The organism is Caballeronia sp. LZ019 (assembly GCF_031450825.1).
Lineage (GTDB): Bacteria > Pseudomonadota > Gammaproteobacteria > Burkholderiales > Burkholderiaceae > Caballeronia.
This window is the reverse complement of sequence record NZ_JARTVZ010000005.1, coordinates 2,799,502-2,857,172: the sequence shown is the minus strand read 5'-3', so window position 1 is coordinate 2,857,172 and position 57,671 is coordinate 2,799,502. Positions and strand designations below refer to the sequence as shown.

The following is a 57,671-nucleotide window of genomic DNA, read 5'->3' as shown; positions in this document are numbered from 1 at the left end:
ACCGTCAAGGCTGCGCCGGCGGCTGCGGCGCCGGCATCCGCTGCGGCGGCATCGGCTCCGACGGTCGGAAGCGTGGGCACGGGCGCGAACGCCATCGAATTGAAGGTAAAGGAAGACAGCTGGTTCAACGTGCGCAGCAAGGACGGCAAGGAATTGTTCTCCGGTCTGGTTCGCGCGGGCAGCGCGCAGCGCGTGCAGGGCGAGGCGCCGTTCCGGGTGACCGTCGGGAATGCGAAGGGCGTCGAATCGCTGTCGATCGACGATCAGCCCGTCGATGCAAAGAAGTATTCCGGCGCACGCGGAAACGTCGCGCGCCTGTCGTTGCCCTGACAGGCAGGCAGAGCCGGCCGGCGTCGGTGATTCAGCGTGCGGAAAAACGAGGGGCGTCACGGTTCGGCTGTGACGCCCGTTTGAGGTTCAAACCAAGCGACGGTCGCTGCGCGTGCAGCGCGCCGGTTGCCAAAGGGTTTTTCGATGCAATCCGAAGCTCAATCCCTGATTAGCAGCAAGATTTGTTCGACCGATCCGGTCTTCGGCGGTCCGCTGCCGCGCCGTTCGTCGCATGCGGTGGACGTGCGCTGGGGCGGCCAGCTGGTGACGATCGGCGGCGATGCGCCGGTGCGCGTCCAGTCGATGACCAACACCGACACCGCCGACGCCATCGGCACCGCGATCCAGATCAAGGAGCTCGCACAGGCCGGCTCCGAACTCGTGCGCATCACGGTGAACACGCCGGAAGCGGCGGCAGCCGTGCCGCACATCCGGGAGCAGCTCGATCGCATGGGCGTGACCGTCCCGCTCGTCGGCGACTTCCATTACAACGGCCATTTGCTGCTGCGCGACTATCCCGCTTGCGCCGAGACGCTGTCGAAGTACCGAATCAATCCCGGCAACGTCGGCCAGGGCGCGAAGCGCGACACGCAATTCGCGCAGATGATCGAAGCCGCGATCAAGTACGACAAGCCGGTGCGGATCGGCGTGAACTGGGGCAGTCTCGACCAGGACCTGCTCGCGCGCATGATGGACGAAAACGCCGCGCGCGCGAAGCCGTGGGACTTGCAGAGCGTCATGTACGAAGCGCTGGTCCAGTCGGCGGTCGGCTCGGCGGAACGCGCCGTCGAACTGGGACTCGGGCGCGACAAGATCATCCTCTCGTGCAAGGTGAGCGGCGTACAGGACCTGATCGCGGTGTATCGCGAACTGGCGAAGCGCTGCAGCTTCGCGCTGCATCTCGGGCTGACCGAGGCGGGCATGGGCTCGAAGGGCATCGTGGCTTCGACGGCCGCGCTTTCCGTGCTGCTGCAGGAAGGCATCGGCGACACCATTCGGATCTCGCTGACCCCGGAGCCGGGCGGCGCGCGGACGGGCGAAGTGGTCGTCGGGCAAGAAATCTTGCAGACGATGGGCCTGCGGTCGTTCACGCCGATGGTCATCGCGTGTCCCGGTTGCGGCCGCACGACGAGCACGCTGTTTCAGGAACTGGCGTCGCAGATTCAGACGTATCTGCGCAACTCGATGCCTGAATGGCGCGACCAGTACCCCGGCGTCGAGAAGATGCACGTCGCGGTGATGGGCTGCATCGTCAACGGGCCGGGCGAGTCGAAGCACGCGAATATCGGCATCAGCCTGCCCGGTTCGGGCGAGAATCCGGCCGCGCCTGTGTTTATCGACGGCGTGAAGGTCAAGACGCTGCGCGGCGAGCGCATCGCCGAGGAATTCCAGCAAATCGTTAGCGATTACGTCGAGCGCACTTACGGCCAGCGCGTCGAGACGTCCGCGGCATCACTTTAAAAACAGATGACTGAACAGAAGAAACGGCTTCCGAAGCTGAGCGGCGTGAAGGGCATGAACGACATCCTCCCGCAGGATGCCGCGTTGTGGGACTTCTTCGAAAGCACCGTCAAGTCGATGCTGCGCGCATACGGCTATCAGAACATTCGCACGCCGATCGTCGAGCATACGCAGCTTTTCACGCGCGGCATCGGTGAGGTGACCGATATCGTCGAGAAGGAGATGTACAGCTTCACCGACGCGCTCAACGGCGAGCACCTCACGATGCGTCCCGAGAACACGGCCGCCGTCGTGCGCGCGACCATCGAACACAATCTGCTGTACGACGGCCCGAAGCGCCTGTGGTACATCGGCCCGATGTTCCGCCACGAGCGTCCGCAGCGCGGACGGTATCGGCAGTTCCATCAGGTCGGCGTGGAAGCGCTCGGCTTTGCCGGTCCGGATACGGACGCAGAAATCATCATGATGTGTCAGCGCCTGTGGGACGACCTCGGCCTCACCGGTATCCGCCTCGAACTGAATTCGCTTGGTCAGGCGCAAGAGCGCGCGGCGCATCGCAAGGAACTGATCGCCTATCTGGAAAAGCACGCCGATTCGCTGGACGAAGAAGCGAAGCGCCGTCTCTATACCAATCCGCTGCGCGTGCTCGACACGAAGAACCCGGCGATGCAGGACATCGCGCAGAACGCGCCGAAGCTCGTCGATTTTCTGGGCGAGGAGTCGCGCAAGCACTTTGACGGCGTTCAGCGTCTGCTGAAGGCGAACAACATTCCGTTCACCGTCAATCCGCGTCTCGTGCGCGGCCTCGACTACTACAACCTCACCGTGTTCGAATGGGTCACCGACAAGCTCGGCGCGCAAGGCACGGTGGCGGGCGGCGGCCGCTACGATCCGCTCATCGAGCAACTGGGCGGCAAGCCGACGGCGGCGTGCGGCTGGGCGATGGGCGTCGAGCGCATTCTCGAACTGCTGAAGGAAGAGAATCTCGTGCCGGAAGCCGAAGGCACCGACGTGTACGTCGTGCATCAAGGAGAGAAGGCGGCGGAGCACGCGTTCATCGTTGCAGAGCGGCTACGCGACACGGGGCTGGACGTCGTTCTGCACTGCAGCCCGGATGGCGCACCCGCGAGCTTCAAGTCGCAGATGAAGAAGGCGGATGCGAGCGGCGCGGCGTTCGCCGTGGTGCTCGGTGAAGACGAGCTCGCGCAGGGGATGATCGGCGTGAAGCCGCTGCGCCGCACCGGCGACGAAACGGCCGATGCGCAAAAGAACGAGCAAGTGAACGTTCCGGCGGAAGACTTGACCGAATACCTAATCAATGCGATGGTTGCATCCGCCGACGAGGACGCCTGACAAACAGGCATCGATCGGATCAAGAGCCGCGCGCATCGTGGAGATCGGTTCGATCCCGCCATCGCGCAACGCTCAGGATGAGCAATGAGACGCAGGAAGGAATAGCTGGACGATGAGTTACCACGACGAACAAGAATCACTGGAAAGTGTGAAGGCCTGGTGGGCCAAATGGGGTAACGCCACGACGTGGATCGTGCTCGTGGCGCTCGTCGTTGCGGCCGGTTTCAACGGCTGGAATTACTGGCAGCGCCGTCAGGCGGCCGAGGCTTCTGTGCTCTACGACCGGCTGCAGCAAGCCGCGAACGGCAACGATCAGAAGCTCGTCGCGCGTGTGGCGTCGGACATGGAAGACAAGTTCGGCGGCACCGCGTACGCGCAAATGTCGGCGCTCGCGGCGGCCAAGTCGCTCTATGCGGCGGGCGATTCAGCCGGCGCGAAGGCGCAACTGCAGTGGGCCATCGACCACGCGAAGGACGACGAGTACAAGCAGATCGCGAAGCTGCGCATGGCGCTGATCCTGCTTGACGAAAAGAGCTACGACGCCGGCCTGAAGCTGCTCGCCGACGCCCCGCTCGATGCGTTCAAGGGCGTCGTCGCCGACCGCCGAGGCGATCTTCTCGCGGCGCAAGGCAAGCGCGACGACGCGCGCACCGCCTACAAGACGGCGCTCGACACGTTGCCGAAGAACGACACGGCCACGCGGCAACTGATCGAGTTCAAGCTCGATGCGCTTGGCGGCTGATCGCTGACGAGCGGCGGTTCCGCCCGTCACCTCGTGCAAGCGCCAACGCAATTTCGCCAATCAAGCCGCCGCGCCGCGCATCGCCATCGAGCGAAAACGCGGCTGCGCCGGTCAACCGAATTCACCCATTCATGTTGCGTCCACCGATGATTCATTTGAAACGCTACGCCGTGCCCTTCGCCTGCGCGATGACCGTCCTGCTGGCCGCCTGCGCGTCCACCAAGGACGAGCGCCGCGTGCCGACACCGCTCGTCAACATCAAGCCGGTGCTCAACGTCACCCAGGCATGGAAAGCGAGTGTCGGCAAGGCCGGCCGTTATCTGTTCGCTCCGGTCGCCGTGGGCGATGCGGTCTTCGCCGCGGGCGAGAACGGCACCGTCGCGAAGATCGACGCGAAGACCGGCCAGGAAGTCTGGCGCACGAAACTCAAGGACGATCTCTCGGCGGGTGTCGGAAGCGACGGCAACCTGACGGCCGTCGGCGGCCTGAAGGGCTCGGTCTACGCGCTCGGACCGGACGGCAAGCAATTGTGGACGGCCACGGCGCCGGGGGAAATCATTTCGCCGCCGCTCGTCGGCAACGACCTCGTGGTCGTGCGGACCATCGACGGCAAGGTTATCGCGTTCAGCGCGCAGACCGGCGAGCAGAAGTGGATATTCCAGTTGCGCGCCGTGCCGCTGAATCTGCGCGTGGCAGCAGGCATGACGTTCGCCGGCAATCAGGCGGTGCTCGCGGGCTTCCCGGGCGGCAACTTCGCGGCGATCAATCTGCAAACGGGCGATGCGTACTGGCAAGCGCCGGTGTCGTATCCGAAGGGTGTGACGGAAGTGGAACGCATCAACGACGTGACCGGCGCGCCGGGTCTCGTCGGCGCGCAAACCTGCGCGGTGACGTTCCAGGGCAAGATCGGCTGCTTCGATGCGAACTCGGGCCGTCCCGTCTGGGAAAAGAACTTCTCGAGCGATAGCGGCCTCGCGCAGGACGAGCAGATCGTCGCGGCCGGCGACGACTGGTCGGTGGTCAACGCGTTCCGCGCATCGGATGGCGCGCCCATCTGGAAGAACGACAAGCTGAAGAGCCGTCAGGTCAGCGTGCCGTTCATCCTGGGCCGCGCCGTCGTCGTCGGCGACTACAAGGGCTTCGTGCACTTCCTGAGCGTGGACAACGGCGAGATCGTCGGCCGCGCGCCGACCGATGGCAGCCAGATCACCGCGGCGCCGGTGCTGGCGGGCAACACGCTCGTCGTGCAGACGCACGATGGCGCGCTGTACGGCTTCCGTCCGCAGTAAGCGTCACGCAGCGCTTCGTCCTTCGCGGGACGAAGCGCAGTCGGAAAGACCGGCGCCCGTGGCGCCGAGACCCCGAACGGGTTGCAGAACGAGGGCGCGACATCCGTTCGCGCTCGACAAGAAAGCCCGCTCAGCCGGGCATGAAAGAACAAGGCGCGCGATGCCGCGCAACAAGAGCCCGCGCACGGCACCGGCCGATTCACGGCGCCGGCGCCTGACAGCGGCGTGCGCTGCAAAGCGGCGGGCCGAATCCATGCTAATTTTCGACAAGCGCAGCCATTCTCGCGGCGCAAGCGGCGAAGACGCCGACCCGCGCGTTTCGCACATCGCCTGCGTTCAACTGTGAACAAACTCTGATGAAACCCGTGATTGCCCTCGTCGGGCGCCCCAATGTGGGGAAATCGACTCTCTTCAACCGGCTGACGCGCTCGCGCGACGCGCTCGTCGCCGATCTGCCCGGTCTCACGCGCGACCGCCACTACGGCGAAGGGCGCGTGGGCGGGGAACGTCCGTATCTCGTCGTCGATACGGGCGGTTTCGAGCCGGTCGCGAAGGACGGCATCCTGCACGAGATGGCGCGTCAGACGCGGCAGGCCGTCGAAGAAGCGGATGTCGTCGTGTTCATCGTCGATGGACGCAATGGGCTCGCACCGCAGGACAAGTCCATCGCCGACTATCTGCGCAAGACCGGCCGGCCGCTCTTCCTGGTGGTCAACAAGGCCGAAGGGATGAAGTACACGGCGGTCGCGTCGGACTTCTATGAACTCGGTCTCGGCGATCCCCGCGCCATCTCCGCAGCGCACGGCGACGGCGTCAGCGAGATGATCAACGACGCGCTCGACATCGCCTATGCCGGTCAGCCGGAAGAAAGCGAGGAAGAAAAGGCGCAGCACGGCGTCAAGATCGCGATCGTCGGGCGGCCGAACGTCGGCAAGTCGACGCTCGTCAATACGCTGATCGGCGAAGAGCGCGTGATCGCGTTCGACATGCCCGGCACCACGCGCGATTCGATCTATGTTGATTTTGAGCGGCAAGGCCGCAAATACACGTTGATCGACACGGCGGGTTTGCGTCGCCGCGGCAAAGTGTTCGAAGCGATCGAGAAGTTCTCGGTGGTGAAGACGCTGCAGTCGATCTCGGATGCCAACGTCGTGATTCTCCTGCTAGACGCACAGCAGGACATCTCCGATCAGGATGCGCATATCGCGGGTTTCGTCGTCGAACAGGGACGCGCGCTCGTGGTCGGCGTGAACAAGTGGGATGGGCTGGATTCGCATGTGCGCGAGCGCACCAAGGCCGATCTCACGCGCAAGCTCAAGTTTTTGGACTTTGCTAAATTTCACTACGTCTCGGCGCTGGAGAAGACCGGCATCGGCGCGCTGATGAAATCGGTCGACGACGCCTATGCCGCCGCGATGGCGAAGCTGCCGACGCCGAAGCTCACGCGCGCGCTGATCGAAGCCGTGGAGTTTCAGCAGCCGCGCCGCCGCGGGCCGGTCAGGCCGAAGCTGCGCTACGCGCATCAGGGCGGGCAGAATCCGCCGATCATCGTCGTGCACGGCAATGCGCTGGATGCAGTCACCGATACCTATAAGCGGTATCTGGAAGGGCGCTTCCGCGAAACTTTTGGGCTGGCCGGCACTCCATTGCGCATAGAGTTTCGCTCGAGCAAGAACCCTTACGCGGACAAAGAGTAACTGCCGCGGAGCCAAGTGTTTCGGGCCGGTTGGCCGAATGGCCGGTCTGGTGCGGAAACGAAAATCGGCTATAGTGTAGCGATTGTCGGCGGATCTCTTTTTCTTCGTCACAATACTTCTAACCTGCAAAAAACACGGAGTTTGCTATGAGCAACAAAGGGCAATTGTTACAAGACCCGTTTTTGAACGCACTGCGTAAAGAGCACGTGCCGGTGTCGATCTATTTGGTCAACGGCATCAAGCTTCAAGGGAACATCGAATCGTTCGACCAGTACGTCGTGTTGCTCCGGAATACGGTCACCCAGATGGTCTACAAGCACGCCATTTCCACGGTCGTGCCGGCTCGCCCGGTGAATTTCCACCCGGACGCTGAATCGTCCTAACCTCGTTGCGGCCGGCGCGCCGTTGCCATTCCGAATTCGAATATTGCGCAACTCGCCGGTCGCTTCAAAAATTATCCAGACATAATTTGATTAACGCAGCGCTCGTCGGCATCGACTTCGGCAAGATCGATTTCGAAGCCAGCCTCGAAGAACTCAGCCTGCTCGCAGAAAGTGCGGGCGCCCATCCTGCCGTTACGCTCACCGGCCGTCGGTCCAGTCCGGACGCCAAAATGTTCATTGGCAGCGGAAAGGTCGAAGAACTGCGCCTTTCCTGCGAAGCGAACGACGTCGAACTCGTAATCTTCAATCACGCGCTCGCACCCGCGCAGCAACGCAATCTCGAACTTGCGTTGAGCCGCCGCGTGGTCGATCGCACCAGTCTCATCCTCGATATCTTTGCGCAGCGCGCGCGCAGCCATGAAGGCAAGCTGCAGGTCGAACTCGCGCAATTGCAGTATTTGTCCACGCGGCTGATTCGCGCCTGGACTCACCTCGAACGTCAGAAAGGCGGGATCGGTTTGCGCGGTCCCGGCGAGACGCAGCTCGAAACCGACCGCCGGCTGATCGGCGAGCGCATCAAGGCGCTAAAGACGCGTCTTGCGAAGCTGCGCCGCCAGCACGGCACTCAGCGCCGGCAGCGCGAGCGCAACCAGACGATGTCTGTGTCGCTCGTCGGCTATACGAACGCGGGTAAGTCGACGCTCTTCAACGCGCTGACCAAGGCGCAGGCGTATGCCGCGAACCAGTTGTTCGCCACGCTCGACACCACCTCCCGCCGCGTGTTTCTCGGCGAAGAGGCGGGCCATGTCGTCGTGTCGGATACCGTGGGCTTCATCCGCGAGTTGCCGCACCAGCTCGTCGCGGCGTTTCGCGCGACGCTCGAGGAAACCATCCACGCCGACTTGCTGCTGCACGTGGTGGATGCCTCCAGCTCCGTGCGCCTCGATCAGATCGATCAGGTGAACGAGGTGTTGCGCAGCATCGGCGCGGACTCGATTCGCCAGATTCTCGTCTTCAACAAGATCGACGCCGTGCCCGAACTTGCGGCCCGCGGCGAGGCGGTTGAAAGGGATGAGTATGGTAATATTTCGCGCGTCTTTTTGAGCGCACGCACGGGTCAGGGACTCGACGCACTGCGCGCCGCCATCGCCGAAATCGCTTCAGCGGAAGCAGGCGAACCCGAAGAAAGCATGCCGAGCGTATTGGCCGAAACCGGCGAGCCGGCACAGGCCTCAGAAGCCACGCAATCCACGCAGTCCGGGCCGAACGAGACACACGACGCGAACGCGCAGCCGGAAGACCACCGGCCAGCCGGAGAACGTGACGGCCACAAGGTTCCCGAACACGGACACTGAACTGCTCCGCATGACCCGCGGCATCGAACCGGCTGTCTAATGGTGAATCACCGAGTGAACGATTACAACGAGCGGACTAACAGGCAGCGCATGCATGCCGTCTTTTCGATCAACGATCCGCGCTGGGGGCGGGGCGAGGGCGACGGCGTCAAGAACGATTCCAAGCGCCCGCAAGACGGCAAGCGCGGTAACGGCAAGGAAGAAGGCCCGCCGGATCTTGATGAAATGTGGCGCGAATTCAATCGCCGGATTGCGGGCATTTTCGGCCGCAAGCCGAACGGCGGCATGCCGCGCGACAACGGACGGGGCACGCGCATCGGCGTGGGCATCGTCATTGGCGTGCTGATCGCGATCTATCTCGGCAGCGGCGTGTTCGTCGTCCAGGATGGACACGTCGCCGTGGTCTCGCAGTTCGGGCAGTATCGGCAGACGGTGACGCAAGGCATTCACTGGCGCCTGCCGTACCCGTTCCAGTCGCACGACATCGTCGATACGTCGCAGGTGCGCTCCGTCGAAATCGGGCGCGGCGCGGCGCTGTCGCAAGGCAATGTGCGCGATGCATCGCTCCTCACGAACGAAGCGGACATTCTCGACGTGCGCTTCGCCGTGCAGTATCAGATCAAATCGCCGACCGACTTCCTGTTCCGCAACGTCGATCCCGACCAGAGCGTCACCGAGGCGGGGCAGGCTGCGATCCGTGAAATCGCTGGCGCCGCGACCACCGACGACCTGCTTTACAAGGACCGCGAAGCACTTCGTCCGCGGCTGACCGAATCCATCCAGCGTTCGCTCGACGCCTATCGTACCGGCCTGCAAGTGACGGGCGTCACCGTGCAGAGCGTGCAGGTGCCGACTCAGGTGCAGGCGGCGTTCGAAGAAGCATCGCGCGTGCGGCAGGACAACGAACGCGCCCGCGATACCGCCGAGGCCTACGCGAATCAGCTGCTGCCCCGCGCGAAGGCGGATGCCGCGAAGATGGTCGAAGAAGCCACTGCGTACAGCAATCGCGAGGTCACGCAGGCTCAGGGCGACGCCGAGCGTTTCAAGGAGGTCTACGCGGAATACTCGAAGGCGCCGGCGCTCATTCGTCAACGCATGTACCTGGACACGATGCAGCAGATCTACTCGCGCACTACAAAGGTCTTCGTGGATAGCAAGGCAGGCAATAACGTGATTTATCTGCCGCTCGACAAGCTCGTCGATGCGAACCGTCAGCAGGCGAAAGACACAGCGGCGAATACGGGGGCCGCAGCGTCGGCTGCCGTGGAAGCGCAGGTGCGTCCGCAGGCCGCCGCGCCTGCTTCCGCGCCGGCCGCGCCCGCGACGGCGGCGCCCGCAAGCGGTGCAAGCCCCGCAAGCGGCGCCAGTGCCGCCAGTGGCGACCCGCTGCGCTCGCGCGATGCGTTCCGCTCGCGCAGCCGTCAAGACGACCTGCAGTAAGGAGCGCGAACATGAATCGAATCATTGCGCTCGTCGTCGCAGTCGTCATCGTGCTGTTCATCGGTTCGTCGATGGTCTTCACCGTCGACGAACGGCACGCCGCCATCGTTGCCGCTCATGGCGACAGCAACCCGCGCCTCGACGGTCCCGGCCTGCACTTCAAGCTGCCGCCGCCGTTTCAGACGCTCACGCTGATCGACACGCGCACGCTCACCATCGACGAGAGCGGGGCGGACCGCTTCACGACGTCGGACAAGAACGAAGTGCTGGTGAACACGGTCGTGAAGTATCGCGTGGCCGATCCGCTCAAGCTCTTCGTCAGTAACGAGAAAAACACGCAGACCGCCCAGGAGCGTTTGATCGCGCTTGCCCGGACGGCACTGGCGAGCGCGTTCGCAAACCGCTCACTGACCGATGCGCTCGGCAACCAGCAGGCACTCGAAAGCGAGGCGCTGAAGGCCGTGGAAAGCGCGGCCGGTGCATTCGGCGTGCAGCTCGTCGATCTGCAAATGACGCGTATCGACTTTCCGTCGGCGGTGGCCGAGTCCGTCTACAAGCGCATGATCGCGGCGCGCCAGCAGGCGGCGGCGAACGAGCGCGCGAAGGGTACGGCTCAAGCCGACAAGATCAAGGGCGATGCCGAACGCGAGCAACAGCAGATTCTCGCCGATGCCTATAGTCAGGCGCAGTCGATCCGTGGCGAAGGGGACAGCAAGGCGGCGGCCATCGCAGCCGACGCATATGGACGCGATCCGCAGTTCTATCAGTTCTATCAGAGCCTCGAGGCGTACAAGAAGACGTTCAAGCCGGGCGACGTGATGGTGGTCGATCCGAGCAGCGATTTCTTCCGCTTCATGAAAAGCCCGAACGGCGGTGCGGACGCATCCGCTGCCGCAGCCAAACGCTGACCGTACCTGCGCCGCGCGCGAAGTGAACCAACAATCGCGCGGCGCCTTCTTCCCATGAACATGGTCGAGACGATACTGCTCGCTCTTGCGTTGATGCTCATTATCGAAGGCATGTTTCCCTTCGTCTTTCCCACGGCCTGGCGCGACACGTTTCGCCGTATCGCCGAGCGGCCGCCGCATCACATCCGCATCGGCGGGTTGATCGCAATGGCGCTGGGGCTGATTCTGTTGTGGATCGCCACGTAAGTCCGTCTGCCGATCTCAGCGCCCGGCGGTGTTCCGCCATTTAGCCTATCTTGTCTCTATCCGCCCAATGCGCGCCGTGCCGAGCGCCGCGCGCCCAAGCAGGAAACGTATCGATGTCCACCTGGTTGCTTCCCGAAAATATCGCCGACGTGTTGCCGTCGGAAGCCCGCAAGATCGAAGAGCTGCGCCGCCGCCTGCTCGACCGGTTTCGCTCGTATGGCTATGAGCTCGTCATGCCGCCGATGCTCGAATATCTCGAATCGCTGCTGACGAGCGGGGGAAGCGACCTCAATCTGCGCACGTTCAAGCTCGTGGATCAACTGTCCGGACGCACGCTCGGCCTGCGCGCGGACATCACGCCGCAGGTCTCGCGCATCGACGCGCACTTGCTGAACCGGCAGGGTGTGACGCGTCTTTGTTACGCGGGTGTCGTGCTGCATACGCGTCCGCGCGGCCTGCACGCCACGCGCGAGCAGATTCAGATCGGCGCCGAAATCTACGGCCACGCGGGACTCGAAGCGGATCTCGAAATTCAGCAACTGATGCTCGATTCGCTGCATCTCGCGGGGTTGTCGAAGGTGCGTCTCGACTTGTGTCATGCGGGCGTGCTCGCGGCGCTGCTTGAACTGGAACCGGCGGCGGCATCGCTCGGAGAAGCGCTCTACGACGCGCTTGCCAGCAAGGACGTGCCGCGTCTCAACGAACTGACGGCGCATCTTAGCCACGTGCCGCGCGAGGCGCTGCGTGCGTTGCCGTCGCTCTATGGCGATGCCTCGGTGCTCGAGATGGCGCGCGCGCGTCTGCCGAATCTGCCGGTGATCGCCCGTGCGCTCGACGATCTCGCGTTTCTCGCCGCCCGCGCGGACGGCGCCGAACTGATGATCGATCTGGCCGATCTGCGCGGCTACGCGTACCACAGCGGCGTGATGTTCTCCGCTTACGTCAACGGCGTGCCGAACGCGGTCGCGCGCGGCGGCCGTTACGACAATGTCGGCTCGGCGTATGGCCGTGCGCGGCCCGCGACGGGCTTTTCGCTCGACCTGCGCGAAGTGGCGCGCATCTCGCCCGTCAACGCACGCGGCAGCGCCATCCTCGCGCCGTGGAAGCATGAGGAACCGTTGCGCGCGGCCGTCGCGGCGCTGCGCGATGCCGGCGAAGTCGTGATTCAGGCGCTGCCGGGCCACGAACACGATCTCGACGAGTTCGCGTTCGATCGCGTGCTCGTGGAGCGCAACGGGCAATGGGCGGTGGAAGAGCGTTCCGGTGCCTGAGCGCCGAGGACTTTTCGCCAGGACACGCGCGAACGTGGCCTGATCGCGGCATGCATCCCGAAAAACTCGGAAACGGCCGCGAACATAGGTAAAATGCGTTTTTAACCAGCTAACGAATCAACATGTCTGCCAGTGCAGTGAATGTGAACCCGGGGCGCAACGTCGTCGTGGTGGGCACCCAGTGGGGTGACGAGGGCAAGGGCAAGATCGTCGACTGGCTGACGGACCATGCCCAGGGCGTCGTGCGCTTCCAGGGCGGCCACAACGCCGGCCACACGCTCATCATCGGCGGCAAGAAAACCATCTTGCGCCTCATCCCGTCGGGCATCATGCGCGCGGGCACGGCCTGCTACATCGGCAATGGCGTCGTGTTGTCTCCGCAGGCGCTGTTCAAGGAAATCGACGAACTGGAAGCCGCGGGCATCGATGTCTGCCAGCGCCTGTTCGTTTCCGAAGCCGCCACGCTCGTTCTGCCGTACCACGTTGCCATCGACCAGGCGCGCGAAGCCAAGCGCGGCGCCGGCAAGATCGGCACGACCGGTCGCGGCATCGGCCCGGCGTACGAAGACAAGGTTGCCCGTCGCGGCCTGCGCGTGCAGGACCTGTTCGATGCGCCGCTCTTCGCCGAACGCCTGCGCGAAGCGCTCGACTTCCACAACTTCGTGCTGACGCAATATCTCGGCGCGGCCGCAGTTGACTATCAGGAAACGCTGGACACCATGCTCGGCTACGCCGACCGTCTCGCGCCGATGGTCACGGACGTCTCCCGCCGTCTGTACGACGAAAACCACGCCGGCCGCAATCTGCTGTTCGAAGGCGCGCAAGGCACGCTGCTCGATATCGACCACGGCACGTATCCGTATGTCACGTCGAGCAACTGCGTGGCCGGTGCCGCGACGGCTGGCGCGGGCGTCGGTCCGCAGAAGCTCAACTACATGCTCGGCATCACGAAGGCGTATTGCACGCGCGTCGGCGCGGGCCCGTTCCCGAGCGAACTGTACGATGCGGACAATCCCAAGCGTCAGGACCCTGTCGGCGTGACGCTCGCCTCCGTCGGCAAGGAGTTCGGCTCCGTCACGGGCCGTCCGCGCCGCACCGGCTGGCTGGATGCAGCCGCGCTGCGCCGCTCGATCCAGATCAACGGCATCACGGGCCTGTGCATGACGAAGCTTGACGTGCTGGATGGCCTCGAAGAAGTGAAGCTCTGCGTCGGCTACACGCTCGACGGCAAGACGCTCGACATCCTGCCGCGCGGCGCATCGGAAGTGGCGCGCTGCGAGCCGGTCTACGAGACGTTCGGCGGCTGGAAGGAAAGCACGGTCGGCATCACGCAATGGGACAGCCTGCCCGAGAACGCGCGTGCTTACCTCACGCGTGTGCAGGAAGTGGCGGGCGTGCCGATCGACATGGTGTCGACCGGTCCGGATCGCGACGAAACCATCCTGCTTCGTCATCCGTTCAAGGTCTGAGGGCACCGAGCCTCGGCCTGAACGGACGCTGTAAAGAATGTGGCCGCTTCATGCGGCCACATTTCGTATATAACCGCACTAATGCAATCGAAAGAGCCTCACCATGATCGCGATGACCGACCCGCGTAACGACGAAAAGAACCTTTGGGTCAACTGGGACGAATATCACCGGTTGATCGAACTTCTCGCGCTGAACGTGCACGAGTCGGGATGGAAGTTCGACAAAATCCTCTGTCTCGCGCGCGGCGGCTTGCGCGTCGGCGACCAGCTTTCGCGCATCTACGACCTGCCGCTCGCCATTCTCGCGACGAGTTCGTATCGCGAGGCCGCGGGCACGCAGCAGGGCGACCTCGACATCGCGCAGTACATCACGATGACGCGTGGCGAACTGTCGGGCAACGTGTTGCTCGTCGACGATCTCGTCGACTCCGGCGTCACGCTCGCGCGCGTGCAGGACCATCTGAAGGAGCGCTATCCGGCGATCACGGCGGTGCGCTCGGCGGTGCTGTGGTACAAGGCGTGCTCAAAGGTCAAGCCTGACTACCACGTGCAGTTTCTCGAGACGAATCCGTGGATTCATCAGCCGTTCGAGGAATGGGACACCGTGCGTCCGCACAACCTCGGCGCGTGGATCAAGCGCGGCACGCAGAACGGCCGCGTGTAAGGCATCGGCGTTCTCTTTTTTGGTTCGATGCGCTGCGCCGTTGCGCCGGGTGGTCTCCCGACGCAACGGCGTTTTGCTTTCCGGCCGCGTTCGACCGTGACCGCGATGCGAGTGCGCACGCGCGCCGCTTACGCTTACGGGGCACGATGCTAAACTCTCACTCGCGTCTCTCGTGGCGCATCAGCAACATGCGGGCAGACGTTTTTGCGTGCGACGTTAGATAGAATGGCGTTCGGTTTTCTTCCGCCCTGGACGGATATCTCGCTTTTATGACTAACTTGACTCACGCGCAAGAGCGCAAACAGCCTTTGCCTTCGCTTGCGCTCGCGGCCATCGGCGTCGTCTTCGGCGACATCGGCACGAGTCCCCTCTACGCTTTGAAGGAAGCCTTTAGCCCGACACACGGCATCGCGCTTTCGGAAGCCTCCATCCTCGGCGTCATCTCGCTGTTGTTCTGGGCCATCGTGATTGTGGTGGCCATCAAGTACGTGCTCTTCGTCATGCGCGCCGACAATAACGGCGAAGGCGGCGTCTTCGCGATGATGACTCTCGCGTTGCGCAGCGTGAAAGACCCGGGCCGTCTGTCGGGCGTGCTGATGATGCTCGGCATCTTCGGCGCATGCATGTTCTACGGCGATGCGGTCATCACGCCGGCGATGTCGGTGATATCGGCGGTCGAAGGGCTGGAGATCGCCGCGCCCAAGCTCTCGCCCTACGTGATTCCCATCACGATGGTGATCCTCGTCATGCTGTTCTGGATTCAGCGTCACGGCACCGCGGTCGTGGGCAGGCTCTTCGGCCCGATCATGCTGGTGTGGTTCGCCACGCTCGCGGTGCTGGGCGGCTATCACATCGTGCTCGCACCGGGCGTGCTGGTCGCGTTGAATCCGTATTACGCCGTCTCGTTCATGGCCGAGCACGTGCTCCAGGCGTATATCGTGCTCGGTTCGGTCGTGCTGGTGCTGACCGGCGCGGAAGCGCTTTATGCCGACATGGGCCACTTCGGCGTAAGGCCCATCCGCTACGGCTGGTACGGGTTCGTCATGCCGTCGCTGCTGCTGAACTACTTCGGCCAGGGCGCGCTGCTGATGCACTCGCCGAAGGCCATCGAAAGCCCGTTCTTTCTGCTCGCACCGGATTGGGCGCTGCTGCCGCTCGTGATTCTGTCGACGATCGCCACCGTCATTGCATCGCAGGCCGTGATTTCGGGCGCGTATTCGCTGACGAGCCAGGCCATCCAGCTCGGTTACGTGCCGCGCATGAAAATCCTGCATACGTCGGACCTCGCGATCGGGCAGATTTATATCCCGCTCGTCAACTGGATGCTGTTGTTCATCATTCTGTGCATCGTGGTCGGGTTCAAGAGCTCGGAGAATCTGGCAGCCGCGTACGGCCTCGCCGTGACCGCGACGATGCTCGTGACGACCATCCTCGTGTCGGTCGTGATGACGAACCTGTGGGGATGGAACCGCTTTCTCGTCGGCGCGATGATCGCGGTCTTCCTCGTCATCGACATCGGTTTCTTCGGCGCGAGCCTCTTGAAGATCGAGCAGGGCGGCTGGCTGCCGCTGTGCATCGGCGGGGCGCTCTTTTTCCTGCTGATGACCTGGTACAAGGGCCGCATGATCGTGAAGGATCGCACGGCCGCCGATGGCATTCCGCTGATGCCGTTCCTGCAAGGCTTGCTTGCGCACCCGCCGCATCGCGTGTCGGGTACGGCCATCTATCTGACCGGCAGCGATTCGCTCGTGCCCGTCAGCCTGCTGCACAACCTGAAGCACAACAAGGTGCTGCACGAGCGGACCATCTTCCTGAATTTCATCACGCGCGATATTCCTTATGTGGACGACGCGCACCGGCTGGAAGTGAAGGACGTGTCGGGTGGTCTCTTCCTCGTGAAGGCCGCGTATGGCTTCAACGAGACGCCCGATGTGAAGGCCGTCCTCGAACAGATCACGCGCACGCACGCGATGACTTTCGAGCTGATGGACACGTCGTTCTTCATGGCCCGCGAGACCGTGGTGCCGACGGAGTTGCCCGGCATGTCGGTGTGGCGTGAACGCGTGTTCGCGTGGATGCATCAGAACGCCGCGAAACCGACCGACTTCTTCAGTATTCCGGCGAATCGCGTGGTCGAACTGGGGACGAAGATCGAAATCTGAGCGCCGCGACGACCAAACAAAAAACCCACGCACTGCGAAGTGCGTGGGTTTTTTATTGTCAGCGTAGTCGCTTACCGTTTCAGCTTCGCGAAAGCCGCGGCCATCGCGCCGCCTGGTTCCGGCTCCCGGCGCTGGTTGCGCTGCGCATCGCGCCCGCCGCTGGCGCCGCGACGATCCTGCCCGCCGCGCGCCGCCGATGAACCCGCGCCGCCGCCCGCCGATGCGGGCGCGAAATCGTCATCGAGGCGCATGGTCAGCGAGATGCGCTGGCGCTTCACATCGGTTTCGAGCACCTTGACCTTCACGACCTGACCCGCCTTCACGACTTCATGCGGGTCCTTGATGAACTTCGTCGACAGCGCCGACACGTGCACGAGACCATCCTGATGCACGCCGATATCGACGAACGCACCGAATGCCGCGACGTTCGTCACGACGCCCTCGAGCACCATGCCCGGCGCGAGGTCGGAGATTTTCTCGATGCCTTCGCGGAACGTCGCCGTCTTGAACTCGGGACGCGGATCGCGGCCCGGCTTTTCGAGCTCGGCGAGAATGTCGCGCACGGTCGGCAGGCCGAAGCGATCGTCGACGAACTCGGCGGCCGTCAGCCCCGCGAGGGCTTCGCGCTTGCCGAGCACATCGCCGACGTGCTTGTTGATCTTGGCGAGAATGCGCTGCACGACCGGATACGCCTCCGGGTGCACCGATGAACGGTCGAGCGGATTCTCGCCGTTGTTGATGCGCAAGAAGCCCGCAGCCTGCTCGAAGGTTTTGTCGCCGAGACGCGGGACCTTCTTCAGGTGCTCACGCGACGGGAACGGCCCATTCGCGTCGCGATAGTCAACGATATTGCGCGCGAGCGTGGCGTTCAGGCCCGACACGCGGGCGAGCAGGGCGACGGACGCCGTGTTCGCATCGACGCCGACGGCGTTCACGCAGTCTTCGACGACCGCGTCGAGCGATCGCGCCAGTTCGCGCTGATTCACGTCGTGCTGATACTGACCGACCCCGATGGCCTTCGGCTCGATCTTGACCAGTTCGGCGAGCGGGTCCTGCAGACGCCGAGCGATCGATACCGCGCCGCGCAGCGATACGTCGAGCGCCGGAAACTCCTTCGCCGCCAGTTCGGACGCCGAATACACCGACGCGCCCGCCTCCGACACGACGATCTTCTGCAGCTTCAGATCCGGGTGCTTCGCGATCAGTTCGCTTGCGAGCTTGTCGGTTTCGCGCGACGCCGTGCCGTTGCCGATCGACACCAGTTCCGCCTGCGTTGCGCGTGCGATCCGCGCGAGCTTCGCGATGGAGCCGTCCCAGTCGCGGCGCGGCTCGTGCGGGTAGATCGTATCGGTGGCGAGCAGCTTCCCGGTGCGATCGACGACGGCGACCTTCACGCCGGTGCGCAGGCCCGGATCGAGACCGATCACGGCCTTCGGACCCGCGGGGGCGGCGAGCAGCAAGTCTTTGAGATTGCGCGCGAAGACGCGAATGGCTTCGTGCTCGGCTTCTTCGCGCAGCTGCGTGAGCAGTTCGTTCTCGATGTGCGGCTGCACCTTCACGCGCCAGCACCAGCGGCAGACATCGGAGAGCCACTTGTCGGCGGCGCGTCCGCGACTGGCGATGCCGACGTGCTGCGCGATCATCGCTTCGCACGGGTGCGGCACCTGCGCGTCCAGCTCCTCGCCGAGTCCGAGCTTGACGGACAGCACGCCCGCGTTCCGGCCGCGGAACAACGCGAGCGCGCGATGCGACGGCACGGTGCGGATGGTCTCGCTGTAGTCGTAGTAATCGCGGAACTTCTCGCCTTCCTCGCCTTGCTTGCCGTCCACGACGCTCGACATCACGCGGCCCTGATTGAACAGGTAATCGCGCACCCTGCCGAGAATCTCGGCCGTCTCGCCGAACTGCTCCGAAAGGATGTCGCGGGCGCCGTCGAGTGCGGCTTTGGTATCGGCGACGCCTTTTTCGGCATCGACGAACTTCGACGCCTCGGCTTGCGGATCGAGCGTCGGGTCGGCGAGCAGGGCCGCTGCCAGCGGCTCGAGGCCGGCCTCGCGGGCGATCTGCGCGCGCGTGCGGCGCTTCGGCTTGTACGGCAGATACAGGTCTTCGAGCACCTGCTTGCTGTCGGCGCCTTCGATCGCGCCGCGCAGTTCGGCGGTCAGCTTGCCTTGCTCGTCGATGCTTTGCAGGATCGCGGCGCGGCGGTCTTCCAGCTCGCGCAGATAGAGGAGCCGCTCTTCGAGCGTGCGCAGTTGCGTGTCGTCGAGATTGCCGGTCACTTCCTTCCGATACCGGGCGATGAACGGGACAGTCGAGCCTTCATCGAGAAGCTGCACGGCGGCGGCGACCTGGCGCGGCTGCACGGTGAGTTCGGTGGCGATGCGCTGTACGATCTTGAGTGCTACGGTTTCCGTCATGATTCTGCGCTGTCTGCTGGCTCGTCGGGGAAGCGGCGGCGGGGCATGCTCCGGGCTTTTCTGGATGCGCGCGTGCGTGCGCTTCTGTGCGCCGCCGGACGCTGTGACGAGCGATGGGCCGGGTTGCTGGAGCGGGGCATTTTGCCATAAATGCCGGAGCGCTCCGGCGCGCGGTGATAGAATTTCGGGACCGCGCAAGCCCCTTTTTTCCCTTCGCGCACCTGATTCCTTATCACGTTGCCGTTCATCAATTTGCTCAACTTTCGCTCTTCAAAGGCCCCGCGAATTGCGCTGGCCGTTTCGTCGATAGGCGCGCTTCTGGCGCTCGCGACGCAGCCGGTAATCGCGCAGACGGCTAATGCGCCGAGTTCGACGACCGCCGCGATGGCGCAGTCGCCCGATGCGGCCGAGAGCGACGCCGGCAAGCCCGACGAGGCGTTGCGAGCCGACTACGACAGGCGCCAGAAGGCGCTCGACAGGCGGACATCGGAGAACGACTATCGCTACGGCGTGAAGCAGCACAACTGCTACAGCGCTTTCTTCGTCAACCACTGTCTCGACAATGCGCGCACCGAAATGCGGGAAGCGCGTCAGCAGATCCGCCAGGAACAGCTCGCGCTCGACGACGAGCAGCGCACCGAACGCGCGAAGGAGCGCGATCGGCAAACGGCGTTGAAACAGGCGCAATACGAAGCCGAAGCGCCGCAACGCGCGGCCAACGAGAAGGCGAATCAGCAGGCGTACGAGGACAAGCAGCGCCAGAATGCGCTGGCCGCCGCCCAGCGCGACGCCGATGCGCCGCAGCGTGCGGCCAATCAGGCCGCGTACGACCGGAAGCAGGCCGACTACCAGAAGAAGCTCGACGAAGCCCGTGCGCGGGGTGTCGCCGAAGCGCAGGAGCGCGAGCAGAAGGCGCAACGTTTCGAGCAGAAGCAGCAGGAAGCTGCGCAGCATCGCGCCGAGGTGGAAGCGCGTCAGAAGGAAGCCGCGCGCAAGCAACAGGAAAAGGCGCAGCAAGCGCAGCAGGAACAGCTGAAGCAGCAACAGCAGCAGCAGCAACAGCAGCAGCAGGGAAAGTAGCGCCGCAGGGCGCGGCGCGATGGTCGACGGCGATGCATGGGACCGGACTAAGCGCTAAAGCGCTAAGTCCGGTCAACAGCTTTGCATGGGACCGGACTAAGCGCTAAAGCGCTAAGTCCGGTCGACAGGAGGCGAGGATGCAGCAGCGATTGAACGCACCCCGACAATCCGCCGCGGATGCCGCTCTGATCCGCGATCGAATCGCGCAGTTGCAGGAAGAGCATCACGGCCTGGACACGCTCATCGACAAGCTGTCCGGCATCGACGATCTCGAATTGCGCCGTCTCAAAAAGCGCAAGCTCAAGGTCAAGGACACCATACTCCTGCTGCAATTGCAGCTGGACGCCGACTCGCACTAGGCCGCTTCGCGCCGTGCCGGAGCCACGCGCTCGCTGGCCGCACGCGCCGCCGGCGGCGCGGCGCATTGCACAACCCGCGGTATCCGCAGAATTCGCAGAATCGAGCTCCCTTTGAACTCTCCCGTCCCATCCCCCGACGCCGCGAACACGCCGTTCTCACTGACGGACAAGCGCCGCGTCGAACTCGATGCAATCTTCTCCGCCGAAGGCCTGCTCGCGCGCGCGATCGACGGCTATCGGCCGCGCGCGTCGCAGATCGAAATGGCGCGCTCCGTCGCCGCCGCGATGGAAGCGTCCGGCCGCGCAATGCCCGAGCCCGCGATGTTCGAAGCGCAGCGCCGTCCCGCGCGCAAGCTCGGGCCATCGGACAAGCCGTATGCCCCCGACGAGACGCCCGCCGACGACGTCGGCATCGCAACCGCGAAAGCGGCCATCGACGGCGGCGAGAACACGCTCATCGTCGAAGCAGGGACCGGCACCGGCAAGACCTACGCCTACCTGGTCCCGGCCATGTTGTGGGGCGGCAAGGTCATCGTCTCGACCGGCACGAAGCATCTGCAAGACCAGCTTTTTCAGCGCGACATCCCGACCGTGCGCGATGCCCTCGCCGTGCCCGTCTCGGTCGCGATGCTCAAGGGCCGCGCGAACTACCTCTGCCACTATTATCTGGAGCGCACCGCCGATAACGGCCGCCTGCCGTCGCGGCAGGACACGTCGCATCTGCAGGAGATCGTCCGTTTCGCGAAGATCACGCGCACCGGCGACAAAGCCGAACTCGCAAGCGTCCCCGAAAACTCGCCCGTCTGGTCGATGGTCACGTCCACGCGCGACAACTGTCTCGGCCAGGAATGCCCGCATTACAAGGATTGCTTCGTGATGCAGGCGCGCAAGGAGGCGCAGCAGGCGGACGTGGTCGTCGTGAATCACCACCTGTTCTTCGCCGACGTGATGTTGCGCGACACCGGCATGGCCGAACTCCTGCCGATGGCCAACACGATCATCTTCGACGAAGCGCATCAGCTCCCGGAAACCGCAACGCTTTTCTTCGGCGAGACGCTCTCGACGACGCAACTGCTCGAACTCGCCCGCGATACCGTCGCCGAAGGTCTGAGTCACGCTCGCGACGCGGCCGACTGGACCAAGCTCGGCGCCGCGCTGGAACGCGCCGCACGGGATTTGCGGCTCGCGTTCAAGGAAGATTCGGCGCGCTTCTCGCTCGGTCAGCTTCCCGACGGGCATCCGCTGTTCGACGCGCTCGATACGCTCGAAACGCATCTCGATGCGCTCGCGGCGGCGCTGTCATCGCATGCGGAGCGGGCGGAATCGCTGCAGGCGCTCGTGCGCCGCGCGCGCGAGTTGCAGGACCAGCTCTCGGGCTGGACCACGCCGCCGACGCCGCTGGAGCGCGCCGTCGTCGAGGACGAGGACATCGCGAAAGAAGCCGCGAAGGAAGAGCCGAACGAGATGGTGCGCTGGATCGAAGTGTTCTCGCACACCGTTCAGCTGCACGAGACGCCGCTGTCGGTCGCGCCGATCTTCGCGAAACAGCGCGCCGGCGTGCCGCGCGCGTGGATTTTCACGTCGGCGACGCTGTCGGTGCGCGGCGACTTCACGCATTACGCGGCGCAAATGGGTCTGAACGCGCGCCGCTCGATGACGCTTCCGAGCCCGTTCGATTACCCGTCGCAAGGCCTGCTCTACGTGCCGCGCAATCTCCCGCAGCCGTCGTCGCCGCAGTTCACCGACGCCGTCTTCGAAGCCGCGTTGCCGGTGATCGAGGCGGCGGGTGGCGGCGCGTTCGTGCTGTGTACGACGCTCCGCGCGGTCGATCGCATCGCTTCGCGTCTGCGCGATGTGATCGAGCGGCGCGGCTGGGACAATCCGCTGCTCGTTCAGGGCGATGCGAGCCGCACCGAACTGCTCGATCGCTTCCGCGCGTATGGGAACGCGATTCTCGTCGGCAGCCAGAGTTTCTGGGAAGGCGTCGATGTGAGAGGGGATGCGCTGTCGCTCGTCGTCATCGACAAGCTGCCGTTCGCGCCGCCCGACGATCCCGTGCTCGCCGCCCGCCTCGACGCGCTCACGAAGAAAGGGCTGAGCCCCTTCGCGGTGCATCAGTTGCCGCAGGCGGTCATCACGCTCAAACAGGGCGCAGGCCGCCTGATTCGCGCCGAAACCGACCGCGGCGTGCTGATGATCTGCGACACGCGCCTCGTCGACAAGCCCTACGGACGGCGAATCTGGCAGAGCTTGCCGCCGTTCAAGCGCACGCGTGAACTGGACGTCGTCCGCGCGTTTTTCAGTGATTCGCCGACTTCCGCCGTGGAACTGGCCGACTAGCGGCCGTCGCGATGCGTTCGATGTTCGCGACCGCCTGAGCGACGCGCGCGCTCGCGTCCGTGGTCGATGGCGCTCGCGCCGGCGCTTGCCTGAAACGCATGGAAAGGCTGCCGTATGCGTCGCCGTAGCTCCGCGCTTCTCGTGGCGGATTGCCGGATGCCGCGCGCTCGCTCGCTTCGTCGTTACCCGCCGAAAGGTTCGCAACGATACGCGCATTGGTGATCGTGCCGGCCTTGATGCGAATACCGTTCGCCGCCATCACGCCGTTCACCTCGGCCAGCAGCGCCGCCGCCGATTGCTGCGACTGAAGAACGCTCCGGAATTGCTGAATTGCCCGGGCGTCAGGCGCGATCGGGCATTTTTCATCGATGCGCGCGAAACGCCTGAACGCGAGGCTGTCGATGAGCGCATCCTCGCAAGCGCGATCCGACAGACCGAACCAGCTCTGGATGAAACAGACGCGCAACATGCGCTCGATGCCTGCGGGAAAGCGCTCGCCGCCATCGCGCCGGTGCTGCTTGACGATGGCGCACAGGCGCGGCCACGGAAGCAGCAGGTCCATCGCATCGAGGAACTCGTCTCGCTGCGTGAGCCTGGGTTGCGTCGCCGGAGCTGATTTGTTGCGCAAGGAGGATGCGGCCATGCTGATCTCTTTTAGTTTTCGTCGAGTTGAGGCGCGCGCAGCACCGCTGCCATGCCTGACACTGACGTGAGGATTGCTAAATTTTGTTGCTCAAGAGAAAAATTTTGAGCGAAAAAATAGGGCCTCCGCGACGCCCTGTCAACAGGCCGACGCAATGCGCCGGCCGTTACGCGACTCTTACCAGATTTGATACCACGGCTTGTCGGCGCCCGCGCGGCGCTTGCCGGTGACATACGGGCTGTCGGGGAACGTCGCGGCGAGCACGCGCTTGGTGTCGTCGGCGAGTTGCGGCTGGTCGAGCCGCTGATACGACATCATCATGATGTGCAGCGCCTCTTCCGTTGCCGGCGCATTCTTGTATTCGCGGATGGCGAGCTGCGCGCGGTTGATCGCCGCAACATACGCGCCCCGGCGATAGTAATAGTCGGCCGCATGCACTTCATGCGACGCGAGCGCGTTCACGATGTAACGCATGCGCTGTGCGGCGTCCGGCGCGTACTTGCTTTGCGGGTATTTGTCGACGACGACCTTGAACGCGTCATACGACTCGCGCAGCGACTTCGGATCGCGCTCGCTCATGTCCTGACCGGAGAAGCGGCCGAAGAGACCCAGGTCGTCGTTGAAATGGATCATGCCCTTGAGATAGTACGCGTAGGAAATCTCGGGATGATCCGGATGCAGCCGGATGAAGCGGTCGATGGCCTGATCGGCGTTGGCGGTTTCGCCGTCCTTCCAGTTGCAGTACGCGACGTTGATCTGCGCCTGCTGCGCGAAGTGACCGAACGGGTCGCGCCCTTCGAGTGCTTCGAAGTACTTGGCGCATTTGCCCCAGTCGCTGCCCGACAGCGCGTCCTGGGCCTCCGTATATAATTTGTTGTTGTTCCAGAGTGCGGTTTCGTCGGTCTTCTCGGGCAAGCCGTGACAGGCCGCCACGACGGCGACGCTCGCGGCCAGCGCCAGATACTTGATCGATTGCCGCATCGATTGATGAATGGTGTTGAAGGCTCGCATCAGTGCTTGCTTATCCTGGCTAATACTGGCTGTTACTGGCTGATTGAAGCTGTGTCCAGCTGTGATTCCGGTGCAGTCTCTACCGCGCGGCATGCCGTTCGGTCGATCGCGATGTTTCCCGGTCGGCAACGTCGAAGCACGGGGACTCGCGGGTTCCGTGCTGACCTTCCGCATTCCCGCAGCTTTCCCGCTAATCTTCTGCAAATGACCCGCTCAAGTACTCGTGGTACCAAAGATCAACTCAAAGATTATAGCCGATGCAATACGGCCGACGACGCGGCTTCGCCGGAACCGGCGCGCGTGACGGACCCGGCTGCATCGTCCGGGGACGTGCGCACCGCGCTCGTTCCCGACGCGCTCGCGGGCGACCGGCTCGACAAGGTGCTCGCGAAGGTTTTCCCAGAGTTCTCGCGCAGCCGCCTGCAGGGCTGGATCGAAGAAGGGCGCGTGCTCGTCGACGGGGCGCGCGCCAAAGTGCGCCAGTCGGTACCGCTCGGCGCGACCATTTCGCTCGTGCCCGATCTCCTGCCGGAGCAACTGGCTTTCACGCCGGAGCCGGTGCCGCTTCATATCGTCCATGAAGACGACGCACTCGTGGTCATCAACAAACCGGCGGGCATGGTCGTGCATCCGGCGGCCGGGAACTGGAGCGGCACGCTGCTGAACGGCCTGCTCCATCGATACGGCGACGCGGCGGCCGGTCTGCCGCGCGCGGGCATCGTGCATCGGCTGGACAAGGAGACGTCGGGGCTGATGGTCGTCGCGCGCACGCTCGAGGCGCAGACCGACCTGGTGCGCCAGTTGCAGGCGCGCACGGTGAAGCGCCGCTACGTCGCGTTCGTCTGGGGCAACATGCGCGATGACGGCACGATCGACGCGCCCATCGGCCGTGATCCGCGCGAGCGCACGCGCATGGCCGTCGTGCAGAGCGCGGCGGGCAAGCACGCGCGTACGCATTTCAGGACCATCGACCGGGCGCTCTGGAAAGGCCAGCCGGTCAGCGCCATCCATTGCGATCTCGAAACCGGCCGCACGCATCAGATCCGCGTGCATTGCGCGCATGTCGGCCATCCGCTGCTGGGCGACCCGGTTTACGGACACGCGCGCGGCAAGCGTTCTGTGACGCCGCTGCCGAACGGCTTCGCGCGGCAGGCGCTGCATGCGTGGCGGCTCGGGCTGATCCATCCGCTGACGGGCAAAGACGTGCACTGGCGCGCGGACGTGCCCGACGATATGTCCGCGCTCGCCGCCGAACTCGGCTTCGGGCGCGACGAGGATATCGATTTCGACGAAGACGACGACTTCGCCCAGGCCTACGAGACGGACGAGGACGAAGGCGACTGGGACGAAGACGAAGATTACGAGGACGACGAAGCATGAGCGAGAGTTCGACCGGTTCGCGCACCGCCGATGCGCCCCCGCTGGAAGCGCGGCACTGCCTGTGGCCGCAATGGCGCGTGTCGCCGCGCGTTCGCGCTTTCGTCACGACGCGGGCTGGCGGCGTCAGCGTTGCGCCTTATCACGGCGGCGCGCCGGACGCGGGCGGGCTGAACCTTGGCCTTTCGACCGGCGACGCGCCCGACGCGGTGCGCGAGAACCGCCGCCGTGCGCTCGCGCTCACCGGTGCGCGCGACGCCGCATGGCTGCAGCAAGTCCACGGCACGCAAGTCGAGGACGCTCACGCGGTGATCGACGCAGGCGCACCCGTCGACGCCGATGCGAGCGTCACCGATCGCGCGGGCATCGTGTGTGTCGTGATGACGGCCGATTGCCTGCCCGTGCTCTTCTGCGACGACGACGGCCGCGCGGTCGGCGCCGCGCATGCGGGATGGCGCGGGCTGGCGGGGGGCATCGTCGAGAAGACCGGCGAGCGGGTGGCCGCGCTGGCGGGCGCATCGGCGTCCCGGCTCAACGCATATCTCGGGCCGGCCATCGGTCCGAACGCGTTCGAAGTCGGAGAGGACGTGCTGCAAGCGTTCGCCGCTGCGTGCAGCGCAGACCGCCGCGACGCCACGGTGGCCGCGTTCCGTTCGACAGGCAGCGGGAACAAGTATCTCGCCGACATTTACGCACTCGCGCGCTTGCGCCTCGCCGGCATCGGCATCGACGCCGCGCGCATTCATGGCGGCGCGCATTGCACGGTGACGGAGACGGAGCGCTTCTATTCGTATCGTCGCGATCGCGTGACGGGGCGCATGGCCGCCATGATCTGGCTCGCCGATTAATCCGCCGGTGCCTTAATCGCGATTTCAACCCCCGTGACGAAGCCTTTTCTTTCATGGGGGAAAACGATAATTATAAAAATATCGCACTGCGGCAAAATCGGATGAAGCATTGACATGCTCGACACCGTAGAGCAAGAATGTTCCCGGAATTCATTCAATCGGGCACGGCGTAGCAAGGCACTCTTGCCACGCGCAATTTAAGGCGCATCAAACTCTGCGCGCTGGTCAGGAAAGCCCGGCAATGCCTGCATCACAATCAGTCTTGCGAGACTCAGAGGTCAAAGGCGGGTATGGCTTCCAAAACTTCTTCTTCATCTTCCCGCTCCAGCACGGCCGACAGCACTCCGGCACAACCTTCAGCCGATACGACTGGCGTGCAGCAGGCGTTCGAACAATGGCTCAACGCATGGCGAACGGTGGCCGATCCCGGTCAATGGGCCAAATTCACTGAACAGACGAATCAGGCCGCGAGCGCGTTTTCATCGAATGGCGCGACGCCGGCCATGCCCGGACTGGGCGCTCTGCCTTTTCCGGGACTCGGCGGACTCACGAACGGCCTGGCCGGCGCGTTCCCGACCATCGCGAATATGCCGCAGATGCCGGACATCGCGAAGATGAACGGACTGGCGGAATTCGCGAAGCTCGCGAGCAGCATGCCGGGCTTCGGCGCGGCGATGCAGGGCTTGCCGACGCTCCCGAAGATTCCGACGGCAGCCATTGCACCGGAACGACTGCATCAACTGCAAAGCGACTACACGCGCGACGTGACCGAGCTGCTCAAGCAGGCGAGTGCACAGAACATCGACGCCGCCGCGCTGAAAGACCGGCGCTTCAAGGACACCGCGTGGCAATCCACGCCGGCGTTCGCGTTCACCGCTGCGTGGTATCTGCTGAACGCGCGTTATCTGCAGGAACTCGCCGACGCGATCCAGAGCGATCCGAAGACGCGTGAGCGCATCCGTTTCACGGTGCAGCAGTGGGCCGCGATGGCCGCGCCGAGCAACTTCCTCGCGCTGAATCCCGAAGCACAGAAGGCGCTCATCGAGAGCAAGGGCGAGAGCTTGCGTCAGGGCATGCTCAACCTGCTCGGCGACATGCAGCGGGGCAAGATTTCCCAGTCGGACGAATCGGGCTTCAAGGTCGGCAAGAACATCGCGACGACCGAAGGCGCGGTGGTGTACGAGAACGAACTCGTGCAACTGATCCAGTACAAGCCGCTCGCGCCGAAAGTCTACGCGCGGCCGCTTCTGATCGTGCCGCCGTGCATCAACAAGTTCTATATCCTCGATCTGTCGCCGGAAGGCTCGCTCGTGCGCCATGCGCTCGAATCGGGGCAGCAGGTGTTCATTCTGTCGTGGCGCAATGCGGATCAGTCGATCGCTGACAAGACGTGGGACGACTACGTGCAGCAGGGCGTGATCGACACGATGGCCGTCGTGAAGGAAATCAGCCGCGCGGACAAGATCAACACGCTCGGCTTCTGCATCGGCGGAACGCTGCTCGCAACGGCGCTCGCCGTCGAGAAGGCGCGCGGCAGCGAGCCGGCCGCATCGATGACGCTGCTCACGTCGATGCTCGACTTCTCCGATACCGGCGTGCTCGATGTCTTCGTCAACGAGGCGCACGTGCAGATGCGCGAGCAGGCCATCGGCGGCAGAAACGGCGCGCCGCCGGGACTGATGCGCGGCATCGAGTTCGCCAACACGTTCTCGTATCTGCGCCCGAACGATCTCGTGTGGAATTACGTCGTCAACAATTACCTCAAGGGCCGCACGCCGCAGGCGTTCGATCTGCTCTTCTGGAACAGCGACTCGACAAACCTGCCGGGCCCGATGTGCGTCTGGTATCTGCGCAACACGTATCTGGAAAACAAGCTCCGTGAGCCGGGCGCGCTGACCGTGTGCGGCCAGGCCGTCGACCTCACGAAGCTCGACCTGCCGACCTTCATCTACGGTTCGCGCGAGGACCATATCGTGCCGTGGAAATCGGCGTATGCTTCCGCGCCGATCCTGTCGGGACCGCAGACGTTCGTGCTCGGCGCATCGGGACATATCGCGGGCGTGATCAATCCGCCGTCGAAGAACAAGCGCAGTTTCTGGATGCTCGACAACGCGAACGGCCGCCTCCCGGACGATCCGGATGCGTGGTTCGAAGCCGCGAGCGAGCACCCCGGAAGCTGGTGGCCGACGTGGACGGAATGGCTTGCCGCGAACGCGGGCGAGCAGGTGAAGCCGGGCGCATCGCTCGGGTCGAAGGCTCGTCCGGTGATCGAGGCGGCGCCGGGCCGTTATGTACTGGAGCGTGACAGTTGAGCGGTGCTTGCATCGAAATGGCGACTGTGCGCGAGACCGCATAGGCACTCACGAAACGGCATTAACATGCGATGCCAAAGGAAACTGAAATGACTGACGTAGTGATCGTATCGGCCGCGCGTACGGCGGTTGGCAAGTTCGGCGGTTCGCTCGCGAAGATCGCGGCGCCGGATCTCGGTGCAACGGTGATTCGCGCGGTGCTGGAGCGCGCGGGCGTGAAGCCGGAGCAGGTGAGCGAAGTCATCATGGGGCAGGTGTTGACGGCGGGTTCGGGGCAGAACCCGGCGCGTCAGTCGGTGATCAAGGCGGGTCTGCCGGACATGGTTCCCGGCATGACGATCAACAAGGTGTGCGGCTCGGGCCTGAAGGCGGTGATGCTCGCGGCCAACGCGATCATCGCGGGCGATGCGGAAATCGTCGTGGCGGGCGGTCAGGAGAACATGAGCGCCGCGCCGCACGTGCTGCCGGGCTCGCGCGACGGCTTTCGCATGGGCGATGCGAAGCTGATCGACTCGATGATCGTCGATGGCCTCTGGGACGTGTACAACAACTACCACATGGGCACGACGGCGGAGAACGTCGCGCGCGAGTACGGCATCACGCGCGAAGCGCAGGATCAGTTCGCGGCGCTGTCGCAGAACAAGGCGGAGGCTGCGCAGAAGGCGGGCCGTTTCAACGATGAAATCGTGCCGATCGCGATTCCGCAGCGCAAGGGCGACCCGCTGCAGTTCAACACGGACGAGTTCGTGCGTCACGGCGTTACCGCCGAAGCGCTTTCGGGCCTGAAGCCGGCGTTCTCGAAAGAAGGCACGGTGACGGCGGCGAACGCATCGGGCATCAACGATGGCGCGGCGGCGGTGGTGGTGATGTCGGCGAAGAAGGCCGAGGCGCTGGGCCTCACGCCGCTGGCGCGCATCAGGGCGTATGCGAACGCGGGCGTCGATCCGAAGGTGATGGGCATGGGTCCGGTGCCGGCCTCGAAGCGCTGTCTGGAGCGCGCGGGCTGGGGCGTGAACGATCTGGACCTGATGGAGATCAACGAGGCGTTTGCGGCGCAGGCGCTGGCGGTGCACAAGCAGATGGGCTGGGATCAGTCGAAGATCAACGTGAACGGCGGGGCGATTGCAATCGGTCATCCGATCGGCGCATCGGGCTGCCGCATTCTGGTCACGCTGCTGCACGAGATGCAGAAGCGCGATGCGAAGAAGGGCCTGGCGTCGCTGTGCATCGGCGGCGGCATGGGCGTCGCGCTGGCGGTCGAGCGTCTGTAAGACGCGTCGGCGGCACGGACACGAGAGAAGCGGGCGGCGCGGTCGGGCGCGGTCCGCATAACGAAAAGGGAGTCGGGAATGACGAAGCGCATAGCGTATGTAACGGGCGGCATGGGCGGCATCGGCACGAGCATTTGCCAGCGTCTGCATAAGGATGGCTTCACGGTGGTCGCGGGCTGCGGCCCGAATTCTCCGCGCCGCGTGAAATGGCTCGAAGATCAGAAGGCGCTCGGTTACGACTTCATCGCGTCGGAAGGCAATGTCGGCGACTGGGACTCGACCAAGGCCGCGTTCGACAAGGTCAAGGCCGAGGTCGGCGAAATCGATGTGCTCGTGAACAACGCCGGCATCACGCGCGACGTGGTGTTCCGGAAGATGACGCACGAGGACTGGACGGCCGTCATCGACACGAACCTGACGAGCCTTTTCAACGTGACGAAGCAGGTGATCGACGGCATGGTGGAGCGCGGCTTCGGCCGCATCATCAATATTTCGTCGGTGAACGGGCAGAAGGGCCAGTTCGGCCAGACGAACTATTCGACGGCGAAGGCCGGCATTCACGGCTTCACGATGGCGCTTGCACAGGAAGTGGCGACCAAGGGCGTGACGGTCAACACGGTGTCGCCGGGCTATATCGGCACGGACATGGTGAAGTCGATTCGTCCTGAAGTGCTGGAAAAGATCGTGGCGACCATTCCTGTCCGACGTCTCGGCACGCCGGACGAGATCGGGTCGATCGTTGCGTGGCTGGCTTCGGAGGAATCGGGTTTTTCCACCGGCGCGGACTTTTCGCTCAACGGTGGCTTGCACATGGGCTGACGGGCGGCGGCGGTCGGCCGGGCGCCCGGGGCGCCTGTCCGGCTCGCCGCGCTTGCCGGATATATCAATGACGCGGCGACCCAGCAGCAACGCTTTTTTGCGACAACGCAAGACATGCCTGCTGCCACCGCAGTAAAGTCTTGCGTTTAAAGGCGTTCAATGACCACCCCTACTACTACAAAGAAATCCGCCGAGCGGCTGATAAAAAAATATCCGAATCGCCGGCTGTATGACACGGAGACGAGCACCTACATCACGTTGTCGGATGTGAAGCAACTCGTGCTCGATCAGGAAGACTTCAAGGTGCTCGACGCGAAGTCCAACGACGACCTGACGCGCAGCATTCTTCTGCAGATCATTCTCGAAGAAGAGAGTGGCGGCTTGCCGATGTTTTCATCGGTGATGCTTTCGCAGATCATCCGCTTTTACGGCCATGCGATGCAGGGCATGATGGGCACGTATCTGGAGAAGAATATCCAGGCGTTCATCGACATTCAGCAGAAACTGTCCGAACAGAGCAAGGGCATTTATGACGGCAATGCGCTGAATCCGGAAGTCTGGTCGCAGTTCATGAACATGCAGGCCCCGATGATGCAGGGGATGATGACGAACTATATCGAGCAGTCGAAGAATATGTTCGTGCAGATGCAGGAGCAGATGCAGAATCAGGCGAAGTCGATGTTCAATACGTTTCCGTTTCCCGGGCAGCAGGGTTCGGGTTCTTCTGGCGAGAAGAAGTAAAGCGCTTTTTCTTGTCGCTGAGCGTGGGGTTGTAGTGGTGTTTTTCTCTGCGGGTCGGCGGGCTTGTGTTTGTTTCGTTCGCCTGTGTTTGCGTTGAACTTGTATTCGTGTCGGTTTATTCGTGCGCTCCTCCCCGGGGCGGGGGTCACTCTCTCGGCTGTCGACCAGAGTTGGCGCTTCAGCGCCTTACTCTGGTCCCATGCAAAGAAAATCACCAAAGAAAGCAGCTTTTTCTCGAACGGCACGATGCACTGATCTGAGTGGCCACTTCGTAGAAAATCGGTGGCCCTCAGTTTGACAGAGCCTTGAATCACCTTCCACGCCCACTGACTACTAACGTCCTCCGAGCCCCCTGGCTCGTTAATACCGGTGGCACACTAGCTCGCGACGAAGAACAGGTGGTTGCCGAGGGATCGGTCCTGGTGTTCCTAACGCAGTTCTTCACGTTGCAGTGGTGGCGTCCGTTGAGCTTGTTCGCGACCGTATGGGCACCGTTGGTTTTTCGAGCCAAGGGGCTCGCAGGACGTTAGTAATAGTGGGCGCGGAAGGTGATTCAGGGCTGTTTGCAAGCTGAGAGCCACTGGTGTCCTACGAAGTGGCCGCATAAATCACTGCATCGAGCGGTTCAGAAGAGAAGCTGCTTTTCTTGCATGAAACCAGAGTAAGGCGCTGAAGCGCCAACTCCGTCGACAGCCAAGAAAGTTACCCCGCCCGCCGGGAAGGCGGCTACTGAACACAAACCCGAGACGCCGGCAAGAGCACCACCACAAGCCGCACAAAACCCCCCGCCCAAACCAGTTAAAATACTAAACCTCGCCGCGCCCCAGCGGCAAAAAGCACGCCGCAACCGTGCCCCTGCCCGAATACCCCGTGAACACTCCAGCAAAATCCACCCCCGCAGCGCCAGCGCCGAAAATCGGTATGGTCAGCCTCGGCTGCCCCAAAGCCCTGGTCGATTCCGAGCAGATCATCACCCAACTTCGCGCCGAAGGCTACGAAATCTCCGGCACGTACGACGGCGCCGATCTCGTCGTCGTCAACACATGCGGTTTCATCGATGAAGCCGTCCAGGAAAGCCTCGACGCCATCGGCGAAGCGCTCAGCGAAAACGGCAAGGTCATCGTCACCGGCTGCCTCGGCGCAAAAAAGAGCGCGAGCGGCACCGGCCTCATCGAAGAAGTACACCCGAAGGTGCTCGCGGTCACCGGTCCGCATGCCACCAACGAAGTGATGAACGCGGTGCACACGCATCTGCCGAAACCACACGATCCCTTCGTCGACCTCGTGCCGCCCGCCGGCATCAAGCTCACACCGCGTCACTACGCGTATCTGAAGATCTCCGAAGGCTGCAATCATCGCTGCGCGTTCTGCATCATCCCGTCGATGCGCGGCGACCTCGTGTCGCGGCCCGTCGCCGAAGTCATGCTCGAAGCCGAGAATCTGTTCAAGTCGGGCGTCAAGGAACTGCTCGTTATTTCGCAGGACACGAGCGCGTACGGTGTCGACGTCAAATACCGCACCGGTTTCTGGAACGGCAAGCCGCTCAAGACGCGCATGACCGAACTGGTCGGCGCGCTCGGCGAGCTGGCCGCGCAGTACGGCGCGTGGGTGCGGCTGCATTACGTCTATCCGTATCCGAGCGTCGATGAAGTCATCCCGATGATGGCCGCGGGTCCGCTCAAAGGCCACGTCCTGCCGTATCTCGACGTGCCGTTCCAGCACGCGCATCCGGAAGTGCTGAAGCGCATGAAACGCCCGGCCAACGCGGAGAAGGTGCTCGAACGCGTGAAGGCGTGGCGCGCCATGTGCCCCGACCTGACCATCCGCAGCACGTTCATCGCGGGCTTCCCCGGTGAAACCGAAGAACAGTTTCAGACGCTGCTCGACTTCATCAAGGAAGCAGATCTGGACCGCGTCGGCTGCTTCGCGTATTCGCCGGTAGAGGGCGCGAGCGCGAACGAACTCGACGGCGCGCTGCCCGACGAAGTGCGCGAGGAACGCCGCGCGCGCTTCATGGAACTCGCCGAGGAACTGTCGGCGAAGCGCATGAAAAAGAAGGTCGGCAAGACGGTGAAGGTGCTCGTCGACGAAGTCAGCGCCGAAGGCGGGGTCGGCCGCACGGCGGCGGATGCGCCGGAAATCGATGGCGTCGTCTATATCGCGCCGCCGACAAAGGCGTCCAAGCGCTACAAGGCGGGCGACTTCGTCTCCGTGAAAATCACCGGCGCGGACGGCCACGATCTCTGGGGCGAGGTCTGAACCATGACGATGACGCCGCAGCATCCCGCCATCCTCGCGCTCGGCGAGGCAATGATCGAGTTCAATCAGTCGAAGCGCAACGAGCCGAATTATCTGCAAGGCTTCGGGGGCGACGTCTCCAACTTCCTGATCGCCGCGGCGCGGCAGGGCGCGGCGACCGGCTTCGTCTCCGCCGTGGGCAATGACCAGTTCGGCCAACTGCTGTTCGATCTGTGGCGCGCGGAGAACGTCGATACATCCTCGGTGCGGATCGATCCTCACGCGCCGACCGGCGTCTATTTCGTATCGCACGGCGAGACCGGGCATCGCTTCGACTATTTGCGCGCGGGATCGGCGGCGAGCCGCTATGCGCCCTCCGACTTGCCGCTCGACACGATCGCGGGCGCGAAGGTGGTGCATCTGTCGGGCATCAGCCTCGCGATCGGCGTCGCCGCGTGCGATGCCGCGTTCGCCGCCATCGACCACGCACGCGCGCACGGCGTCCAGGTCAGCTTCGATACGAACCTGCGCCTCAAGCTGTGGCCGCTCGCCCGCGCCCGCGCAGTGATGCTCGAAGCCATCCGCCTTACCGATATCTGCCTGCCGAGCTACGACGACGTCACCGTGCTCACCGGTCATGAGGACAAGGACGCCATCGTCGATACGCTGCTCGCGCTCGGCCCGAAAGTCGTCGCGTTGAAGCTCGGCAAGGAAGGCGCGTATATCGCGACACCCGACGAGCGGCGCGTGGTGCCGGGCCGCGTCGTCAATGCGGTCGATGCGACCGGCGCGGGCGATTGCTTCGGCGGCGCGTTCATCGCACGCATCGTGGCGGGCGACGATCCTTTCACCGCCGCTCACTATGCGAACGTGGCGGCGGCATTATCGACGCAAGGCTTCGGCGCGGTCGCGCCGATTCCGGACCGGGCGGCCGTGCAACAGGCGCTCGCCGGATAATCCAGAACACAAGACAAGGAGACGACAACATGAAGCGCGAAGTAGTGGTGGCAAGCGGCGTGCGCACGGCGATCGGCGACTTCGGCGGTGCGCTGAAGGATTTCACGCCGGGCGATCTCGGCGCGCGCGTGGTGCGGGAAGCGCTGTCGCGGGCGCGCGTGTCGGGCGATGAGGTCGGCCATGTGGTGTTCGGCAACGTGATCCAGACCGAGCCGCGCGACATGTATCTGGCGCGCGTCGCCGCACTCGAAGGCGGCGTCACGCAGGACGCGCCCGCGCTCACGGTCAACCGGCTGTGCGGCTCGGGGCTGCAGGCGATCGTGTCGGCGTCGCAGTCCATCCTTCTGGGCGATGCCGACATCGCGATCGGCGGCGGCGCCGAAAGCATGAGCCGCGCGCCGTACGTGATGCCGGCGGCGCGCTTCGGCCAGCGCATGGGCGACGCGCGCATCGTCGACATGATGCTCGGCGCCCTCAACGATCCGTTCAACAAGATCCACATGGGCGTGACGGCGGAGAACGTCGCGAACAAGTACGGCATCACGCGCGAGGCGCAGGACGCGCTCGCGCTCGAATCGCACCGCCGTGCGGCGAAGGCAATCGAGGCCGGTTATTTCAAGGACCAGATCCTGCCGATCACGCTGGCATCGAAGAAGGGCGATACCGTCTTCGACCGCGACGAGCACGTACGCATGAACGCGACGGCGGATGACTTCTCGAAGCTCAGACCAGTGTTTGCGAAGGAGAACGGCACGGTAACGGCGGGCAATGCGTCGGGCATCAACGACGCGGCGGCGGCCGTCGTGCTGATGGAGCGGGGCGTCGCGGAGAAGCGCGGCCTGCAGCCGCTCGCGCGCCTCGTCGCCTACGCCCACGCGGGCGTCGATCCGAAGATCATGGGCATCGGCCCCGTGCCGGCGACGCAGAAGGTGCTGGAACGCGCGGGGCTTACCGTCAACGATCTCGACGTCATCGAAGCGAACGAAGCCTTCGCCGCGCAAGCCTGCGCGGTCACGAAGGAACTCAAGCTCGATCCCGCGAAGGTCAACCCGAACGGCTCGGGCATTTCGCTCGGCCATCCGATCGGCGCGACAGGCGCGCTCATCACCGTGAAGGCGCTGTACGAACTGCAACGCATCGGCGGCCGCTACGCGCTCGTGACGATGTGCATCGGCGGCGGGCAGGGCATCGCGGCGATCTTCGAGCGCATTTGACGTGGTATCGAAGGAAGCAAGCATGAAAGAAGCAACCAGGCGGCCGGCCTTCCCGGTCCGGCCGACGATGATGATTGCGGCCTCGCTGGTGTCCGCGCTTGCGCTCGCGGGCTGCAATTCGCCGATGCCGCCGGATACCTCGAGCGGGGCCGGCACGGTCGCGCCGAAAGGCGAGTCTCACGGCGCGGACGACGCCATCCGCACGCTCGCCTTGCCGCCGCAAAAGCCGCTGTCGCCGAACCCTGACTACGCGCGTTTCCCGCGCTATGTCGGCACGCTGGGCGGCAGGCAGATCGAGATGAAGCTCGGCGCGAAAACGGACGAGCCTTCCGGCGTGCATGGCGAATACCGTTTCGCGGGCAGCGCGTCGGTGATTCTCGTGGCCGGCGACCGTGACGGCGATGCGCTCGAGATCGAGGAATCGAACGACGGCACGCATATCACGGGCAACTGGATCGGCAAGTTCGAGGCGGACGGCAGCGTGTCGGGCGAGCGCATGGACCCGGACGATTCGAACGCGCAGCCGTTCGATCTGCGCCCGGCCGTGGCGGGCGTGAAATTGCCGCCTGCGCCGAGCCACGCGGCGCCATCGCTGGAACCCGCGCCGCCGCCTCCGCCGCCCAATGCCGTCGGTGGCACGAGCAACGTGATCATCGGCGAATGAAGGCGCGTTCGTTGCACTTCCCCTCATCCTCAACGCTCTTTACCTCATGACCGATTCAAGCAGCCAGAACCGCGACCTGCAAACCCGCATCGTGCAGCCGAACGATCGCATCATGCCCGGCTTCGAGTCGTTCGCGGTGCCGGTGGCGCGGGCATCGACGGTCGTGTTCCCCGATCTCGCGACGATGCGCGCACTCGTCTGGAGCGACGATTCCAAGTGGCGCTACGGCCTGCACGGCACGCCGACGACGATCGCGCTCGCGCAACGCCTCGCGGCGATCGAAGGCGGCGAGCACGCGCTGCTGCAGCCGTCCGGTCTGGCGGCGATATCGAACGTGTATTTCGGGCTGGTCAAGGCGGGCGATCACGTGCTGGTACCCGACAACGCTTACTCGCCGAATCGCGAGCACGCGGACTGGCTCGCCGCCGACTTCGGTCTCGAAGTGAGCTATTACGATCCGATGGCGGGCGCGGGCATCGCCGAATCAATCCGGCCGAACACGAAGCTGATCTGGCTGGAAGCGCCGGGCTCCGTGACGATGGAAGTACAGGACGTCCCGGCGATCGTGGCGGTCGCGCGGGCGCGCGGCATCGTGACGGCGATCGACAATACGTATTCCGCAGGGCTCGCGTTCAAGCCGTTCGAGCACGGCGTCGATATTTCGGTGCAGGCGCTGACGAAGTACCAGTCGGGCGGCAGCGACATCCTGATGGGCGCGACGATCACGCGCGACATCGAGCTGCACAAGAAGCTGAAGCGCGCGCGGATGCGTCTGGGCGTCGGCGTTTCGGCGGACGATGCATCGCTCGTGCTGCGCAGCCTGCCGTCGATGAAACTGCGCTACGAAGCGCACGACCGCTCGGCGCTCGCACTCGCACGCTGGCTGAAGACGCGCGCGGAAGTGGCCGCGGTGCTGCATCCCGCGATGGAAGATTGTCCCGGCCACGCGTGCTTCGCGCGCGACTTCACGGGCGGCGCGGGCGGGCTGTTCTCCATCGTGTTCGACGGGCGCTATAGCGCCGCTCAGGTCGATGCGTTCGTCGAGGCGCTGAAACTGTTCGCGATCGGCTGGAGTTGGGGCGGCGCGCACAGCCTCGCGATGCCGTACAACATCCGCTCGATGCGCACGGCGTCGCAGTGGCCGCACGAAGGGGTGCTGGTGCGGCTTTATATCGGTCTGGAAGACGAAGCGGACTTGCGCGCGGACCTGGAGGCGGCGCTCGGCAAGGCGCTGGGCTGATCGCTTCAGAACAGGCGCAGCAGGCCGTCGAGACCGACGAAGTTGAATGCAACGGTCGCGGCCTCGCGCACGACCGGCTTCGCGCGGAACGCCACCGAGAGGCCTGCTTCGCCCATCATCTTCAGGTCATTCGATCCGTCGCCCATCGCGATCGCCCGCTTCGGATCGATGCCGATCGCTTCGCACGTCTCGCGCAGCGTCCGCGCTTTGACATCGGCATTCACGATTTCGCCGATGACCTTGCCCGTCAGCTTGCCATCGACGATTTCGAGCGTATTCGCACGCGTGTAGTCGATGCCGAGCCGCGCTTTCAAGCGCTCCGTGAAGAACGTGAATCCACCTGAAACGAGCAGCGTTCTGAGGCCAGCGGCGCGGGCACCTTCGAGCATGCGTTCCGCGCCGGGCGATAGATGGAGGCGTTCTTCGTAGACGCGCTCGAGGGCGCTCGCGTCCAGGCCTTTCAGCAACGCCACGCGGCGGGTCAGGCTCTCGTTGAAGTCCTTGATCTCACCCCGCATCGCCGCTTCGGTGATCGCTGCGACTTCGGCTTTCAGCCCGCAGAAATCGGCGATTTCGTCGATGCATTCGATCGTGATGAGCGTCGAGTCCATGTCCATCGCGACGAGGCCGAAGTCGGAGAGTTGCGCTTGCGGCTCGATGAACGCGTAGTCGAGCGCATGTGCTCCGCAATAAGCGTCGATGTCGGCGCGCTGAAGCGGGTCGGCATCGGACAAACGCAGGAGCGTGTCGTCGATGCGCGCTGTTTCGCTACAGCGGGCGAGGGCCGCGAGCGGTCCCATGTGCGAATCGGAGATCGGTGCGGGGCTCTGTATGACGAGATTCATCGAAGACGGTGCGGAGGTTGCGCGAAGACGGCTATTGTACGGGGCGCGGTGAGGCTTCATCGGAATGCTTGTTGTGTGGGCGCGCGCTTTCGCATGTTGCGTTGTGCATGATGCGCGCGGCGTGATGCATTCAGAATGCGATTGCCGCTGCGTGACGTCATGCGCGATGCGGTTGATTTCTGGTAACGCGGCGGCGCGTAGAAGGTCGAAGAGGGCGGAGCCGAAGCGATCTGCATGCAGCACGCAACATGCAAGATGCAACATCCGATGCGGTTTGCAACCCGTCTTTGCACCCGCTCCGTTAAGCAGCATCCCAGGCGTGGGTTTTCTTCGCTGCTTCTTGAAACTCACAGGCGCACTAAAGCGATATCCATGCAGCACGCGAGACGCGTCATCCAGCATGCAAGACCTCGCATCTACCTCTGCACCCGCGCCGGCTCCCGATCCCAGTAAGGCGGCTCGCCGAACTGTCCCGCCAGGAACTCGATGAAGGCCAGCGTCTTCGGCGGCACGAACGCGCGGCTCGGATACACCGCCCATATCGCGACGGTCTGCGCGAGCGGATAGTCATGGAGCACCGTCACCAGTTCGCCGCTCGCCAGAAGCGGCGCGACGCTCCACGTCGATTTCAGTCCGATGCCGATGCCCGCGGCGAGCGCATCGCGGATGACTTCGCCGTTGTCCGTCACGAGCCGGCCCGACACGCGGACATCGATGACGCCGGTCGGCGTGACGAAACTCCAGTCGCGCTGATCCGCGAGGATGACGCATTCGTGATGCGTGAGATCGGCTGGATGGCGCGGCGTTCCGTGCCGCGCGAGATAAGCCGGCGACGCGCATAGCACGCGGCGATTGCTCGCGAGCTTGCGCGCGACCAGCGTCGAATCCTTTAGCGCGCCGATGCGCACCGCGAGATCGATCCCTTCCTCGACGAGATCGACGATCTGATCGGTCATGCGCAGATCGACGGTGACGGCCGGATGCTGCCGCAGGAATTCAGGGATGAGCGGCGAAATGTGCTGCCGGCCGAGCGATGATGGCATCGTCACGCGCAGCCGTCCGTGCGGCTGTTCGAGAGCCCGCCCGACCGACGCCCGCGCCGCTTCCGCCGCTTCGAGCAGGCTGCGCGCATGCATCGCGAAGATTTCGCCTTCCTGCGTGACGCTCACGCGCCGCGTCGTCCGATGCAGAAGCCGCGCGCCGAGCATTCTCTCCAGTCCCGCGATCCGCGCACTCGCCACGGCAGGCGACAAGCCGAATTCCCGCGCCGCCGACGACAGATTCGCGAGCGCTGCGGCCCGCACGAAGAGCGCCACGTCGAGCAAATCGAGCCGATCGCGCCCGCCTCCGGACAACAGTTCGCCCATTCGATGGATTTCCCGAAAAATGTTTCAGGAATTATCGTGGTTTTCTGCATGCTGCATGCAAGCTACGATGCGTCCATCGTTTCAATTCAACATAGGAGCTTTCATGAAAGCCATCGGTCTGACCCGCTATTTGCCGATTTCGAATCCCGAATCACTCGTCGATATCGAGCTGAACAAACCGACCCCCACTGGCCGCGACCTGCTCGTGAAGGTGGAGGCGATCGCCGTCAATCCGGTCGACACGAAAGTCCGCGCGCCGAAGGACAAGGTCGAAGAAACGCCGCGCGTGCTCGGCTGGGATGCCGCCGGCGTCGTCGAAGCGATCGGCCCCGAAGTCACGCTGTTCAAGGTCGGCGACCCGGTGTACTACGCCGGCGACATCACGCGTCAGGGCGCGAATAGCGAGTTCCATCTGGTGGACGAGCGCATCGTCGGGGCGAAGCCGGCATCGCTCGATTTCACGCACGCGGCGGCGCTTCCGCTCACGACCATCACCGCATGGGAGGCGCTCTTCGACCGCCTGAAGGTGTCCGCCGAAGGCAAGGACGAGGGCAAGACCGTGCTGATCATCGGCGGCGCGGGCGGCGTCGGCTCGATCGGCATCCAGCTCGCGAAGCAGGTCGCAAAGCTGCATGTCATCGCGACGGCGTCACGGCCCGAATCCGCGAAATGGGCGACGGAGCTGGGCGCGGATCGCATCGTCAATCACTTCGAGGACATCCCGAAGCAACTGAAAGACGCAGGCATCGGCCAGGTCGATTACGTGCTCATTTTCAACGACACGGACAAGCATTTTCCGGCAACTGCCGAGGTCGTGAAGCCGCAAGGCGGCATCTGCACGATCGTCGAGAATGCGGGGCCGCTGGCTATCGATCTGCTGAAGGCGAAGAGCGCCGCGTTCCATTGGGAGTTCATGTTCACCCGCGCGATGTTCAAGACGCCCGACATGATCGAGCAACACAAGCTGTTGTCCGAAGTGGCGCGGCTGATCGACGCGGGCATCATCCGCACGACGCTCGGCAAGAACATCGGCAAGATCGATGCGGCCAATCTGCGCGAGGCGCATCGCCTTCTCGAAGAAGGCCGGGCGATCGGCAAGCTCGTGCTGACGGGCTTCTGACACTGGTGCCGAAACGGTTGGGTGCTTCGTTTTGCCGCGCGGCCGCCTCGGGTTTTCCATGAGAAGGGCCGCGCGCGCGCGGCGCTAGACTGACTCCGCTATAAGCCGATTCGGCGTCCACTGCGCCGGATCATCATCGAGTGCTTGTCACGGAGGTGCCGGATGAATCGACGTTCGAACGCAGGCCGGAGCGCCATCACAGCCATGGTCGCGATGACCGCGCTCGCGACGGCTCACGCGACGCCCGGTATCAAGGTCCTCTCCGAGGCGCCCAACGACGGCCCCATCAAATATACGATCAAGATGGCGTCGAAGAACTTCGGCAACGAGCAGGAGACGCGCACCATCCGCTCAGGTCAGTCCGACGACTTCACCTGGCAGGGCACGGCGCCGAGCGGTGCGCAACCGGTGCCGGATGCGTGCCTGCAGGTCGCATCCGTGCCGCGCAGCGCGGAAGGCATGGCCGTGCGGCAAGTGCAGATTCGCTTTGCGCCGGTCGTCGCGGATAACGGCGTCGCCAACGTGCAACTCAGCTTTCGTGCCTATGCGCCGAAGGGCACGAGCAAGGTCACGGTAGGCGGCAAGTCGCTGCAATGTCCCGGCGATAACCACCTGAGCCAGATCATTCGCTTCTCGATGCCGACGTCCACCGGCTCCAAGAAGACCGTCACGCTCGATGACGGCACCCAACTGACTGTCACCGCCAGCCGGAAGTAGAGGTCGCTGTTTCGCGCACGCACGGGCGAACGGCATTTTGCATTCGGTCCACCACGCAACTAACTGTCGATTTTTCAGCCGCCACCGACATCGCGCGCCGAAAGCGATGTTTGGCACACTTCCTGCGACACCTCACGATGCGCAATGCGCCGCATCTCCACGTCCGGCGCACTCATCGACCGTTCCGACAAAGAGGTGCTCGCGATGCCGCACATGATCTGGAAAGGCGCGATCAGCTTCGGGCTGGTCCACGTGCCCGTGCAACTCTATCCGGCCACGCAGTCGGAGAAAGTCGGCTTCAATCTGCTCGACAAGCGCTCGATGGACCCCATCGGCTACAAGCAGATCAACAAGAACACGGGCAAGGACGTCACGCGCGACAACATCGTGCGCGGCTTCGAATACGAGAAGGGCAAGTATGTCGTGATGACCGACGCGGAAATCCGCGCGGCCAATCCCGAGTCGACGCAGACGGTCGATATCCTCTCGTTCGTCGACGCGCCCGAAATCTCGTTCCTGTCGCTCGATACGCCGTACTACCTGACGCCCGATCGCAAGGGCGAGAAAGTCTATGCGCTTCTGCGCGATGCGCTGAAGGACACCGGCAAAGTCGGCATTGCAAGCGTCGTCCTGCACAACAAGCAGCATCTTGCCGCGCTGATTCCGGTCGGTCCGGCGCTCGCGCTCAACACCTTGCGATGGGGCGACGAAGTCCGCGATTTCACGCAGTTCACGTTTCCCGACGAGGACACGAAGAAAGCGGGCGTCACGTCGAAGGAGCTGGATATGGCCAAGCGCCTCATCGACGACATGAGCGATTCCTGGGATCCGACGAAGTATCACGACACCTTCCGCGACGACATCATGAAGCTCGTCGATCAGAAGGTGAAGGAAGGCAAGATCGCCGAGGTGATGAAGTTCGAGGAAGGCGGCGAAGAGAAGGCGAGCGCGGACATTCTCGATCTGTCCGAACTGCTCAAGCGAAGCCTGAAGAGCGGCGGCGCGACGAAGGGCGGCAAGGCATCGCGGGCGAAAGACGATTCGGGCGATGACGCCAGTGAGGAACCGGCGCGGCCCGCGCGCAAGACGGCGCGTCGCAAGCGCGCCTGAGCGCGATGATCCGCAATCCATGAAAGCACCGGCAAAGGAGCCTTCACGACGATGACGGGCAAGCTCGAAACCTATCAACGCATGCGGCGTTTCAACGAGACGCCTGAGCCGTCGGGAGAGAAGACCGCCGCGCGCCGGGCGTCGCGCGCGAAAAAGCCCGCGAAACAGGCACTTTCCTTCGTCATTCAGGAGCACGATGCCCGTCGTCTCCACTATGACTTTCGACTGGAACTCGACGGCACGCTCAAGTCATGGGCAGTGCCGAAGGGACCGAGCCTCGATCCGTCGGTGAAGCGGCTGGCGGTGCATGTCGAAGATCATCCGATCGATTATGGCTCGTTCGAAGGCGCTATTCCCGAGGGGAATTACGGCGCGGGCAGCGTCATCGTATGGGATCGCGGGACGTGGGCGCCGCAGGCAGGCGGCCCCGAGGACGCCGCGCGCGAGTACGAAAAAGGCAAGCTCAAGTTCGTCCTCGACGGCGAAAAGCTGCAAGGCGGCTGGACGCTCGTGCGCAGTCACATGCGCGGCAGCGGCGACAAGGAGCAATGGTTTCTCATCAAGGAGCGCGACGACGAAGCGCGGCCCGAATCGGAATACGACGTTCTCCTGAAGAAACCGGGAAGCGTGTTGTCCGATTCGCTCGGCGCGCGGCTCGAGAGCGGCGAGCTGCGCGACCGCACCGAACGCAAGGTGAAGCCGGCGGCGCGGCGAACGGTTCCGCGTGCGGCGAAAGCCGCAAGCGACAAGGCCGACGGCCACGCGCATCCGGATATCGTCGCGACACGCAATGCGGAGTCGTTGCGCGCGCTGTCGCATGATCCGGCGATCGAAGGCGCAGTCAGGGCGAAGCTCCCCGCGCTGCTCAAGCCGCAACTCGCAACGCTCGTCGATGCCGCGCCGCCCAGCGACGAATGGACCTATGAAATCAAGTTCGACGGCTATCGCGTGCTTGCGCGCATCGAGCAATCGAACGGCAAGCGCGACATCCGCATCTTCACGCGCAACGGCAACGACTGGACAGCCAAGTTTCCGAAGCAGGTCAAGGCGCTGGAGAAGCTCGATATCGAAAGCGGATGGCTGGACGGCGAAGCCGTCGTGCTCGACGATCGCGGGCTGCCGGATTTCCAGGCGCTGCAAAACGCGTTCGATGTCGGTCGTCCGCAGGGCATCGTCGTGTACTTCTTCGATCTCGCGTTCCTCAACGGCTATGACTTGCGCAATGTGCCGCTCGTGCAGCGTCGCGCGTTGTTGAAGGCGATTGTCGAGCCGGTTGACGATCCCGCGCTGCGTTATTCCGAAGACTTCGCCTTCAGCGCCGACGATCTGCTGAAGAGCGCGTGCGACATGTCGCTGGAAGGCATCATCGGCAAGCGAATCGACAGCACGTATGTATCCGGGCGCAGCAATTCGTGGATCAAGCTCAAGTGCCGCCGGCGGCAGGAGTTCGTCGTGTGCGGCTATTCGGAGCCTTCGGGAAGCCGCGGGCAGTTCGGTGCGCTGCTGCTCGGCGTGTATGACGGCAAGGGCAAGCTGCAATATGCGGGACGAGTCGGCAGCGGCTTCGACCATGCGACGCTCGTCGCGGTGAAAAAGGAACTCGACAAGCGCGAGACGGATCGGATGCCCTTCGAGCGCGAGCCGCAAGAGCGCAGCCGCACACCCGTGCATTGGGTGAAACCGGAACTCGTGGCCGAATGCAATTTTGCGGAATGGACCAAGGAGCGCATCGTGCGACAAGCATCGTTCGTCAGTCTGCGCGACGACAAGCCGGCGCGGCAGATCGTGAAGGAAGAGGCGGCATCGGCGGAGAAGGTGGAAGCGGAGGTCGAAGACGACACGGCTAAGAAGCCGAAAGCGCGCAAGACGGCGGCCAGGAAAGTGGCGGTAAAAGCGCCGGCGAAATCGGCGTCGAAAAAGAGCGCGACCGAGGTGGAAGGCGTGAAGATAAGCCATCCTGAACGTGTGATCGATAAATCGACGGGCCTCACGAAGCTCGATGTCGTCGAGTATTACGCGTCGATCGCCGAATGGATGCTGCCGCATCTGCAGGACCGTGCCGTGTCGCTGGTGCGCGCGCCGGACGATATCGGCGGCGAGCTGTTCTTTCAGAAGCACAGCGCGAGGCTCGCGATTCCGCATATCACGCAGCATCCGGATGCCGACCCCGACCATCCGCCGCTGCTGACGGTCGAGTCGGCGCAGGCGCTCGTCGGCACCGCGCAAATGGGCACGATCGAATTGCATACGTGGAACTCGGTGATCTCGAACATCGAGAAGCCGGATCGCATGGTGTTCGACCTCGATCCGGGAGAAGGCGTCGGCTGGGACCGCATGCTCGAAGCCGCGAAACTCACGCGCGACCTGCTGAATGAACTGGGGCTCGCGTCGTTCTGCAAGACGAGCGGCGGCAAGGGCGTGCACGTGGTCGTGCCGCTTGCGAAGCAGGCCGGCTGGGACGAGATGAAGGGCTTTTCGCAGGCGGTCGCGCAGCATATGGCGAAGACGCTGCCGAAGCTCTTTTCGGCGAAGATGGGCATGCAGAACCGGCGCGACAAAATCTTCATCGACTATCTGCGCAACAATCGCGGCTCTAGCACGGTCTGCGCATTCTCGCTGCGCGCCCGGCCCGGCATGGGCGTGTCGATGCCCATCGCCTGGGACGAACTCGACGACACCACGAGCGGCGATCAATGGAACATCGGCAACGCGCGCGCGCGCATGGACGCGCTCGGCGCCGATCCGTGGGAAGGCTATGCGAAAGCGCGCCAGCGGCTCACCGTGCAGATGAAAAAGCGGCTGGGCATCGGCGGATGAGCACATCGACGCGAACTCTGGACATCGACATGAAACCGACGAACGAATCGCCCAAGGACGAGCCTGAAGAGGAGGCCGCCAGGCCGCCGCTGCCGCACGAAACCGATCAAAGCGCGCAGTCGCAAGCGGAAGAGGAGCCGCGCGATATCGGCAGGCAGGCGCATGAGGACATCGAACGCGGACTTGTCGATACCGACCGGCGCGGCAATCTCGATGGCGACGGCCAGCCCGCGCAGTGAACCGAATAGTGAGTTTTCGGGTAGGGACAGCGCTTTGCTGCGCGCAACGTGCATGACATCGCGGCGGCCGGTTGCGTAGAATGATTCTCTGTCTCAGAAAAGGGCGCAGCGCTGCGCTCTTTTACCGATTCGCCCCGCGACGACATCGTCGAATCGGTAAGCCCTTCCCATCAGCATGCCTCTCGCCGTATCGCCGGCGCCGCAGCCGACACGATCAAACAATGCGACATGACCTTCTGTCACGCCTGAAGAACGAAACCACCGCGTGCCACACACGGCTGGAGAATTCACTCGATCTGATGCGCGACGATCTGCAACGCGACGAATACATCGCGCTACTGCAACGCTTCCATGGCTACGTTGCGCCGTGGGAGGACGCGATCGGTGCGCGTCTGCCCGCATCGCTGCGGGCGTTCTTCGACGAGCGCCGCAAGACGCCGCTTCTCGCCGCCGACATTGCCGCGTTGACGGGCCAACCCGCGACGCCCGAGCTTGCCGATGCAAGCGCCGCGCTGCCGCCTGTCAACAATATCGGCGCGGCGTTCGGCTCCATGTACGTGATGGAAGGCTCGACGCTCGGCGGGCGCTTCATCGCGCCTCACGTCGCGCGCCTGCTGCAACTGGAGCCGGGCGTCGGCAACCGCTACTTCGACGGATATGGCGCGCGCACCGGCAGCATGTGGAACGCGTTCCGCGAAACCGCCGCGGCGACGGTCCCCGAAGCGCAGTACGACGCGGCCGTGAGCGCCGCCATCGCCACGTTCGAAAGCCTGCAGTCGTGGCTGTGCGTTGAACCGCTGGAAGCGCCGGCGTCATCCGGAGCCGCCGCATGAGCGATAACCCCGGCGCGCCGCGTGCTCCCAACGAGGGCGAGGCGCGAAGCGCAGGCCCGCCCGACGCCGAAGCGCGCCGCCGCACGCTCGATTCGGGCGTCGTCGGCGAGGATTGCGGCGCCGAACCCATCCATGTTCCCGGCGGCATCCAGCCGCACGGTTATCTGCTCGTGCTCGAGGAGCGCAGCGCCGGCGCGGCGGGCCCGCGCATCGTGCAGGCGAGCGAAAACATCGCGGAACTGACGGGCGACAGAGCCGAAGCGCTGCTCGGCAAGCCGCTCGATGCGCTCGTCGATGCCCGCGGCGCCGAGCGCATCGTGCAGGCGGCATCGACGATGGAAGTGGACGACTCGCCGCTCTACGTCGGCTCGATGGACATGCAGCACAGCGGCCCGGTGCGTCTCGACGTGACGATTCACCGGCACGACGGCGCGCTGATTGTCGAAATGGAAGCGGCCGCGCCATCCGGCGAATCCGCGTTCTCGCCGATGTATCCGCTCGTGCGAACGTTTGCGCGCGGCCTGCAGAACGCCGAGTCGGTTCAGGCGCTCGCCGAACTCGCGGTGCGGGAAGTGCGGGCGATCAGCGGCTTCGGCCGCGTGCTGCTCTACAGCTTCGATGCGCAAGGGCGCAGTCACGTGCTCGCGGAGGACCGCGACGCGCAGTACGCGTCGTTCCTGCATCAGTTCTTTCCGGCCTCCGACATTCCGCCGCAAGCCCGCGCGCTGTATCTGCGCAACCGCATCCGCCTCGTTTCGGACGTCAACTACGTTCCCGCGCGCCTCGTGCCCGAACGTCATCCCGTCACGGGCCGCCCCACGGATCTGACCTACGCGGCGCTGCGCAGCTTCTCGCCGGTGCACCTCGAATACATGCGCAACATGGGCACGCATGCGTCCATGTCGGTGTCGATCGTCGTGCGCGGCAAGTTGTGGGGGCTGATCTCCTGTCACGATCACAATCCGCGCAAGGTGCCCTTCAGCACACGGCTCGCGATCGAGCATCTCGGCAACATGCTGTCGCTTCAGATCGAGGCGAAGGAAGAACGCGCCGAGGCCGAATATCTGGCCGAGCTGCGCCGCACGATGGCCCTCATGATCGCGGCGATGGGCGAGCAGGAGAGTTTCGTCGCGGGGCTGCGCGGCGTGCCGAAGGACGTGCTGAGCTTCGCGCGTTCGGCGGGCGCGGCCATCGTGATGAACGATCAGGTCACGCTGATGGGCGCGACGCCCGATGAAGACACCGTGCGCGCGCTCACGGACTGGCTCGCCGAGAACACGTCGGGCGTCTGGGCGAGCGATTCGCTCGCGCGCGAATGGCCGCCGGCGAAGGCGCACGAGGACACGGCGTGCGGCGTGCTCGCGGTGCCCGTATCGCAGATTTTTCGGAACTACTTGCTGTGGTTCCGGCCGGAACTGATGCAGACCATCAGATGGGCCGGCGAGCCGGTCAAGCTGCGCGGGGCGGACGGCGCGAGCGCGCCGCGCACGAACTTTAGCCCCTGGCTCGAGACCGTGCGCGGACATTCCGCGTCATGGCGTCAGGGGGAGCTCGAAATCGCCAGCGAGCTGCGCGGGGCGCTGCTCAACATCGTCCTGCGGCGGGCGGAAGAACGCGCCGAACTCGCGACCGAACTCGCGCGCGCGAACAAGGAGCTGGAAGCGTTCTCGTATTCGGTGTCGCATGACTTGCGCGCGCCGTTGCGTCACATCGCCGGTTACGGAGACTTGCTGCGCGAACAGGAGGGCGAGCGCATGTCCGAGAAAAGCCGGCGTTTCCTGAACAACATGCTGGAGTCGGCGCGTTTCGCGGGCACCCTCGTCGACGATCTTCTGACGTTTTCGCAGATGGGCCGCGCGGCGCTGCGCCCCGCGCCGGTCGATCTCGGGCAGCTGGTGCGTTCGATCGTGCAGGAATTCGAGGCGGACACGCCGGAGCGGCGCATCGACTGGGTGATTCGCGACCTGCCGCGCGTGACCGGCGACGCCGCGTTCCTGCAACTCGCGCTGCGCAACCTCATTTCGAATGCGGTGAAATATACGAGAACGCGGGAATCGGCGAAAATCGAGATATTCGCGACCCGCAGCGGCGAGGAGCACATCATCGGCGTGCGGGACAACGGCGTCGGCTTCGACATGAAATACGGGGCCAAGCTGTTCGGCGTGTTCCAGCGGCTGCATCGCGCGGAGGAATTCGAAGGGACGGGGATCGGGCTTGCCAACGTGCGGCGCATCATCGAACGGCACGAAGGGCGCACGTGGGCCGAGGGGCGGCTGGGCGAGGGAGCGGTGTTCTACTTCTCGCTGCCGGTCGAATTCCGCAGCCTGACCGGCCGCGAGGCCGCCCGCCCGTATTCCGCCGCGCCGCCGCATCCGCAGCGTCAGTAACGAAGTCAACAACAGACCATGCTCAAACCCATACTGCTCGTCGAAGACAATCCGAACGACCTCGAGCTGACCCTCGTCGCGCTCGGCAAGAGCCAGCTCGCCAATGAAGTGATCGTCGCCCGCGACGGCCAGGAAGCCATCGACTATCTGACAGGCGCCGGCGACTGGGCCGACCGCACGCCCGGCAATCCGGCGGTCATCCTGCTCGACCTGAAGCTGCCGAAGATCGACGGTCTCGAAGTGCTCGACATGATTCGCTCGAACGCGGCGCTCAAGAGCATCCCCGTCGTGATGCTGACTTCGTCGCGCGAGGAGCAGGACCTGATTCGCAGCTACGAACTCGGCGTGAATGCGTACGTGGTGAAGCCCGTGGAGTTCGCGGAATTTGTCGAAGCGATCAGCGATCTCGGCGTCTTCTGGGCCGTGCTCAACGAGCCGCCGCCGGGCTCGACGCGTTTTCGCCGACCGCTGGCAGGACAATGAACGCTGTGCTCATGCCCGCCATCCCGACGCCACCCGTGCCGCTTGCGCCATCCATGCCGTTCGTGCGCCCGCTCTTTCGCGAGGCCGCCTAGATCATGCAGCCCCTGCAACTGCTTCTCGTCGAAGACAACGCGCTCGATGCGGAGCTGACCATCGCCCAGCTAGAACGCGCCGATTACGTCGTGGAGGCGTCGATCGTCTACGATTCCGCGAGCTTCATCGGCGAGCTCGAAGCGCGGCGCTTCGACGTGATCCTCGCCGATTTCGTGATGCCCACGTTCTCCGGCATCGAGGCGCTGTCCATTGCGAGCGAGCGCGCACCGGATACGCCGTTCATCTTCGTGTCGGGCCTGCTCGGCGAAGAGCACGCCGTCGACATGCTGAAGCGCGGCGCCACCGACTACGTGCTGAAGCAGCGCCTGCAGCGGCTGCCCGCCGTCGTGCGCCGCGCGATGCGCGAGTCGGCGGAACGTGCGCAGCGCATCGCGGTGGAGCGCGCGCTGCGCGAAACGGAAACGCATTTCCGTCTGCTGATCGACGCGCTCAAGGACTACGCCGTCATCACGCTCGATCCGGAAGGGCGCATTCGCACGTGGAACGCGGCGTCCGAGCGCATTCTCGGCTTTCCGCCGCAGGACGTGCTCGGGCAATCGGCGAGCATTTTCTATAGTCACGACGACCGCGAAGCCGGCGTCTTCGATAACGAGCTGGAAACGGCGCGGCGTGAGGGCAGCGCCTCCGACGACCGCTGGCTCTGGCGCAAGGACGGGCATTCGTTCTTCGCATCCGGCGTGACGACCGCGATCCGCACCGAACAGAACGAGCTCATCGGCTTCTCGAAGATCGTGCGCGATGCGACCGACGCCCACATGGCCGCCGACGCCTTGCGGCTCGCGAAGGACCAGGCGGAGTCGGCGAACCGCGCGAAAGATCATTTCCTCGCGGTGTTGTCGCACGAATTGCGCACGCCGCTCACGCCGATTCTCGCCGCCGTGCGCCTGCTCGAAATGAAGCACTCGCTGCCGCGCGAGGCGCATCCGACGCTCGATCTGATCCGCCGCAATGTCGAACTGGAGGCGCGCCTGATCGACGATCTGCTCGATCTGACGAGCATCGCGCGGGGCAAGCTCAGCCTGAACTTCGCGAGCGTCGCGCTCGACACGCTGCTCACCAGCGCGCTCGACATGTCCGAAGCCGACTTGCGCGCGAAGAACCTGACGCTCGAAACGAAGTTCGAAGCGACGCGCTTCGTCGTTTCGGGCGATGCCGCGCGGCTCCAGCAAATCGCGTGGAACCTGATGAAGAACGCGGTGAAGTTCACGCCGGCGGGCGGGCGCATCGAAGTGCGCACGTGGAACCCGGACGAAGCGACCATCGCGGTGTCGGTGACGGACAGCGGTATCGGCATCAGCGCCGAAGCCTTGCCGCGCATCTTCTCGGCGTTCGAACAAGCCGACGATTCGATCACGCGCTCGTTCGGCGGACTCGGCCTCGGACTCGCGATCGCCAGCACGCTCGCGCAGAAGCACGGCGGCACGCTGTCCGCCTACAGCGACGGCCGCGATCAGGGCGCGCGCTTCACGCTGACGCTGCCGCTCGCCCGCGTGCAGCCGGCGCACGAGCCCGCGCCGCTGCCGCAGGCCGCCCAGCAGGAGCCGGGCAGCGCGCTCCGGGTGCTGCTCGTGGAGGACAACGAGCAGACGTCGTCGGCGATGGCGGAAGTGCTCGACATGCTGGGCCACGACATCACCGTCGCGACGACCGTTGCCGAGGCGCTCGAATGCGCGAGGCGCGGCGCCTTCGATCTGCTCGTGAGCGATATCGGCTTGCCGGATGGCACCGGCCTCGACATCGCGCGCGCGTGGACGACGCTTCAGCCGGGGCGGCCGTCGGTCGCGATCACCGGATACGGCATGGACGAAGACATCCGCCGCTGCCGCGAAGCAGGGTTTCGCGATCATCTGACGAAGCCCGTCAACTTCGCGCGGCTCGAAGCATTGATTCAGTCGCTGGCGGACGAACTCACGCGATAAGTCCATGTGAAAAATTGCGCTCCGTGCGCGGATCGGTGTCGATTGGCGGCATGCTTGCTCGTCGTAGCGTTGATGCGTTGTTTCCACCGTTCGTTCACGGAGCCGATATGTCGCAATCGCCATCCCCTGTCAAGGCCATTCCCGAAGACATGCACTCGCTGACCCCGCACATCGTGTGCGCGGGCGCGGCCGAGGCCATCGAGTTCTACAAGCGCGCGTTCGGCGCCATCGAGACGGGGCGTCTGCCCGGACCCGATGGCAAGCTGATGCACGCGATGATCCGCATCGGCGATTCCGCGCTGATGCTCGTCGACGAAAATCGCGACTTCGGCCTGCTCGGCGCGACCGCGCTGAAGGGCTCGCCGGTCATCATCCATCTGTATGTCGAAGACGCCGACGCCACCGTGAAGCAGGCGCAAGCCGCCGGCGCGCGCGTGATCATGCCCGTCGCCGAGATGTTCTGGGGCGACCGTTACGGGCGTCTCGAAGATCCGTTCGGGCATCAATGGTCGGTCGCGACGCATGTGCGCGATGTCAGCCCCGCCGAAATGCAGAAGGCCACGTGCGGTCATCGGGAATGACGCGCGCCGCGTGTTGACGAACAGCACGAAGGAGGAGCGCATGGACAAGCGCATCAGCAAGATTTCGCCCTGTCTCTGGTTCGACGGCAATGCGCAGGAGGCCGTCGACTTCTACGTCAGCGTGTTCAGGAACGCGCGCATCACCGATACCTTGCTTCATAACGAAGCGAGCCCAGGTCCGGTCGGCAAGCTGCTCGCCGTCCAGTTCGAACTCGATGGCGAAGCGTTCCTCGCGCTCAACGGCGGGCCCGAATTCAGCTTCACGCCGGCCATTTCGATGTTCGTCCAGTGCGACGATCAAGCCGAGATCGACCATTACTGGGACAAGCTGCTCGACGGCGGCGAGGCAATGGCCTGCGGGTGGCTGACCGACCGCTTCGGCGTGACATGGCAGATCGCGCCTCGCCGCCTGCTCGGCATGCTTCAGGATGCGGACCCGGCGAAGGCGAATCGGACGATGGCGAAGATGCGCGAGATGATCAAGCTGGATATCGCGGCGCTGGAGCGGGCGTATCGCGGAGAATGATCAGGCGCGGCGGTTCTTCTTCTGCCGCTCGATCAGCCTGGCCGCCATGAACCGGTGATCCGGCGAGAAAAGCCGCAGGTAAGTCAGCACGACGGCGCCGACCACGCCCAGCCCCGACGCCGCCGCGATCAGAAACATGATGACGATCTGATACCGCACCGCCTGCAACGGCGATTGCCCCGCGAGCACCTGGCCGGTCATCATTCCCGGCAGGCTCACGAGGCCGACGACGGCCATTTGGTTCAGCGTCGGGATCATGCCGGCGCGCACCGCCTGCCGCGCGGGACCTTGCGCCGCTTCCCAGCGGGTCGCGCCGAGCGCAAGCGACATTTCGACGGCCGCGCGTCCCGCCGTCAGTTCCTCCGTCATCCGTTCGATCCCGAGCGATACGCCCGTCAGCGTATTGCCGAGGATCATGCCGAGAATGGGGATTGCGTACTGCGGCTCGTACCACGGGTGGATGCGGATCACCGCGAACAGCCCGAACGCGCCGATCAGCCATGAGCTGCCCCATATCGATAAGAGGCTGTCAACGCGCTGGCCCGCATACGTGCGCCGCCCGCGATTCGACGCCGCGAGGCCGGCGATCACCGTCATCAGCGCCATCAGCGGCAGCACGACGGTCCAGCGGCTGAACGCGAACACCCAGCCGAGCACATAGCCGACCAAGAGCAGTTGCACGACGGTGCGCACCGCCGCGATCAGAAGCCGCCGCTCCAGTCCGAGCCGGAGCGCCACCGAAAGCGCGCCGTTCACGACGATCAGCGCCGCCGCGAGCCCGATATCGAACAGGCTGAGAGTCTGGTAGCCGTTCATTGCGCGCCCTCACGTTCGGCGAGCAGGCCGGCGGTCATCGTGAGATGCCGCGTGGCGACGCGGCGAGCCTGCCCGATATCGTGCGATACCCAGATGCACGCGCGCTCGCCGCCATCGAACCAGTCGCCAACGAGCGCCTCGATGGCGCGCGCCGAAGCCGGATCGAGCGATGCGGTCGGTTCATCGAGCAACAGCACGTCGGGCGAAAGCTGCAGCACGCGCACGAACGCGGCGATTTGCGCTTCGCCGCCGGACAGCTCGCTTGCCGGCTTGTCGAGAAAATCCGCGCCGCGACCGGCTGCGTGCGCCAGCCGCGCGGCGATGTCGCGATCGAAACGTTCATCGCGGTAGACCTTCAGCGTATAGGGATAACGCAGGTTGTCTTCGACGCTGCCATCGAGCATCGCGGGCCGCTGCGCGATATACGCGACGCGCCGCCGATACGCCGGTATGCCGGACCGCGCGATGCGCTCGCCTCGCCACGCGATGAAGCCCTCGTCGCACGGATCGAGCAGGGCGAGCGTGCGCAGCAAGACGCTCTTGCCGGAACCCGACGGCCCGGTGATCGACACGCGCTGTCCGGCGTCGAGCGTGAAGTCGGTCGGCTGCAGCAGCAAGGCGCCGCGCGCCGCATCGCGGCGCACGATGCCGTTCGCGGCGACGAGCGGCGCAATTGAAGTCTGCATTCGTTCAATGTGGGGAAGGTTCCGGTGTCGCGCCATCTTACGCGCCATGCCCGCCATGCCAACCGGGCATGCCTTGTGCTGGCGGATCGTCAATCAGCAAAAAACGGATGGAGCCGATATGGCGCAAGCCCCAACCGCCGGGCACAACGGGAATGACCCCCGCAAGAACGCCGGCAAGAAGGTCGGCAAGATCGTCGCATGGATCTTCGCGGTCCTTGCCATTCTGATCGCGATCCTCGTGGTCTTCTTCCTGACGTTCGACTTCAACCGTTTGCGTCCCTGGGTCGACGACAAGGTGACGCAGGCCATCGGCAGGCAGTTTCACATCACCGGCGATCTGAAGGTCGGCTGGCGGAGGCCGCCGAACGAAACCGGCTGGAAACGCTGGGTGCCGTGGCCGCGTTTTTCCGCCGAGAAGATCACCATCGCCAATCCCGACTGGGCGCGTCAGCAACATTTTGCGACGCTCGATGAAATCGACTTTCAGGTAGCCGTGCTGCCCTTGCTCGCGCACGACATCGTCATTCCGGCGATCAATCTGGTGAACCCGTCCGTGGATATCGAGCGCCTCAAGGACAATCGCAACAACTGGACGTTCAAGTTCAGGCAGTTGACGGAGCCGTTGACGTGGAATCTGAAGCTCGGCGATATCTCGCTTGCGAAGGGCACGATCGCCGTGCGCGACGAAGTGACGAAGGCGGACATGAACATCGTCGTCGATACGCTCGGCCAGGCCGTGCCGATCGGCGAAGTGATGAAGCAGCAGGAAGCGGCATCGGCGAAGTCGTCGGCGGAAATGGTCGGCAAGGGCGGCGCCGCCAAGCTCGAAAAGCAGGCCGACGCGGCGGCGGCGTCCGAGGCTTCGGCGGCATCGGCTGCGGCATCGGCTGCGGCGGCGAATGCATCGGCGCCGAATCCGGCGAGCACGTCGGCGCAGCAGAGCATCACGACGAAGAACGCGGAGAAGCCGCCCGTTCCACCGTATGCCTTCGGCTGGACCGCGAAAGGCACGTACAACGGTGGCAAGGTGTCGGGCGAGGGCAAGCTCGGCGGTGTGCTCGCCGTGCAGGACGCGAAGCGCCCGTTCCCCGTGCAGGCCGACGTGCGTCTTGGCGATACGCATATTGCATTCGTCGGCACCGTGACCGATCCGGCGCATCTCGCCGCGCTCGATCTGCGTTTGTGGGTGCAGGCGGTCAGCATGGCGCATCTGTATCCGTTCACGGGCGTGACGCTGCCCGAAACCCCGCCGTTCGCCACGGAAGGCCGGCTGACCGGGCAATTCCGCGAAGAGGGCAATGTCTTTCATTACGAGAACTTCACCGGACGCGTGGGCGGCAGCGACATCAACGGCTCGCTCGTCTATGCGGCGAGGAAGCCGCGACCGCTGTTGCAAGGCGAACTGGTGTCGCATCTGCTGCAGTTCTCGGACCTCGCACCGATCATCGGCGCCGATTCGAACGCGAGCAAGGCGAAGCGCGGCGAGGCGGAGAAACAGCCGTCCGCGAAGGCGCTGCCGACGGAGGAGTTCAAGACGGATCGCTGGAAGGCCATCGACGTTGACGTGAAGTTCACCGGCCAGCGCCTCATCAAGGACCCGAAGCTGCCCATCACCGATCTCTATACGCACGTCATCATGAAGAACGGTGTGCTGTCGCTGGAGCCGCTGAAGTTCGGCGTCGCGGGCGGGACGTTTGCATCCAATATTCATCTGGACGGCAGCAGTGCGCCGCTGAAGGGCAAGTTCTCGGCCGAGGCGCGGCATCTGAAGCTGAAGCAGCTTTTCCCGACGAACAAGACGATGCAATCCGCGCTCGGCGAAATCAATGGCGACGCGGCGCTGTCGGCCACCGGCAATTCACCGGCGACGCTCGCGGCGACATCGAATGGCGAAGTGAAGGCGCTCGTCACGCAGGGCACGGTGAGCCGGCTGTACATGGAAGCGGCGGGCCTGAACGTGGCGAACGTGGTCTATGAAAAGCTATTCGGCAAGCGCGACGTGAACATCAACTGCGCGGCGGCGGACTTCGTCGTGACGGACGGCGTGCTGGATTCGCGCGTGTTCGCCCTCGATACCGACGACGCGGTCATCAATGTCGACGGCAATATCAACCTGAAGACCGAGGACATGGACCTGAGCATCCATCCGCACACGAAGGGCTTCCGGGTGTTCTCGCTGCGCTCGCCGCTCTATGTGAAGGGCACGTTCAAAGACCCGAACGTCGGTGTGAACGTCGGGGCGCTGGCGGTGCGCGGCGGGGCGGCGGTCGGCCTCGGGCTCATCAATCCGTTTGCCGCGCTGATTCCGCTCATCGCGCCGAGCAACAACAAGCCGCTGCCTTGCAACCAGATGCTGGCCGACATCCGCAAGGCGCCGACCGCGCCGCCCGCGGGCCAGAAGCAGAAGGCAAAAGCGGCGCCCGCCTATATGTCGTCCGATGCGGCGGCGAGCGGCGCTGCTGCGCAAGGCGCCGGCAAGGGCGCCAGGAAGCCGGCGGCGCCGGCCGGGGCGAGTGCGGCGCAGTATCGGGGAAGCTGAAGCCGTCAGGCGATGACAGACGGCTCACGACAGGCGGCTCAGGCTCGTTGCCTGAGCTTCTCTATCCACAGCTCGCGGAGCGTCGAGTACGTCTGCATGTATTCCTCACGTCTCGTGAGCGCGGCCATCTTTAGCGCGTCGAGCACGATCATCCCGCGCCTGTAATCTTCGCTGCGGCCATACAGCAACCCCAGCGGGATAGGGTTGATGCTTTCGACACGCCACTGCGGTTGCGTCGACAAGATCAGCGAGACCAGCCGTTCGATAA

49 protein-coding genes (2 of these 49 only partly in view) are annotated in these 57,671 nt (G+C 64.3%); 41 read left to right on the top strand and 8 right to left on the bottom strand.

What is annotated here, in order from left to right; all coding sequences use genetic code 11:
- The 15 genes from P9255_RS26875 to P9255_RS26805 all read left to right on the top strand — a co-directional run.
- Positions 1-330: the end of a helix-turn-helix domain-containing protein gene (locus tag P9255_RS26875; RefSeq protein WP_309790703.1), read on the top strand. It extends 783 nt beyond the left edge of the window; 330 of the gene's 1,113 nt are visible here — the last part of the coding sequence; the start codon falls outside the window, past its left edge; its stop codon occupies positions 328-330.
- A 144-nt stretch (positions 331-474) separates the two neighbouring features.
- Positions 475-1,791: a flavodoxin-dependent (E)-4-hydroxy-3-methylbut-2-enyl-diphosphate synthase gene (gene ispG, locus P9255_RS26870; RefSeq protein WP_309790702.1), complete on the top strand. Its 1,317-nt coding sequence runs from the start codon at positions 475-477 to the stop codon at positions 1,789-1,791.
- Positions 1,792-1,797: 6 nt separating this feature from the next.
- A complete protein-coding gene (hisS, locus tag P9255_RS26865) occupies positions 1,798-3,144 on the top strand; it encodes a histidine--tRNA ligase (protein WP_309764724.1) in 1,347 nt (448 codons plus the stop codon).
- A gap of 112 nt (positions 3,145-3,256) precedes the next feature.
- Positions 3,257-3,886, top strand: a complete 630-nt coding sequence (locus P9255_RS26860; protein ID WP_309764725.1) for a tetratricopeptide repeat protein — start codon at positions 3,257-3,259, stop codon at positions 3,884-3,886.
- A 146-nt stretch (positions 3,887-4,032) separates the two neighbouring features.
- The gene (gene bamB, locus P9255_RS26855; RefSeq protein WP_309790701.1) at positions 4,033-5,175 is read left to right on the top strand and encodes an outer membrane protein assembly factor BamB; all 1,143 of its coding nucleotides are present in this window, start codon (positions 4,033-4,035) and stop codon (positions 5,173-5,175) included.
- A gap of 356 nt (positions 5,176-5,531) precedes the next feature.
- Complete coding sequence (gene der / locus P9255_RS26850) at positions 5,532-6,872, top strand: ribosome biogenesis GTPase Der (protein ID WP_309764727.1); 1,341 nt, start codon at positions 5,532-5,534, stop codon at positions 6,870-6,872.
- Positions 6,873-7,018: 146 nt separating this feature from the next.
- Entirely contained in the window at positions 7,019-7,255 is a 237-nt protein-coding gene (gene hfq, locus P9255_RS26845; protein WP_006999489.1) for an RNA chaperone Hfq, read from the top strand.
- Positions 7,256-7,341: 86 nt separating this feature from the next.
- Positions 7,342-8,610, top strand: coding sequence for a GTPase HflX (gene hflX, locus P9255_RS26840; protein WP_309790700.1), 1,269 nt, complete (start codon positions 7,342-7,344; stop codon positions 8,608-8,610).
- Positions 8,611-8,664: 54 nt separating this feature from the next.
- Positions 8,665-10,050, top strand: coding sequence for an FtsH protease activity modulator HflK (gene hflK, locus P9255_RS26835; protein ID WP_309790699.1), 1,386 nt, complete (start codon positions 8,665-8,667; stop codon positions 10,048-10,050).
- Between the two features lie 11 nt (positions 10,051-10,061).
- A complete protein-coding gene (gene hflC, locus P9255_RS26830) occupies positions 10,062-10,958 on the top strand; it encodes a protease modulator HflC (protein ID WP_309764730.1) in 897 nt (298 codons plus the stop codon).
- A gap of 54 nt (positions 10,959-11,012) precedes the next feature.
- Entirely contained in the window at positions 11,013-11,204 is a 192-nt protein-coding gene (locus P9255_RS26825; protein ID WP_309764731.1) for a DUF2065 domain-containing protein, read from the top strand.
- Positions 11,205-11,317: 113 nt separating this feature from the next.
- Positions 11,318-12,475 carry an ATP phosphoribosyltransferase regulatory subunit gene (locus P9255_RS26820; RefSeq protein WP_309790698.1) on the top strand — a complete coding sequence of 386 codons (1,158 nt, stop codon included), beginning with the start codon at positions 11,318-11,320 and terminating at the stop codon, positions 12,473-12,475.
- A gap of 122 nt (positions 12,476-12,597) precedes the next feature.
- A complete protein-coding gene (locus tag P9255_RS26815; protein ID WP_309790697.1) occupies positions 12,598-13,944 on the top strand; it encodes an adenylosuccinate synthase in 1,347 nt (448 codons plus the stop codon).
- A gap of 103 nt (positions 13,945-14,047) precedes the next feature.
- Positions 14,048-14,608: a phosphoribosyltransferase gene (locus P9255_RS26810; protein WP_040050125.1), complete on the top strand. Its 561-nt coding sequence runs from the start codon at positions 14,048-14,050 to the stop codon at positions 14,606-14,608.
- A gap of 269 nt (positions 14,609-14,877) precedes the next feature.
- Positions 14,878-16,770, top strand: coding sequence for a potassium transporter Kup (locus P9255_RS26805; protein ID WP_309764734.1), 1,893 nt, complete (start codon positions 14,878-14,880; stop codon positions 16,768-16,770).
- Positions 16,771-16,841: 71 nt separating this feature from the next.
- Here the strand turns inward: P9255_RS26805 and P9255_RS26800 are convergent, their stop codons facing one another.
- A complete protein-coding gene (locus P9255_RS26800; RefSeq protein ID WP_309790696.1) occupies positions 16,842-19,190 on the bottom strand; it encodes a Tex family protein in 2,349 nt (782 codons plus the stop codon).
- A 237-nt stretch (positions 19,191-19,427) separates the two neighbouring features.
- On the opposite strand from P9255_RS26800, the gene P9255_RS26795 reads away from it, so the two are divergent.
- The 3 genes from P9255_RS26795 to P9255_RS26785 all read left to right on the top strand — a co-directional run bounded on the left by P9255_RS26795 (position 19,428) and on the right by P9255_RS26785 (position 22,969).
- Positions 19,428-20,270 carry a colicin transporter gene (locus P9255_RS26795; protein ID WP_309790695.1) on the top strand — a complete coding sequence of 281 codons (843 nt, stop codon included), beginning with the start codon at positions 19,428-19,430 and terminating at the stop codon, positions 20,268-20,270.
- A 137-nt stretch (positions 20,271-20,407) separates the two neighbouring features.
- Positions 20,408-20,629: a DUF465 domain-containing protein gene (locus tag P9255_RS26790; RefSeq protein WP_309790693.1), complete on the top strand. Its 222-nt coding sequence runs from the start codon at positions 20,408-20,410 to the stop codon at positions 20,627-20,629.
- 111 nt (positions 20,630-20,740) lie between these two features.
- Complete coding sequence (locus tag P9255_RS26785) at positions 20,741-22,969, top strand: ATP-dependent DNA helicase (protein WP_309790692.1); 2,229 nt, start codon at positions 20,741-20,743, stop codon at positions 22,967-22,969.
- Here P9255_RS26785 and P9255_RS26780 read toward each other — a convergent pair.
- On the bottom strand, positions 22,929-23,612 hold the full coding sequence (locus tag P9255_RS26780; protein ID WP_309764739.1) for a transposase: 684 nt from the start codon (positions 23,610-23,612) through the stop codon (positions 22,929-22,931). The two genes, P9255_RS26785 and P9255_RS26780, sit on opposite strands and share 41 nt — an antisense overlap.
- Before the next feature lie 177 nt (positions 23,613-23,789).
- Positions 23,790-24,623, bottom strand: a complete 834-nt coding sequence (locus tag P9255_RS26775; protein WP_309764740.1) for an outer membrane protein assembly factor BamD — start codon at positions 24,621-24,623, stop codon at positions 23,790-23,792.
- Positions 24,624-24,827: 204 nt separating this feature from the next.
- On the opposite strand from P9255_RS26775, the gene P9255_RS26770 reads away from it, so the two are divergent.
- From P9255_RS26770 to P9255_RS26720, 11 genes are all read left to right on the top strand, one after another.
- Entirely contained in the window at positions 24,828-26,003 is a 1,176-nt protein-coding gene (locus tag P9255_RS26770; RefSeq protein WP_309790690.1) for an RluA family pseudouridine synthase, read from the top strand.
- Positions 26,000-26,848, top strand: a complete 849-nt coding sequence (gene pgeF / locus P9255_RS26765; RefSeq protein WP_309764742.1) for a peptidoglycan editing factor PgeF — start codon at positions 26,000-26,002, stop codon at positions 26,846-26,848. Before P9255_RS26770 ends, pgeF begins: the two co-directional genes overlap by 4 nt.
- A gap of 290 nt (positions 26,849-27,138) precedes the next feature.
- Positions 27,139-29,160: a class I poly(R)-hydroxyalkanoic acid synthase gene (gene phaC, locus P9255_RS26760; RefSeq protein WP_309790689.1), complete on the top strand. Its 2,022-nt coding sequence runs from the start codon at positions 27,139-27,141 to the stop codon at positions 29,158-29,160.
- Between the two features lie 89 nt (positions 29,161-29,249).
- Positions 29,250-30,431 (top strand): acetyl-CoA C-acetyltransferase, encoded by a 1,182-nt coding sequence (locus P9255_RS26755; protein ID WP_309764744.1) that lies wholly within the window; start codon positions 29,250-29,252, stop codon positions 30,429-30,431.
- A 78-nt stretch (positions 30,432-30,509) separates the two neighbouring features.
- The gene (locus P9255_RS26750; protein WP_309764745.1) at positions 30,510-31,250 is read left to right on the top strand and encodes a 3-ketoacyl-ACP reductase; all 741 of its coding nucleotides are present in this window, start codon (positions 30,510-30,512) and stop codon (positions 31,248-31,250) included.
- Between the two features lie 159 nt (positions 31,251-31,409).
- Positions 31,410-31,991 (top strand): polyhydroxyalkanoate synthesis repressor PhaR, encoded by a 582-nt coding sequence (phaR, locus tag P9255_RS26745; RefSeq protein WP_309764746.1) that lies wholly within the window; start codon positions 31,410-31,412, stop codon positions 31,989-31,991.
- 921 nt (positions 31,992-32,912) lie between these two features.
- On the top strand, positions 32,913-34,250 hold the full coding sequence (gene rimO, locus P9255_RS26740; RefSeq protein ID WP_309765452.1) for a 30S ribosomal protein S12 methylthiotransferase RimO: 1,338 nt from the start codon (positions 32,913-32,915) through the stop codon (positions 34,248-34,250).
- A gap of 3 nt (positions 34,251-34,253) precedes the next feature.
- Positions 34,254-35,186, top strand: a complete 933-nt coding sequence (locus P9255_RS26735) for a sugar kinase (protein ID WP_309764747.1) — start codon at positions 34,254-34,256, stop codon at positions 35,184-35,186.
- 29 nt (positions 35,187-35,215) lie between these two features.
- Positions 35,216-36,400 (top strand): beta-ketothiolase BktB, encoded by a 1,185-nt coding sequence (bktB, locus tag P9255_RS26730; RefSeq protein ID WP_309764748.1) that lies wholly within the window; start codon positions 35,216-35,218, stop codon positions 36,398-36,400.
- A gap of 22 nt (positions 36,401-36,422) precedes the next feature.
- Positions 36,423-37,064, top strand: coding sequence for a hypothetical protein (locus P9255_RS26725; RefSeq protein WP_309764749.1), 642 nt, complete (start codon positions 36,423-36,425; stop codon positions 37,062-37,064).
- Positions 37,065-37,110: 46 nt separating this feature from the next.
- Complete coding sequence (locus P9255_RS26720; protein ID WP_309764750.1) at positions 37,111-38,304, top strand: cystathionine beta-lyase; 1,194 nt, start codon at positions 37,111-37,113, stop codon at positions 38,302-38,304.
- Positions 38,305-38,309: 5 nt separating this feature from the next.
- Here the strand turns inward: P9255_RS26720 and serB are convergent, their stop codons facing one another.
- Both serB and P9255_RS26710 read right to left on the bottom strand, forming a co-directional pair.
- Positions 38,310-39,149, bottom strand: coding sequence for a phosphoserine phosphatase SerB (gene serB / locus P9255_RS26715; protein ID WP_309764751.1), 840 nt, complete (start codon positions 39,147-39,149; stop codon positions 38,310-38,312).
- A 416-nt stretch (positions 39,150-39,565) separates the two neighbouring features.
- On the bottom strand, positions 39,566-40,516 hold the full coding sequence (locus tag P9255_RS26710; protein ID WP_309764752.1) for a LysR family transcriptional regulator: 951 nt from the start codon (positions 40,514-40,516) through the stop codon (positions 39,566-39,568).
- Between the two features lie 103 nt (positions 40,517-40,619).
- Here P9255_RS26710 and P9255_RS26705 point away from each other — a divergent pair, with 103 nt between their 5' ends.
- From P9255_RS26705 to P9255_RS26655, 11 genes are all read left to right on the top strand, one after another.
- Complete coding sequence (locus P9255_RS26705; RefSeq protein WP_309764753.1) at positions 40,620-41,636, top strand: zinc-binding alcohol dehydrogenase family protein; 1,017 nt, start codon at positions 40,620-40,622, stop codon at positions 41,634-41,636.
- 162 nt (positions 41,637-41,798) lie between these two features.
- Positions 41,799-42,353 (top strand): DUF6013 family protein, encoded by a 555-nt coding sequence (locus P9255_RS26700; RefSeq protein WP_309764754.1) that lies wholly within the window; start codon positions 41,799-41,801, stop codon positions 42,351-42,353.
- A gap of 204 nt (positions 42,354-42,557) precedes the next feature.
- The gene (locus P9255_RS26695; protein WP_309765453.1) at positions 42,558-43,463 is read left to right on the top strand and encodes a Ku protein; all 906 of its coding nucleotides are present in this window, start codon (positions 42,558-42,560) and stop codon (positions 43,461-43,463) included.
- Between the two features lie 51 nt (positions 43,464-43,514).
- A complete protein-coding gene (ligD, locus tag P9255_RS26690; protein ID WP_309764755.1) occupies positions 43,515-46,280 on the top strand; it encodes a DNA ligase D in 2,766 nt (921 codons plus the stop codon).
- A gap of 29 nt (positions 46,281-46,309) precedes the next feature.
- A complete protein-coding gene (locus tag P9255_RS26685) occupies positions 46,310-46,519 on the top strand; it encodes a hypothetical protein (RefSeq protein WP_309765500.1) in 210 nt (69 codons plus the stop codon).
- A gap of 221 nt (positions 46,520-46,740) precedes the next feature.
- On the top strand, positions 46,741-47,352 hold the full coding sequence (locus P9255_RS26680; RefSeq protein ID WP_309790688.1) for a biliverdin-producing heme oxygenase: 612 nt from the start codon (positions 46,741-46,743) through the stop codon (positions 47,350-47,352).
- Positions 47,349-49,739: an ATP-binding protein gene (locus P9255_RS26675; protein WP_309764757.1), complete on the top strand. Its 2,391-nt coding sequence runs from the start codon at positions 47,349-47,351 to the stop codon at positions 49,737-49,739. Before P9255_RS26680 ends, P9255_RS26675 begins: the two co-directional genes overlap by 4 nt.
- An 18-nt stretch (positions 49,740-49,757) precedes the next feature.
- Positions 49,758-50,222 (top strand): response regulator, encoded by a 465-nt coding sequence (locus P9255_RS26670; protein ID WP_309764758.1) that lies wholly within the window; start codon positions 49,758-49,760, stop codon positions 50,220-50,222.
- Between the two features lie 95 nt (positions 50,223-50,317).
- Complete coding sequence (locus P9255_RS26665; protein WP_309764759.1) at positions 50,318-52,255, top strand: response regulator; 1,938 nt, start codon at positions 50,318-50,320, stop codon at positions 52,253-52,255.
- Between the two features lie 107 nt (positions 52,256-52,362).
- On the top strand, positions 52,363-52,836 hold the full coding sequence (locus P9255_RS26660; RefSeq protein WP_309764760.1) for a VOC family protein: 474 nt from the start codon (positions 52,363-52,365) through the stop codon (positions 52,834-52,836).
- A 40-nt stretch (positions 52,837-52,876) separates the two neighbouring features.
- A complete protein-coding gene (locus P9255_RS26655) occupies positions 52,877-53,362 on the top strand; it encodes a VOC family protein (protein WP_309764761.1) in 486 nt (161 codons plus the stop codon).
- Here P9255_RS26655 and P9255_RS26650 read toward each other — a convergent pair whose 3' ends face one another.
- On the bottom strand, positions 53,363-54,178 hold the full coding sequence (locus P9255_RS26650) for an ABC transporter permease (protein ID WP_309764762.1): 816 nt from the start codon (positions 54,176-54,178) through the stop codon (positions 53,363-53,365).
- Positions 54,175-54,864, bottom strand: a complete 690-nt coding sequence (locus tag P9255_RS26645; protein WP_309764763.1) for an ATP-binding cassette domain-containing protein — start codon at positions 54,862-54,864, stop codon at positions 54,175-54,177. The genes P9255_RS26650 and P9255_RS26645 overlap by 4 nt, the downstream gene beginning before the upstream one ends.
- 118 nt (positions 54,865-54,982) lie before the next feature.
- Between P9255_RS26645 and P9255_RS26640 the strand changes: the two genes are divergently transcribed.
- On the top strand, positions 54,983-57,403 hold the full coding sequence (locus tag P9255_RS26640; RefSeq protein WP_309790687.1) for an AsmA family protein: 2,421 nt from the start codon (positions 54,983-54,985) through the stop codon (positions 57,401-57,403).
- 38 nt (positions 57,404-57,441) lie between these two features.
- Here P9255_RS26640 and P9255_RS26635 read toward each other — a convergent pair whose 3' ends face one another.
- Positions 57,442-57,671: the final stretch of a hypothetical protein gene (locus P9255_RS26635; protein WP_309764765.1), read on the bottom strand. The gene runs 586 nt beyond the window's last position; only the last 230 of its 816 coding nucleotides appear in the window; its start codon lies beyond the right edge, outside the window; the stop codon is at positions 57,442-57,444.

Bases quoted from the DNA above. Each gene is read 5' to 3' on its own strand.
- P9255_RS26800 (WP_309790696.1), bottom strand. From the start codon at position 19,190: ATGACGGAAACCGTAGCACTCAAGATCGTACAGCGCATCGCCACCGAA.
- P9255_RS26645 (WP_309764763.1), bottom strand. From the start codon at position 54,864: ATGCAGACTTCAATTGCGCCGCTCGTCGCCGCGAACGGCATCGTGCGC.
- P9255_RS26750 (WP_309764745.1), top strand. From the start codon at position 30,510: ATGACGAAGCGCATAGCGTATGTAACGGGCGGCATGGGCGGCATCGGC.
- P9255_RS26755 (WP_309764744.1), top strand. From the start codon at position 29,250: ATGACTGACGTAGTGATCGTATCGGCCGCGCGTACGGCGGTTGGCAAG.
- P9255_RS26660 (WP_309764760.1), top strand. From the start codon at position 52,363: ATGTCGCAATCGCCATCCCCTGTCAAGGCCATTCCCGAAGACATGCAC.
- P9255_RS26790 (WP_309790693.1), top strand. From the start codon at position 20,408: ATGCAGCAGCGATTGAACGCACCCCGACAATCCGCCGCGGATGCCGCT.
- serB (WP_309764751.1), bottom strand. From the start codon at position 39,149: ATGAATCTCGTCATACAGAGCCCCGCACCGATCTCCGATTCGCACATG.
- P9255_RS26695 (WP_309765453.1), top strand. From the start codon at position 42,558: ATGCCGCACATGATCTGGAAAGGCGCGATCAGCTTCGGGCTGGTCCAC.
- ispG (WP_309790702.1), top strand. From the start codon at position 475: ATGCAATCCGAAGCTCAATCCCTGATTAGCAGCAAGATTTGTTCGACC.
- P9255_RS26775 (WP_309764740.1), bottom strand. From the start codon at position 24,623: ATGCGAGCCTTCAACACCATTCATCAATCGATGCGGCAATCGATCAAG.
- phaR (WP_309764746.1), top strand. From the start codon at position 31,410: ATGACCACCCCTACTACTACAAAGAAATCCGCCGAGCGGCTGATAAAA.
- hisS (WP_309764724.1), top strand. From the start codon at position 1,798: ATGACTGAACAGAAGAAACGGCTTCCGAAGCTGAGCGGCGTGAAGGGC.
- P9255_RS26815 (WP_309790697.1), top strand. From the start codon at position 12,598: ATGTCTGCCAGTGCAGTGAATGTGAACCCGGGGCGCAACGTCGTCGTG.
- hfq (WP_006999489.1), top strand. From the start codon at position 7,019: ATGAGCAACAAAGGGCAATTGTTACAAGACCCGTTTTTGAACGCACTG.
- P9255_RS26770 (WP_309790690.1), top strand. From the start codon at position 24,828: ATGACCCGCTCAAGTACTCGTGGTACCAAAGATCAACTCAAAGATTAT.
- ligD (WP_309764755.1), top strand. From the start codon at position 43,515: ATGACGGGCAAGCTCGAAACCTATCAACGCATGCGGCGTTTCAACGAG.
- P9255_RS26675 (WP_309764757.1), top strand. From the start codon at position 47,349: ATGAGCGATAACCCCGGCGCGCCGCGTGCTCCCAACGAGGGCGAGGCG.
- bamB (WP_309790701.1), top strand. From the start codon at position 4,033: ATGATTCATTTGAAACGCTACGCCGTGCCCTTCGCCTGCGCGATGACC.
- bktB (WP_309764748.1), top strand. From the start codon at position 35,216: ATGAAGCGCGAAGTAGTGGTGGCAAGCGGCGTGCGCACGGCGATCGGC.
- phaC (WP_309790689.1), top strand. From the start codon at position 27,139: ATGGCTTCCAAAACTTCTTCTTCATCTTCCCGCTCCAGCACGGCCGAC.
- rimO (WP_309765452.1), top strand. From the start codon at position 32,913: ATGGTCAGCCTCGGCTGCCCCAAAGCCCTGGTCGATTCCGAGCAGATC.
- P9255_RS26670 (WP_309764758.1), top strand. From the start codon at position 49,758: ATGCTCAAACCCATACTGCTCGTCGAAGACAATCCGAACGACCTCGAG.
- P9255_RS26805 (WP_309764734.1), top strand. From the start codon at position 14,878: ATGACTAACTTGACTCACGCGCAAGAGCGCAAACAGCCTTTGCCTTCG.
- P9255_RS26665 (WP_309764759.1), top strand. From the start codon at position 50,318: ATGCAGCCCCTGCAACTGCTTCTCGTCGAAGACAACGCGCTCGATGCG.
- P9255_RS26780 (WP_309764739.1), bottom strand. From the start codon at position 23,612: ATGGCCGCATCCTCCTTGCGCAACAAATCAGCTCCGGCGACGCAACCC.
- P9255_RS26710 (WP_309764752.1), bottom strand. From the start codon at position 40,516: ATGGGCGAACTGTTGTCCGGAGGCGGGCGCGATCGGCTCGATTTGCTC.
- der (WP_309764727.1), top strand. From the start codon at position 5,532: ATGAAACCCGTGATTGCCCTCGTCGGGCGCCCCAATGTGGGGAAATCG.
- P9255_RS26820 (WP_309790698.1), top strand. From the start codon at position 11,318: ATGTCCACCTGGTTGCTTCCCGAAAATATCGCCGACGTGTTGCCGTCG.
- P9255_RS26705 (WP_309764753.1), top strand. From the start codon at position 40,620: ATGAAAGCCATCGGTCTGACCCGCTATTTGCCGATTTCGAATCCCGAA.
- P9255_RS26860 (WP_309764725.1), top strand. From the start codon at position 3,257: ATGAGTTACCACGACGAACAAGAATCACTGGAAAGTGTGAAGGCCTGG.
- P9255_RS26685 (WP_309765500.1), top strand. From the start codon at position 46,310: ATGAAACCGACGAACGAATCGCCCAAGGACGAGCCTGAAGAGGAGGCC.
- P9255_RS26720 (WP_309764750.1), top strand. From the start codon at position 37,111: ATGACCGATTCAAGCAGCCAGAACCGCGACCTGCAAACCCGCATCGTG.
- P9255_RS26640 (WP_309790687.1), top strand. From the start codon at position 54,983: ATGGCGCAAGCCCCAACCGCCGGGCACAACGGGAATGACCCCCGCAAG.
- P9255_RS26680 (WP_309790688.1), top strand. From the start codon at position 46,741: ATGCGACATGACCTTCTGTCACGCCTGAAGAACGAAACCACCGCGTGC.
- P9255_RS26735 (WP_309764747.1), top strand. From the start codon at position 34,254: ATGACGATGACGCCGCAGCATCCCGCCATCCTCGCGCTCGGCGAGGCA.
- P9255_RS26825 (WP_309764731.1), top strand. From the start codon at position 11,013: ATGAACATGGTCGAGACGATACTGCTCGCTCTTGCGTTGATGCTCATT.
- P9255_RS26655 (WP_309764761.1), top strand. From the start codon at position 52,877: ATGGACAAGCGCATCAGCAAGATTTCGCCCTGTCTCTGGTTCGACGGC.
- P9255_RS26725 (WP_309764749.1), top strand. From the start codon at position 36,423: ATGAAAGAAGCAACCAGGCGGCCGGCCTTCCCGGTCCGGCCGACGATG.
- P9255_RS26700 (WP_309764754.1), top strand. From the start codon at position 41,799: ATGAATCGACGTTCGAACGCAGGCCGGAGCGCCATCACAGCCATGGTC.
- pgeF (WP_309764742.1), top strand. From the start codon at position 26,000: ATGAGCGAGAGTTCGACCGGTTCGCGCACCGCCGATGCGCCCCCGCTG.
- P9255_RS26650 (WP_309764762.1), bottom strand. From the start codon at position 54,178: ATGAACGGCTACCAGACTCTCAGCCTGTTCGATATCGGGCTCGCGGCG.
- P9255_RS26810 (WP_040050125.1), top strand. From the start codon at position 14,048: ATGATCGCGATGACCGACCCGCGTAACGACGAAAAGAACCTTTGGGTC.
- hflC (WP_309764730.1), top strand. From the start codon at position 10,062: ATGAATCGAATCATTGCGCTCGTCGTCGCAGTCGTCATCGTGCTGTTC.